44 protein-coding genes, 2 pseudogenes and 1 riboswitch (1 of these 47 running past the window's edge) are annotated in these 57,671 nt (G+C 70.6%); of the genes and pseudogenes, 12 read left to right on the top strand and 34 right to left on the bottom strand.

What is annotated here, in order from left to right; genetic code table 11:
* From ACN6LM_RS00230 to ACN6LM_RS00220, 3 genes are all read right to left on the bottom strand, one after another.
* Positions 1 to 16, bottom strand: the beginning of a protein-coding gene (locus tag ACN6LM_RS00230; RefSeq protein ID WP_445063191.1) for a M23 family metallopeptidase. Its footprint begins 803 nt before the window's first position; the window shows 16 of its 819 coding nt (coding positions 1-16); the start codon lies at positions 14 to 16; the stop codon falls past the left edge of the window.
* A gap of 13 nt (positions 17 to 29) precedes the next feature.
* A riboswitch (cyclic di-AMP (ydaO/yuaA leader) is annotated at positions 30 to 196 on the bottom strand.
* A 228-nt stretch (positions 197 to 424) separates the two neighbouring features.
* On the bottom strand, positions 425 to 1,807 hold the full coding sequence (locus ACN6LM_RS00225) for a M16 family metallopeptidase (RefSeq protein WP_445063358.1): 1,383 nt from the start codon (positions 1,805 to 1,807) through the stop codon (positions 425 to 427).
* Positions 1,808 to 1,833: 26 nt separating this feature from the next.
* Complete coding sequence (locus ACN6LM_RS00220) at positions 1,834 to 3,204, bottom strand: M16 family metallopeptidase (RefSeq protein ID WP_445063190.1); 1,371 nt, start codon at positions 3,202 to 3,204, stop codon at positions 1,834 to 1,836.
* 311 nt (positions 3,205 to 3,515) lie between these two features.
* Between ACN6LM_RS00220 and ACN6LM_RS00215 the strand changes: the two genes are divergently transcribed.
* Complete coding sequence (locus tag ACN6LM_RS00215) at positions 3,516 to 5,966, top strand: DNA gyrase/topoisomerase IV subunit A (protein WP_445063189.1); 2,451 nt, start codon at positions 3,516 to 3,518, stop codon at positions 5,964 to 5,966.
* Positions 5,967 to 5,992: 26 nt separating this feature from the next.
* Here ACN6LM_RS00215 and ACN6LM_RS00210 read toward each other — a convergent pair whose 3' ends face one another.
* Together ACN6LM_RS00210 and ACN6LM_RS00205 are read right to left on the bottom strand one after the other, a co-directional pair.
* Positions 5,993 to 7,093, bottom strand: coding sequence for a CobW family GTP-binding protein (locus ACN6LM_RS00210; protein ID WP_445063188.1), 1,101 nt, complete (start codon positions 7,091 to 7,093; stop codon positions 5,993 to 5,995).
* 19 nt (positions 7,094 to 7,112) lie between these two features.
* Positions 7,113 to 8,273 (bottom strand): citrate synthase/methylcitrate synthase, encoded by a 1,161-nt coding sequence (locus ACN6LM_RS00205; RefSeq protein ID WP_445063187.1) that lies wholly within the window; start codon positions 8,271 to 8,273, stop codon positions 7,113 to 7,115.
* Positions 8,274 to 8,407: 134 nt separating this feature from the next.
* Here ACN6LM_RS00205 and ACN6LM_RS00200 point away from each other — a divergent pair, with 134 nt between their 5' ends.
* Positions 8,408 to 9,670: a citrate/2-methylcitrate synthase gene (locus ACN6LM_RS00200; RefSeq protein ID WP_445063186.1), complete on the top strand. Its 1,263-nt coding sequence runs from the start codon at positions 8,408 to 8,410 to the stop codon at positions 9,668 to 9,670.
* A 40-nt stretch (positions 9,671 to 9,710) separates the two neighbouring features.
* Here the strand turns inward: ACN6LM_RS00200 and ACN6LM_RS00195 are convergent, their stop codons facing one another.
* Positions 9,711 to 10,730, bottom strand: coding sequence for a LacI family DNA-binding transcriptional regulator (locus ACN6LM_RS00195; protein WP_445063185.1), 1,020 nt, complete (start codon positions 10,728 to 10,730; stop codon positions 9,711 to 9,713).
* A gap of 225 nt (positions 10,731 to 10,955) precedes the next feature.
* Here ACN6LM_RS00195 and ACN6LM_RS00190 point away from each other — a divergent pair, with 225 nt between their 5' ends.
* Complete coding sequence (locus ACN6LM_RS00190) at positions 10,956 to 11,450, top strand: hypothetical protein (RefSeq protein ID WP_445063184.1); 495 nt, start codon at positions 10,956 to 10,958, stop codon at positions 11,448 to 11,450.
* A gap of 14 nt (positions 11,451 to 11,464) precedes the next feature.
* Here ACN6LM_RS00190 and ACN6LM_RS00185 read toward each other — a convergent pair whose 3' ends face one another.
* From ACN6LM_RS00185 to ACN6LM_RS00160, 6 genes are all read right to left on the bottom strand, one after another.
* A complete protein-coding gene (locus ACN6LM_RS00185) occupies positions 11,465 to 13,057 on the bottom strand; it encodes a solute symporter family protein (protein WP_445063183.1) in 1,593 nt (530 codons plus the stop codon).
* The gene (locus ACN6LM_RS00180) at positions 13,054 to 13,497 is read right to left on the bottom strand and encodes a DUF485 domain-containing protein (RefSeq protein WP_445063357.1); all 444 of its coding nucleotides are present in this window, start codon (positions 13,495 to 13,497) and stop codon (positions 13,054 to 13,056) included. The genes ACN6LM_RS00185 and ACN6LM_RS00180 overlap by 4 nt, the downstream gene beginning before the upstream one ends.
* Positions 13,498 to 13,628: 131 nt before the next feature.
* Positions 13,629 to 14,306 (bottom strand): response regulator, encoded by a 678-nt coding sequence (locus ACN6LM_RS00175; protein ID WP_445063182.1) that lies wholly within the window; start codon positions 14,304 to 14,306, stop codon positions 13,629 to 13,631.
* The gene (locus ACN6LM_RS00170) at positions 14,303 to 15,466 is read right to left on the bottom strand and encodes a sensor histidine kinase (RefSeq protein WP_445063181.1); all 1,164 of its coding nucleotides are present in this window, start codon (positions 15,464 to 15,466) and stop codon (positions 14,303 to 14,305) included. Before ACN6LM_RS00170 ends, ACN6LM_RS00175 begins: the two co-directional genes overlap by 4 nt.
* Complete coding sequence (locus ACN6LM_RS00165; protein ID WP_445063180.1) at positions 15,463 to 15,981, bottom strand: DUF1453 domain-containing protein; 519 nt, start codon at positions 15,979 to 15,981, stop codon at positions 15,463 to 15,465. The genes ACN6LM_RS00170 and ACN6LM_RS00165 overlap by 4 nt, the downstream gene beginning before the upstream one ends.
* A gap of 170 nt (positions 15,982 to 16,151) precedes the next feature.
* Complete coding sequence (locus ACN6LM_RS00160; RefSeq protein ID WP_445063179.1) at positions 16,152 to 18,272, bottom strand: DNA gyrase/topoisomerase IV subunit B; 2,121 nt, start codon at positions 18,270 to 18,272, stop codon at positions 16,152 to 16,154.
* Positions 18,273 to 18,705: 433 nt separating this feature from the next.
* On the opposite strand from ACN6LM_RS00160, the gene ACN6LM_RS00155 reads away from it, so the two are divergent.
* The gene (locus tag ACN6LM_RS00155; protein WP_018105354.1) at positions 18,706 to 18,936 is read left to right on the top strand and encodes a DUF7455 domain-containing protein; all 231 of its coding nucleotides are present in this window, start codon (positions 18,706 to 18,708) and stop codon (positions 18,934 to 18,936) included.
* A gap of 102 nt (positions 18,937 to 19,038) precedes the next feature.
* Here ACN6LM_RS00155 and ACN6LM_RS00150 read toward each other — a convergent pair whose 3' ends face one another.
* The 6 genes from ACN6LM_RS00150 to ACN6LM_RS00125 form a co-directional block, all read right to left on the bottom strand.
* Entirely contained in the window at positions 19,039 to 19,869 is an 831-nt protein-coding gene (locus ACN6LM_RS00150; RefSeq protein ID WP_445063178.1) for a S1 family peptidase, read from the bottom strand.
* Between the two features lie 161 nt (positions 19,870 to 20,030).
* Entirely contained in the window at positions 20,031 to 21,578 is a 1,548-nt protein-coding gene (locus ACN6LM_RS00145) for an RNA polymerase sigma factor (protein ID WP_445063177.1), read from the bottom strand.
* 320 nt (positions 21,579 to 21,898) lie between these two features.
* Positions 21,899 to 22,765, bottom strand: coding sequence for a FadR/GntR family transcriptional regulator (locus ACN6LM_RS00140; RefSeq protein WP_445063176.1), 867 nt, complete (start codon positions 22,763 to 22,765; stop codon positions 21,899 to 21,901).
* 180 nt (positions 22,766 to 22,945) lie between these two features.
* The gene (locus tag ACN6LM_RS00135) at positions 22,946 to 24,820 is read right to left on the bottom strand and encodes an ABC transporter ATP-binding protein (RefSeq protein WP_445063175.1); all 1,875 of its coding nucleotides are present in this window, start codon (positions 24,818 to 24,820) and stop codon (positions 22,946 to 22,948) included.
* A gap of 145 nt (positions 24,821 to 24,965) precedes the next feature.
* Entirely contained in the window at positions 24,966 to 25,730 is a 765-nt protein-coding gene (locus ACN6LM_RS00130; RefSeq protein ID WP_445063174.1) for an NUDIX hydrolase, read from the bottom strand.
* A 174-nt stretch (positions 25,731 to 25,904) separates the two neighbouring features.
* Positions 25,905 to 27,209, bottom strand: coding sequence for a DUF4192 domain-containing protein (locus ACN6LM_RS00125; protein WP_445063173.1), 1,305 nt, complete (start codon positions 27,207 to 27,209; stop codon positions 25,905 to 25,907).
* Between the two features lie 111 nt (positions 27,210 to 27,320).
* On the opposite strand from ACN6LM_RS00125, the gene ACN6LM_RS00120 reads away from it, so the two are divergent.
* On the top strand, positions 27,321 to 29,492 hold the full coding sequence (locus tag ACN6LM_RS00120) for a RecQ family ATP-dependent DNA helicase (RefSeq protein ID WP_445063172.1): 2,172 nt from the start codon (positions 27,321 to 27,323) through the stop codon (positions 29,490 to 29,492).
* Positions 29,493 to 29,709: 217 nt separating this feature from the next.
* Positions 29,710 to 30,339 (top strand): hypothetical protein, encoded by a 630-nt coding sequence (locus ACN6LM_RS00115; RefSeq protein WP_445063171.1) that lies wholly within the window; start codon positions 29,710 to 29,712, stop codon positions 30,337 to 30,339.
* A gap of 105 nt (positions 30,340 to 30,444) precedes the next feature.
* Here ACN6LM_RS00115 and ACN6LM_RS00110 read toward each other — a convergent pair whose 3' ends face one another.
* The 3 genes and pseudogenes from ACN6LM_RS00110 to ACN6LM_RS00100 all read right to left on the bottom strand — a co-directional run.
* A complete protein-coding gene (locus ACN6LM_RS00110) occupies positions 30,445 to 31,059 on the bottom strand; it encodes a hypothetical protein (protein ID WP_445063170.1) in 615 nt (204 codons plus the stop codon).
* 60 nt (positions 31,060 to 31,119) lie between these two features.
* Positions 31,120 to 31,830 carry a ribonuclease HII gene (locus ACN6LM_RS00105; protein ID WP_445063169.1) on the bottom strand — a complete coding sequence of 237 codons (711 nt, stop codon included), beginning with the start codon at positions 31,828 to 31,830 and terminating at the stop codon, positions 31,120 to 31,122.
* Positions 31,831 to 31,990: 160 nt separating this feature from the next.
* Positions 31,991 to 32,388, bottom strand: a pseudogene (locus ACN6LM_RS00100) (TetR-like C-terminal domain-containing protein); the annotation flags it as partial.
* Here ACN6LM_RS00100 and ACN6LM_RS00095 point away from each other — a divergent pair.
* Positions 32,285 to 32,539, top strand: coding sequence for a hypothetical protein (locus ACN6LM_RS00095; protein WP_445063369.1), 255 nt, complete (start codon positions 32,285 to 32,287; stop codon positions 32,537 to 32,539). The pseudogene ACN6LM_RS00100 and the gene ACN6LM_RS00095 sit on opposite strands and share 104 nt — an antisense overlap.
* A gap of 14 nt (positions 32,540 to 32,553) precedes the next feature.
* Positions 32,554 to 33,034 (top strand): annotated as a pseudogene (locus ACN6LM_RS00090) (MFS transporter); the annotation flags it as partial.
* 124 nt (positions 33,035 to 33,158) lie between these two features.
* On the opposite strand, the gene ACN6LM_RS00085 reads toward ACN6LM_RS00090, so the two are convergent.
* The 4 genes from ACN6LM_RS00085 to ACN6LM_RS00070 all read right to left on the bottom strand — a co-directional run bounded on the left by ACN6LM_RS00085 (position 33,159) and on the right by ACN6LM_RS00070 (position 37,803).
* Positions 33,159 to 34,676 (bottom strand): DUF4153 domain-containing protein, encoded by a 1,518-nt coding sequence (locus ACN6LM_RS00085; RefSeq protein ID WP_445063168.1) that lies wholly within the window; start codon positions 34,674 to 34,676, stop codon positions 33,159 to 33,161.
* An 865-nt stretch (positions 34,677 to 35,541) separates the two neighbouring features.
* Positions 35,542 to 36,438: an ADP-ribosylglycohydrolase family protein gene (locus ACN6LM_RS00080; RefSeq protein WP_445063167.1), complete on the bottom strand. Its 897-nt coding sequence runs from the start codon at positions 36,436 to 36,438 to the stop codon at positions 35,542 to 35,544.
* Positions 36,439 to 36,448: 10 nt separating this feature from the next.
* The gene (locus tag ACN6LM_RS00075; protein ID WP_445063166.1) at positions 36,449 to 37,108 is read right to left on the bottom strand and encodes a histidine phosphatase family protein; all 660 of its coding nucleotides are present in this window, start codon (positions 37,106 to 37,108) and stop codon (positions 36,449 to 36,451) included.
* An 89-nt stretch (positions 37,109 to 37,197) separates the two neighbouring features.
* Entirely contained in the window at positions 37,198 to 37,803 is a 606-nt protein-coding gene (locus ACN6LM_RS00070) for a YdbC family protein (protein WP_445063165.1), read from the bottom strand.
* Positions 37,804 to 37,994: 191 nt separating this feature from the next.
* Between ACN6LM_RS00070 and ACN6LM_RS00065 the strand changes: the two genes are divergently transcribed.
* On the top strand, positions 37,995 to 38,531 hold the full coding sequence (locus ACN6LM_RS00065; protein WP_445063164.1) for a TerD family protein: 537 nt from the start codon (positions 37,995 to 37,997) through the stop codon (positions 38,529 to 38,531).
* 66 nt (positions 38,532 to 38,597) lie between these two features.
* On the opposite strand, the gene ACN6LM_RS00060 is transcribed toward ACN6LM_RS00065, so the two are convergent.
* Both ACN6LM_RS00060 and nrdR read right to left on the bottom strand, forming a co-directional pair.
* Positions 38,598 to 41,501, bottom strand: a complete 2,904-nt coding sequence (locus ACN6LM_RS00060; RefSeq protein ID WP_445063163.1) for a vitamin B12-dependent ribonucleotide reductase — start codon at positions 41,499 to 41,501, stop codon at positions 38,598 to 38,600.
* A 164-nt stretch (positions 41,502 to 41,665) separates the two neighbouring features.
* Positions 41,666 to 42,178, bottom strand: coding sequence for a transcriptional regulator NrdR (nrdR, locus tag ACN6LM_RS00055; RefSeq protein ID WP_328902755.1), 513 nt, complete (start codon positions 42,176 to 42,178; stop codon positions 41,666 to 41,668).
* A 517-nt stretch (positions 42,179 to 42,695) separates the two neighbouring features.
* On the opposite strand from nrdR, the gene lexA reads away from it, so the two are divergent.
* Positions 42,696 to 43,490 (top strand): transcriptional repressor LexA, encoded by a 795-nt coding sequence (gene lexA / locus ACN6LM_RS00050; RefSeq protein ID WP_026171816.1) that lies wholly within the window; start codon positions 42,696 to 42,698, stop codon positions 43,488 to 43,490.
* Positions 43,491 to 43,598: 108 nt separating this feature from the next.
* On the opposite strand, the gene ACN6LM_RS00045 is transcribed toward lexA, so the two are convergent.
* From ACN6LM_RS00045 to ACN6LM_RS00025, 5 genes are all read right to left on the bottom strand, one after another.
* Positions 43,599 to 45,569 (bottom strand): ATP-dependent DNA helicase, encoded by a 1,971-nt coding sequence (locus ACN6LM_RS00045; protein ID WP_445063162.1) that lies wholly within the window; start codon positions 45,567 to 45,569, stop codon positions 43,599 to 43,601.
* Between the two features lie 50 nt (positions 45,570 to 45,619).
* Positions 45,620 to 47,455 carry an IucA/IucC family protein gene (locus ACN6LM_RS00040; RefSeq protein WP_445063161.1) on the bottom strand — a complete coding sequence of 612 codons (1,836 nt, stop codon included), beginning with the start codon at positions 47,453 to 47,455 and terminating at the stop codon, positions 45,620 to 45,622.
* A gap of 60 nt (positions 47,456 to 47,515) precedes the next feature.
* A complete protein-coding gene (locus ACN6LM_RS00035; RefSeq protein ID WP_445063160.1) occupies positions 47,516 to 48,106 on the bottom strand; it encodes a GNAT family N-acetyltransferase in 591 nt (196 codons plus the stop codon).
* A 105-nt stretch (positions 48,107 to 48,211) separates the two neighbouring features.
* The gene (locus ACN6LM_RS00030) at positions 48,212 to 50,143 is read right to left on the bottom strand and encodes an IucA/IucC family protein (RefSeq protein WP_445063159.1); all 1,932 of its coding nucleotides are present in this window, start codon (positions 50,141 to 50,143) and stop codon (positions 48,212 to 48,214) included.
* Positions 50,144 to 50,171: 28 nt separating this feature from the next.
* The gene (locus ACN6LM_RS00025) at positions 50,172 to 51,551 is read right to left on the bottom strand and encodes a diaminobutyrate--2-oxoglutarate transaminase family protein (protein WP_445063158.1); all 1,380 of its coding nucleotides are present in this window, start codon (positions 51,549 to 51,551) and stop codon (positions 50,172 to 50,174) included.
* Positions 51,552 to 51,878: 327 nt separating this feature from the next.
* Between ACN6LM_RS00025 and ACN6LM_RS00020 the strand changes: the two genes are divergently transcribed.
* Positions 51,879 to 53,111 carry a trypsin-like serine peptidase gene (locus ACN6LM_RS00020; protein ID WP_445063157.1) on the top strand — a complete coding sequence of 411 codons (1,233 nt, stop codon included), beginning with the start codon at positions 51,879 to 51,881 and terminating at the stop codon, positions 53,109 to 53,111.
* A 127-nt stretch (positions 53,112 to 53,238) separates the two neighbouring features.
* On the top strand, positions 53,239 to 54,420 hold the full coding sequence (locus ACN6LM_RS00015; protein ID WP_445063156.1) for a trypsin-like serine peptidase: 1,182 nt from the start codon (positions 53,239 to 53,241) through the stop codon (positions 54,418 to 54,420).
* A 79-nt stretch (positions 54,421 to 54,499) separates the two neighbouring features.
* Here ACN6LM_RS00015 and hflX read toward each other — a convergent pair whose 3' ends face one another.
* On the bottom strand, positions 54,500 to 56,020 hold the full coding sequence (hflX, locus tag ACN6LM_RS00010) for a GTPase HflX (protein ID WP_445063155.1): 1,521 nt from the start codon (positions 56,018 to 56,020) through the stop codon (positions 54,500 to 54,502).
* A 142-nt stretch (positions 56,021 to 56,162) separates the two neighbouring features.
* Positions 56,163 to 57,617, bottom strand: a complete 1,455-nt coding sequence (locus tag ACN6LM_RS00005) for a M1 family metallopeptidase (protein WP_445063154.1) — start codon at positions 57,615 to 57,617, stop codon at positions 56,163 to 56,165.
* Positions 57,618 to 57,671: the final 54 nt, after the last annotated feature.

The following is a 57,671-nucleotide window of genomic DNA, read 5'->3' as shown; positions in this document are numbered from 1 at the left end:
CACGGGTGAACGCCATGGGGTGGCTGGTCCTTTCCTTCCTTCTCGCCTACCGGGTTAGCTGACGGGTTCGGAGCAGGAAGGTCTCCTACGGACGCCTCGCCCCTGACGGAGCGCGGGCATCCGATTCACCCCAGGGACTGCGTGGGTCCCCGGCTCCCCAGGCTCGCGCCTGACGGGGACTCGGCGATGGCTGCCCGGTACGTCACGGATGGGCGTACGAGTGGCGGACAGCGGACCCGACGCTAAGCGGACGGACTTCCCACCACCAAACGGACAAGGGGTTTTGTAGCGCATCCCACAGGGCGAGCCGGCCCCGTGGCGAGCGAAGGCGCACAGGGGCCGGAAGGTGCCCGGACGCGCAGAGGGCTCCGGCGCGTCCCCGCGCCGAAGCCCTCCTTCCCCGCCCAGCGGGCTGACCGACAGATCAGCCGGTGACGACCGACACCTCTCCGATGCCGAGCGCCCTGACCGGTTCCTCGATGCGCGAGGCGTCGCCGACCAGAACCGTGACCAGCCGGTCCACCGGGAAGGCGCTGACCACGGCCGCGGTCGCCTCCACCGTGCCGGTCTCGGCGAGACGGGCGTACAGCGTCGCCTGGTAGTCGTCCGGGAGGTGCTGCTCCACCTGGTCGGCGAGGGTGCCCGCGACGGAGGCCGCCGTCTCGAACTTCAGGGGCGCGACGCCCACGAGATTCTGCACGGCCGTCTCGCGCTCGGCGTCCGTCAGCCCCTCGGCGGCCAGCGTCCGCAGCACCTTCCAGAGGTCGTCCAGCGCCGGGCCGGTGGACTCGGTGTCCACGGAACCGCTGATGGCGAGCATCGCGGCGCCCGTCGCCCCCGAGGCGGAGTCGGCTGCGCCGGAGCGGAGCACCTGGGCGAAGGCCCGCACGCCGTAGGTGTACCCCTTCTCCTCGCGCAGCACCCGGTCGAGCCGGGAGGTCAGCGTGCCGCCCAGGCAGTAGGTACCGAGAACCTGGGCGGGCCACACGCTGTCGTGGCGGTCGGCGCCGATGCGCCCGATCAGCAACTGCGTCTGCACCGCGCCGGGACGGTCCACGATGATCACCCGGCCGGTGTCGTCGGCCGTGATCGGCGGGACGGGGCGGGGCTCGGAGGCGTCCCCGGACCAGTCGCCGATGGTCTCGGCGAGCAGCGCGTCCAGGTCGATGCCCGTGAGGTCGCCGACGACCACGGCGGTGGCGGTGGACGGACGGATGTGCGCGTCGTAGAAGGCGCGCACCGCGGCGGCGTCGATCCGCTCGATGGTCTTCTCGGTGCCCAGGCGCGGACGCGACATGCGGGCCGTGGCCGGGAAAAGCTCCTTGGAGAGCTGCTTGGCCGCGCGGCGGGCCGGGTTGGCGTGCTCGTGCGGGATCTCGTCCAGCCGGTTGCGCACCAGGCGCTCGATCTCGCTGTCGGCGAAGGCCGGCGCCCGCAGCGCCTCGGCGACGAGGCCGAGCGCCTTGGCCAGTCGGGAGGCCGGGACCTCCAGGGAGACCCGGACGCCGGGGTGGTCGGCATGGGCGTCGAGGGTGGCGCCGCACCGCTCCAGCTCGGCGGCGAACTCCTCGGCGCTCTGCTTGTCGGTGCCCTCGGACAGGGCGCGCGACATGATCGTGGCCACGCCGTCCAGACCCTCGGGCTCGGCGTCCAGGGGGGCGGCGAGGAAGATTTCCACGGCGACCACCTGCTGGCCGGGGCGGTGGCAGCGCAGGACGGTGAGGCCGTTGGGCAGGGAGCCCCGCTCGGGCGCGGGGAAGGCCCAGGGGCGGGCCACGCCGGGGGCGGGCTGCGGGTGGAACTCCATCGAAACTTCAGTCGCGGCAGCGTCGGTCACTGGTCCGCCCCTTCGTGCGCGTCGGTGTCGGTGGCGGCGTCGGCCTCTTCGGCGGCCTCGGCGGGCTCGACCGGTTCGTAGACCAGGACCGCCCGGTTGTCGGGCCGCAGCTGCGCCTGAGCGGCGGCCTTGACCTCCTCGGCGGTGACATCGAGGACCCGGTTCACGGCGGACAGCGCGAGCTGCGGGTCGCCGAACAGCACGGCGTAGCGGCACAGTTCGTCGGCGCGTCCCGCGACCGTGCCGAGGCGGTCCAGCCACTCGCGCTCCAACTGGGCCTGGGCGCGCTCCATCTCCTCCGCCGTGGGGCCCTCCTCGGCGAACCGGGCCAGCTCCTCGTCGACCGCGGTCTCGATCTCCGCCACCTCGACGCCGCCGGACGTCTTGACGTCCAGCCAGCCCAGGGAGGGCGCGCCGGCGAGCCGGAGCAGCCCGAACCCGGCGGCCACGGCCGTACGGTCGCGCCGGACCAGGCGGTTGTGCAGCCGGGACGACTCGCCGCCGCCGAGCACGGTCAGGGCGAGGTCCGCGGCGTCGCACTCGCGGGTGCCGTCGTGGGGCAGCCGGTACGCGGCCATCAGGGCGCGCGCCGGCACCTCCTCGCGTACCTCCTCGCGCATCTGGGCGCCCATGATCGTGGGCAGCGAGCCGTCGCGCGGCGGCTGCTTGCCGTCGTGGGAGGGGATGGAGCCGAAGTACTTCTCGATCCAGGCGAGGGTCTGCTCGGGGTCGATGTCGCCGACGACCGACAGCACCGCGTTGTTCGGCGCGTAGTACGTACGGAAGAAGGCGCGGGCGTCCTCCAGGGTCGCCGCGTCCAGGTCGGCCATGGAGCCGATCGGGGTGTGGTGGTAGGGGTGACCCTCGGGGTAGGCCAGCGCGGTCAGCCGCTCGAACGCGGTGCCGTACGGGACGTTGTCGTAGCGCTGGCGGCGCTCGTTCTTGACGACGTCGCGCTGGTTCTCCATGGACTCCTCGTCGAGCGCGGCGAGCAGCGAGCCCATCCGGTCGGCCTCGAGCCACAGGGCCAGCTCCAGCTGGTGCGTGGGCATCGTCTCGAAGTAGTTGGTCCGCTCGAAACTGGTCGTGCCGTTGAGCGAGCCGCCGGCGCCCTGCACCAGCTCGAAGTGTCCGTTCCCCTTGACCTGGCCGGAGCCCTGGAACATCAGGTGCTCGAAGAGGTGGGCCAGTCCCGTACGGCCCTTGACCTCGTGGCGGGAGCCGACGTCGTACCAGAGGCACACCGCCGCGACCGGGGTCAGATGGTCCTCGGAGAGCACCACGCGCAGGCCGTTGGCCAGACGGTGCTCGGTCGCTGTCAAGCCGCCGGAGCCGGCCTGGGCTGTGGCCGTGTGACCCATGGGCATGTACGTCCCTTCGATCGCGCTACTGGATGTCCATCGGAAGAAGCCCCTGCGGGAGGCCGCTTCGAAAGGTTGCTTCAAGACACCCGCCACTGTATGCAAGCGAACCGGCACCTGCCGAAGTTCCCGTCCTGCGGAGGTTCACTCGAAATTCGCCGGAAGGGGGTCTTCCACTGCCTCGGGAGGCCCGGTGCGGGGCCTTTGGGACGGGTCGAGGTCGGGGTTGTCAGTGGCGCGGTCCACAATGGAGCGCGTCAGAACCTGAGGGAACCTGAGGTTGCCCGCTCGAAATCCGTGAAGGAGTCGCAGCAGCGATGGCCCGCCGCAGCACGAAGACCCCGCCGCCGGTCGACTTCGAGGAGAAGATCCTCGACATCGACGTCGTCGACGAAATGCAGGGCTCCTTCCTCGAGTACGCGTACTCGGTGATCTACTCACGGGCCCTTCCGGACGCCCGTGACGGCATGAAGCCGGTGCACCGCCGCATCGTGTACCAGATGAACGAGATGGGCCTGCGCCCGGACCGCGGCTTCGTGAAGTGCGCCCGGGTCGTCGGCGAGGTCATGGGCAAGCTGCACCCGCACGGCGACGCGTCGATCTACGACGCGCTGGTGCGCATGGCCCAGCCGTTCTCCATGCGCCTCCCGCTCGTCGACGGTCACGGGAACTTCGGCTCCCTGGGCAACGACGACCCGCCTGCCGCCATGCGGTACACCGAGTGCCGGATGGCCGACGCGACCTCGCTGATGACGGAGTCGATCGACGAGGAGACGGTCGCCTTCCAGTCGAACTACGACGGCCAGGAGCAGGAGCCGGTCGTCCTCCCGGCGGCCTACCCCAACCTGCTGGTCAACGGCACGACCGGGATCGCGGTCGGCATGGCGACCAACATGCCCCCGCACAACCTGGGCGAGGTCATCGCCGCGGCCCGGCACCTGATCAAGCATCCGGGCGCGGACCTGGAGACGCTGATGCGGTTCGTCCCCGGTCCCGACCTGCCGACGGGCGGGCGGATCGTGGGCCTCGGCGGCATCAAGGACGCCTACGCCAACGGCCGCGGTTCGTTCAAGATCCGTGCCACGGTCGCCGTGGAGAACGTCACGCCGCGCCGCAAGGGCCTCGTCGTCACCGAACTGCCCTTCACCGTCGGCCCCGAGAAGGTCATCTCCAAGATCAAGGACCTGGTCTCGGCGAAGAAGCTCCAGGGCATCGCGGACGTCAAGGACCTCACGGACCGCTCGCACGGACTGCGTCTGGTCATCGAGATCAAGAACGGGTTCGTGCCGGAGGCGGTGCTGGAGCAGCTCTACAAGCTGACGCCGATGGAGGAGTCCTTCGGTATCAACAACGTGGCGCTGGTCGACGGCCAGCCGCTCACGCTGGGGCTGAAGGAACTGCTGGAGGTCTACCTCGACCACCGCTTCGACGTGGTGCGCCGGCGCAGTGAGTTCCGCCGGACCAAGCGCCGCAACCGGCTGCATCTGGTCGAGGGTCTGCTCGTCGCGCTGGTCGACATCGACGAGGTCATCCGCCTCATCCGGTCCAGCGACAACTCGGCGCAGGCGAAGGAGCGGCTCATGGAGCGCTTCTCGCTGAGCGAGATCCAGACGCAGTACATCCTGGACACGCCGCTGCGCCGGCTGACCCGGTTCGACCGGATCGAGCTGGAGAGCGAGCGGGACCGGCTGGACGCCGAGATCGCCGAGCTGACGACGATCCTGGAATCGGACGCGGAACTGCGCAAGCTGGTGTCCGCGGAACTGGCCGCGGTCGCGAAGAAGTTCGGCACGGCCCGGCGTACGGTGCTGCTGGAGTCGGCCGGTTCGCAGGTCGCGTCGGTGCCGCTGGAGGTGGCGGACGACCCGTGCCGGGTGCTGCTGTCCTCGACGGGCCTGCTGGCGCGTACGGCCAACGACGAGCCGATCGTCGTCCCGGAGGGCGCCAAGCGGTCCAAGCACGACGTGATCGTCTCGGCGGTGGCGGCGACGGCTCGCGGTGATGTCGGGGTGGTGACGTCCGCCGGGCGGCTGCTGCGTCTCCCGGTGATCGATCTCCCCCAGCTGCCGGACACGCACGCGGCGCCCAATCTGTCGGGCGGAGCGATGGTCGGCGAGTTCCTCACGCTGGGGTCCGACGAGGAGGTCGTCTGCCTCACCACGCTCGACGAGTCGTCACCGGGTCTCGCCATCGGCACGCTGCAGGGCGTGGTCAAACGCGTGGTGCCGGACTACCCGGCCAACAAGGACGAACTGGAGGTCATCGCCCTGAAGGACGGTGACCGGATCGTCGGCGCGATGGAGCTGCGGACGGGGGAGGAGGACCTGGTCTTCATCACGTCGGACGCCCAGCTCCTGCGGTACCCGGCCGCGCAGGTGCGCCCGCAGGGGCGGCCGGCCGGCGGCATGGCGGGCGTCAAGCTGGGAGCCGGGGCGCAGGTGCTCTCGTTCGCGGCGGTGGACCCGGCGGTGGACGCCGCGGTGTTCACGGTCGCCGGTTCGCACGGCACGTTGGACGACTCGGTCCTGACCTGCAAGCTCACCCCGTTCGACCAGTACCCGCGCAAGGGCCGGGCGACCGGTGGGGTGCGCTGCCAGAGGTTCCTGAAGGGCGAGGACGTGCTGGTGTTCGCCTGGACGGGCGCGCTGCCGGCCAGGGCGGCTCAGAAGAACGGTGCCCCGGCCTCGCTGCCCGAGCCCGACCCGCGGCGCGACGGTTCCGGGACTCCGCTGGAGAGCCCGATCGCGGTGATCGCCGGCCCGGCGTAGGCCGTCCGGCCCTGCGGCGGGACGGCCTACACGTCGTCGTCGCCGGGCTGTTGTACGTAACGCAGGACGCCCCACATGGCTCGCTCGTGTGCGGCGTCCTGCCGCGTTTCCCCGGTCGGGTCCTCGGCGACCCCGCAGCTCTCCAGTTCCTCGCGCAGGGCCGGTACGTCGATGCCGGAGCCGATCAGGACGAGCTGGGTCCGCTTCGCTTCGCCGCGCGCCCAGGGCCTGGGGGTGAACCGCAGGAACCTGCCGACGGCGTGCACCCCGTACGCGTTGCCGGGGTCAGCCGCGCCGAAGTCGACGTGCCCCTTGATGCGGTACAGCCCCTCGGGCCGGGAGTCGAGGAATCGCATCAGCCGGCGCGGGTCCATCGGCACGCCGGAGTCGAAGTCGACGCTCTCGTACGCGGTGTGCAGGTGGCCCCCGTGCCCGTCGCCGCCCTCCGCCGCACGCTCCTCCAGGTAGAGGTCCTCGAAAGTGAGCTGCCGGGCCTCCTCCTCGCCCTCGGGCCGCAGCGCCGGGTCGAAGAGCAGTTCGGGGTCGATGCGCCCGTACGTGGCCGGGATGATCGCGGCCGTGCTCCCGGTCTCCGCGACGGTCTTCCGGACGCGGGCGCACTCCTCGTCCCCGGCCCGGTCCGTCTTGTTGAGCACGATGAGATCGGCCACCGCGAGATGGCGGCCGATCTCCGGATGGCGCTCCCGGGTCGCCTCGAACTCGGCGGCGTCGACCACCTCGACCAGTCCCCCGTACACGATGTGCGGGTTGTCGCTGGCGAGGATCATGCGGACGAGTTCCTGCGGCTCGGCGAGGCCGCTCGCCTCGATGACGATGACGTCGAGCCGGGCGGAGGGCCGGGTCAGGGTCTCCAGATAGCTGTCCAGTTCGCTCGCGTCGACCGCGCAGCACAGGCAGCCGCCGCCCAGCGACACGGTGGACCCGACCTGCCCGGAGACCGTCATGGCGTCGATCTCGATGGCCCCGAAGTCGTTGACGATCACGCCGATCCGGTTGCCCGCGCGGTGGAGCAGGAGGTGGTTGAGCAGCGTCGTCTTGCCGGATCCCAGGAATCCCGCGAGGACGACGACCGGGATGCGCGGACGAGGGGGCGACGACGGGCTCAACGGGTGCCTTCCTGCGGGTTCAGACGGACGGGACGGGCTGCGGCGGGGGCGGACCGACATAGCGGGCCGCCGGGCGGATGATCTTGGAGTCCTCCGCCTGTTCCAGGATATTGGCGCTCCACCCCACGACCCGCGCCGTGCAGAAGGTGGGCGTGAACATCTGGCGCGGCAGCCCGCACAGCTCCATGACCACGCCGGCGTAGAACTCCACGTTGGTGTGCAGTTCGCGCCCCGGCTTCAGCTCGGCGAGGATCGCCTCGACCTGGCGCTCCACCTCGACGGCGAACTCCACGAGCGGGCCGCCGAAGCCCTGGGCGATGGACCGCAGCATGCGCGAGCGGGGGTCCTCGGTGCGGTAGACCGGGTGGCCGAAGCCCATGATCCGGTCGCCGGCGAGGACCCGTTCGCGGATCCAGCCGTCGATGCGGTCGGGGGTGCCGATCGCGTCGAGTGTGTCCAGGGCCCGGCTCGGGGCGCCGCCGTGCAAGGGGCCGGACAGCGCTCCGACGGCGGCCACCAGGCAGGCGGCGACGTCCGCTCCGGTCGAGGCGACGACTCGTCCGGTGAACGTCGAGGCGTTGAAGCCGTGGTCCACGGTGGAGATCAGATACTGCTCGACCGCCCGGGCCCGGTCCTCGTCCGGGACGGAACCGGTGAGCATGTACAGGTAGTTGGCCGCGTGCGGCAGGTCGGCGCGTGGCTCGACGGGTTCGAGGCCCTGGCCGAGACGGTGCAGAGCGGTCAGCACGGTGGGGACGGCGGCGCAGACGGCCAGGGCGTCGGCCCGGCGCTGGTCGCCGTCGATGTCGTACACCGGCCGGAACCCGGCCGACGCGCCGAGCAGGGAGAGCGCTGTGCGCAGCCCGGACAGCGGGCCCGAGACCGCACTCGCACGCGCTATGGCGGGCAGCGCTTCGCGTACGGCGTCGGGCAGTACACGCAGGGCGGCCGTGCGGGCGGCGAAATCGGCACGTGCGTCCGGGCCGGGCAGCTCACCCTCGGTCATGAGGTACCAGGCGTCCTCGAAGGTGCGGGTCCCTGCCAGCTCGACCGCCGAGTACTGGCGGTAGTGGTAGAAGCCCTCGCGGCCCCGGACGTCCCCGAGTGCCGTGTCGGTCACGACGACTCCCGCGAGACCTCGGGGGACGTCGAGCGGTGAACCGCCGGTCATGGTCGTCATTGCTTCCTCCGTGGACAGTCGGTGGGATCTTGATATTGATTCGACTGTCCATGCATGACTATATCTCTGTCAATATTGATTGAATCAATGCAACTGCATGGATGCCGAGTACGGCATATGGATACGGTGGCGGCATGACGGAGCGATCAGAGGCGAACGGGCGGCGGCTCACGACGCGGGAGACGGCAGAGCGGCTCGGAGTGAAGCCCGAGACGGTGTACGCGTACGTCAGCCGCGGACAGCTGAGCAGCAGCCGGGTGCCGGGCGGCCGCGGCAGTACGTTCGACGCGGCGGAGGTCGACGCGCTGGCCCGGCGCACGGGACGCAGGGAGGCGGCCTCGGCCCCGGGCGAACCGGCCGTCCGTACCGGCATCACCCTCATCGGCGCCGACCGCTACTACTTCCGCGGCGTGGACGCCACGGAGCTTGCAGCGCGCCATTCGTACGAGGAGGTCGTCGAGTGGCTGTGGACCGGCCGGCTGAGGCCGGGCATCCGCTTCACCGCTCCGGGAGAGGCGGTGACGGCGGCGCGCCGGGCGGTCGGCGCACTGCCGGGGCACTGCGGCTCCACGGACCGGCTCCGGGTGGCCGTGGTGGCCGCCGCTGCCACCGACCCACTGCGCTTCGACCTGTCGCGCGAGACGGTGCTGGGCAGCGCGCGCAGCCTGATTCCGACGCTGGTCGCTGCGTTGCCGACGGTGGGCGGTCACCAGCCCGCCGCAGCGGATCCGGCCGATCCCGCCGGTCTGGCTGCCCGACTGTGGCCGAAACTCACCGCTCGCCTGCCGGACGAGCCGTCACTCGCCGCCCTGGACACTGCGCTCGCGCTGCTGATCGACCACGATCTGGCCGCCTCGACACTGGCGGCCAGGGTCGCCGCATCGGCCCGGGCGCATCCGTACGCGGTGGTTTCGGCGGGGCTCGGCGTACTGGAGGGCCCCCTGCACGGTGCGGCGAGCGGGCTGGCCCACCGCATGCTGGCCGAGGTCCTGGAGCGCGGCGGAGCGGCACCGGTGGTGGCGGACCATCTGCGGGCGGGGCGCCGGGTGCCAGGGCTCGGGCACCGGCTGTACACGGGCGAGGACCCTCGTGCCCGTACGCTGTTCGGCCTGCTCGCATGCATCCCGCAAGCCGGACCGGCCCTGGCCGCCGCCCGCGATGTGGTGGCCACCACCGCACGGGATGTCCCTCTGCATGCCAACGTCGACCTGGCGCTGGCCGTGCTCTCGGTCGCCTCGGGCATGCCCGCGGAGGCGGGAGGGGCCGTGTTCGCGATCTCCCGTACGGCGGGCTGGATCGCGCATGCGCTGGAGGAGTACGGGGAGCGTCCGCTGCGGATGCGCCCCAGCGGGCACTACACCGGCCCCCGGCCGCCCCAGCCCCTGCCGACCCTGTAGCCGCGCAATTGGCCCCTACAGGGGTGAAAAAACCCGACGATCAACGGGAAGTCGCGCGCGGAGGCTGGGCCGTGGAACCCCGGACGACCAGTTCGGGCTCGAAGAGGAGCTCGTCCGACGGCACGGCGCGCCCGCCGATCTGCACGGAGAGCAGTTCCACGGCGGCTCGCCCCATCGCCTCGATCGGCTGGCGGACGGTGGTGAGCGGGGGCTCGGTGCAGTTCATGAAGGCCGAGTCGTCGTATCCCACGACGGACACGTCGTCGGGTACCGACAGGCCCCGCCTCCGCGCCGCGCGAACGGCTCCGAGGGCCAAGGGGTCGCTGGCGCAGATGAACCCGGTGACACCCTCGTCGAGCAGCCGCGCGGCGGCGGCCTGGCCGCCCTCCAGCGAGAACATCGCCCGGGCCACCCACTGGTCCGGGATGGTCGCGCCCGACTCCTCCGCGAGCGCCCGGGCGGCGGCCAGCTTGCGCTGCGACGGCATGTGGTCCGAGGGGCCGAGCACCAGGCCGATGCGCTCATGGCCCAGGGAGACGAGGTGGCGCCACGCCTGCTCGACGGCCACGGAGTCGTCGCAGGAGACGCAGGGGAAGCCGAGGTGCGCGATGGCCGCGTTGATCAGGACGACGGGGATCTTGCGGTCGGCCAGGACCTTGTAGTGGTCGTGCGGGGCGTCGGCCTGCGCGTAGAGCCCCCCGGCGAAGACCACACCCGAGACCTGCTGCTGCAGCAGCAGTTCGACGTAGTCCGCCTCGGAGACACCCCCCTTGGTCTGGGTGCAGAGCACCGGAGTCAGGCCCTGCTGGGCGAGCGCACCACCGACAACCTCGGCGAAGGCGGGGAAGATCGGGTTCTGCAGTTCGGGCAGAACGAGGCCGACCAGCCGGGCCCGTTCACCGCGCAGCTGGGTCGGGCGCTCGTAACCGAGGACGTCCAGCGCGGAGAGGACGGCCTGCCGCGTGGCGTCGGAAACGCCCGGCTTGCCATTGAGCACCCGGCTGACCGTGGCCTCACTGACTCCAACCTTCTGTGCCACTTGAGCAAGTCGTCGCGTCATACACGCAAGATTAGCGCAAGAAACGCAAGTAGATTGCGTGGGGTCGGAATCAGAGACGAATTTCAGCAAGTCCCTGGACGCGGTCTCCCCGGACACTCACCGGAGCTTCTCGTCCGCCCGCTCCCCATCGGCGCCACCGTACCCGCCACCGCCCGATCGAGGCACCCTTTGGGGGCCTGCGCCGGGCTCGGGCCATGGGTCGACTCCGCTCGTACCCTCAACGGCATGAACGAGTTCGAGGGTGGCGACGGTCGGTGGCTGTCCCTGACCAACGGTGGCACGGCGGTGTTCGTGGACGTCCTGACGTTCGCGGTCTCGGAGCTGGCCCGGGAACCCTGGGATTTCCGCTTCGCCGCACTCCTGTCGCTCCAGAACCAGAACATGATGGGCCGTGGCATGGTCGGCTTCGGCTTGGCGGAGCTGTACTGGGGTGACTCGCCGCAGGAGGCCGCAGCGGCCAAGGACTTCCTGCTGCGCGTCCTCGACCTGGCCCTGACCCACCACCGGTGGGAGGAGCTGACGTACGAACCGCCACGGGTGGAAGGCTACTTGCGCGCCTACCGGACGATGGTCGAGGACTTCGACCCCGCCACCGCGATGGCCGGCAAGGACGTCCTGCCCGGACCGCAGGAGGCCGCCAGAGCCTCCTGCGTACGCCACCGTGTCCTGAACGGGCTGCCGTTCTGGGAGGAATGCGTGTTCTGCACGGAGGGAGGCTGACTGCACGTCGGTCCTCAGACGGCCCCGGCCCCGGTCATCGCGCGCACCTCGATCTCCGCGTGCTTGGCCACATCCGGTGGCTCGTCCGCGGTGACGGTCCCGATCCAGCCGGCGAGGAAGCCCAGCGGGATGGAGACCAGGCCAGGGTTCTCCAAAGGAAAGATCTGGAAGTCGACACCAGGGAAGAGCGAGCTGGGACTGCCGGAAACGACCGGGGAAAGCACGACGAGCAGGACGGCGGGGACGAGCCCGCCGTAGACGGACCAGACCGCCCCGCGCGTGGTGAAGTTCCGCCAGAACAGCGAGTAGAGCAGCACGGGGAGATTGGCCGACGCGGCGACGGCGAAGGCGAGCCCCACCAGGAAGGCCACGTTGAGGTCTTGGGCGAGCAGACCCAGTCCGATGGCGACGACCCCGATGCCTGCCGCCGCCACCCGGGCCACGGCCACCTCGCTGCGCGGCTTGGCACCGGACCTCTTGAGCGAGGCGTAGAGGTCGTGCGCGACGGATGCCGACGAGGCGAGGGTGATCCCGGCGACGACGGCCAGAATCGTCGCGAACGCGACGGCGGCCACCACGGCGAACAGGATTGTCCCCCCGGTGGAGCCTTCTCCCCCGCCCAGCGCCATGGCCAGCAACGGCACAGCGGTGTTCCCCGCGGCATTCGATTCCCGTACGTCGGCCGAGCCGACCAGCGCGGCGGCCCCGAACCCCAGCACGATGGTCATCAGATAGAAGCTGCCGATGAGGCCGATGGACCAGACGACGGACCGGCGGGCGGCACGCGCGGTGGGGACGGTGTAGAAGCGGGACAGGATGTGCGGCAGCCCCGCCGTGCCCAGCACCAGGGCGAGACCGAGGCTGATGAAGTCGATGCGCGCCGTCCAGCCCCCGCCGTACCGGAGACCGGGCGAGAGGAAGTCCTTGCCGTACCCGCTCCGGTCGGCGGCGGAGTTCAGCAAGGCGTTGACGTTCCCATGGAAGTGGACCAGCACGAGCACGGTGAGCACCACGGTGCCCGCCATGAGCAGCACGGCCTTGACGATCTGGATCCAGGTGGTGGCACGCATCCCGCCCAGCGATACGTACACGACCATGAGTGCCCCGACGCCGACGACGGTCCAGGAACGGGCGGCTCCACTCGTCCCGCCGAGAAGCAGGGCCACCAGACTGCCCGCACCGACCATCTGTGCCACCAGGTAGAGCACGGACACGGTGACGGAGGAGGTCCCCGCGGCGATGCGGACCGGACGCTCCGCCATCCGGGCCGCAACCACATCGGCCAGGGTGAACCGGCCGCAGTTGCGCACGAGTTCGGCGACGAGCAGCAGAACGACGAGCCAGGCGACCAGGAAGCCCACCGAGTACAGCATGCCGTCGTAGCCGAAGAGGGCGATCAGACCGGAGATGCCCAGGAAGGACGCAGCGGACATGTAGTCGCCCGCGATGGCGAAACCGTTCTCCATGGGCGAGAACAGTCGGCCTCCCGCGTAGAACTCCTCCGCGGAGCCGCGCCTGTTGCGGCTCACCCAGGTGGTGATGCCAAGGGTGACCGCGATGAAGGCGCTGAACAGCAGCAGCGCCAGGGTCTGGTGGTCGCCGCTCAACGCCCGGCCCCCCGTGTCATCTCCTGCGTCTCCCACCGCAGGTCCAGCGCGGCCCGGTCCCTGCGCAGCCGTGCGTGCCGTGCGTACGCCCCGGTGAGCAGGAACGTCGACAGGAACTGGCCGAGCCCCACGACCATCGCCACATTGACCGCCCCGGCCACCGGCCGTGCCATCAGCCCGGGGGCGGTCACCGCCGTGACGACATAGGCGAGGTACCAGACGAAGAAGGCCGTGGTGGCGGGTACGACGAAGCGCCGGTAGCGACGGCGCACCTCCTGGAACGCCTCGCTGCGCTGCACCTCCAGATAGATGTCGGCCGCGCTGTGCCCATCGCGCGGCACGGCCGGCCCGGGCGCCACCGGAGACGTGGAGCCGGCCGCGCTGTCCGGCTCCTCCCACCCGGAGGTCAGCGCGTCGTCCCACGGGTCATCGAGCCGCATCGCTGCGGACTCGCGCCCTGCTTCCTTCTCCACCGAACAACTCCCCTTGTCCACGGACCACTTCGGCCGCATAGCCAAGAATGGGCAGATCGGGAAGATCATGGGCACTTCATTCGCGAGACTTCACCTCTTCAGGTGAAGGTTCTCCCGGGTGGGCGCACCATCCCCCGCATGTACGCATAGCGCACCGCCTGAGCCCGGTCGCGCAGACCCGCCTTGGCGAAGAGGTTGTTGATGTGGCTCTTCACCGTGGCCTGCGAGATGTGGAGGGCACGCGCGATATCCGCGTTGGACATCCCCTCGGCGATCAGGACCAGCACCTCGGCCTCCCGGGGAGTCATCCCGTCCGGCGGTTCCGGCTCACCGCCGCCCCCCATCCCGAGAGGCCCCTCGGTCACCCGTTCCAGGAGCCGGCGCTGCACCGTCGGCGAGAGCCCCGCCTCGCCCGAGAGAACCGCCTGGACCGCCCTCACGATCTCGTCGCCCCCGGCGTCCTTGGTGAGGTACCCCCGCGCTCCGGCCCTGAGCGCGGGAAACAGGGAGTCGTCGTCCGCGAAGGTCGTGAGCACCACGACCTGCGTACCCGGGAACTCCTCACGGATACGCCGGGTCGCCTCCACCCCGTCACAGCGGGGCATCCGCAGATCCATCAGCACCACGTCCGGCGCGTGCTCGGCCACCTGCGCGACCGCTTCCTCCCCGTCCTTCGCCGATCCGACGACCTCGATGCCGGGCAGCAGGCCGAGCAGCATGACGATGCCTTCCCGTACCACCGCCTGGTCGTCGGCCACCACCACCCGCGCCGTCACGCGGGCACCCGCAGACTCACCACGAACCCCTCCTTGCCCGGCCCTGCTTCCAGCGTGCCGCCCAGCAACTCGGCGCGCTCCCGCATCCCGAGCAGACCGTATCCGGAGCCGCTGACAGCCAGGTCCCCTTCCGGACTCCGTCCTCCCGAGTCCTTGACTTCCAGCACGACGAAGTCGGGCCGGTACTCCAGCCGGAGTTGCACCCTGGCTCCGGGCGCGTGCTTGCGCACGTTGGTCACGGCCTCCTGTGCCACGCGCCGGACCGCCTGCGACGCCTGAGCGGTGAGCGGGCGCCGCTCCCCCTCGACCCTGACCTCGGCCGGCTCAGCCGTCACCAGCTGCCTCAGGAATTCCTCCACCGGTGACACCTCTCCCCGTAGCGCCGAGAGCGCCTGGCGGGTCTCGGCCAGGCCCTCGCGGGCCATCGACCGGGCCGCGACCACGCGTTGCAGAACCTGGTCCCGGAACTCCCCGGCAGGCTCTCTCTCGATCAGCAGGCGCGCGGCCTCCAGGTGCACCAGCTGCGCGGAGAGGCTGTGCGCCAGCACGTCGTGGATCTCCCGGGCGATCCGCGAACGTTCGTCCAGCGCGGCCCGCTCCGCCTCCGCGACCCGGGCCGCCCGCTCCTGTGTGAGCAACCGTTGCGCACTGCCACGGGCCTCGGCGTCCAGGCGGAGCACGTATCCGGCAAGGCACAGCCCAGCCGTGGTCGCCGTGGTGGTCAACCAGCCGTCGGTGTCCACCAGCACGTAGGCGCCGAGGGCCACCGCTGTGGCCGGAGCTCCCGCCACGAGGGGCAGCCGTTCCAGGGCGGTCACGGCGCAGGCGCACCAGAGCACCGTCGCGGGCACCGTGGCCCCTGCCTGTCCCGCCCCGAACCCGGCCAGCACGAGCATTCCGAGCAGACCGAGCGACGGCCACAGACGGTTGTCGAGGCTGGTCCGGAAGAAGGCGACGGCAAGCAGTGCGCAGACGAGCACCCCGATCAGCCCGATGACGATCTCCAAGGGCCCGAACAGCCCCCTGGTGAAGGTCCCCCACAGCATCAGACCGAGCAGTCCGACCCGCACGGACCAGGTGATCACGCTCCGCGGGCGGCTGCGGGTGTCCCGGGCGAGTGCCTCCCTCGACGGCCAACTCGTCCAGGCATCGGGTGTCACACGCCTTCCTTCCACTCCTGCCGCACCGCAGCGCCGACGACGGGCGCTCCGTGCGGCCCGGGTATCGACGCGGCCCGGAGCGTCAGAACCGCCTCCCGTATCAGCAGAGTCACCGCGAGAGCCGCCATCAGGGCGGGGCCGCCCTGATGCACGCCCAGCACCGCCGCGACGCCGTACAGGGCCACCCGCAGGGCCACTCCGCCGGCCCAGACCAGAGCTGTGGCCCTGGTCCCCCTGCTCCACAGAGAGCCGTCCGCAGCACGCCAGACGCGAGATGTCCACGCCCATCCCGCACCCGTGACCAGCCCCACCACGAGCTCGGCGCCGAGGACGACCGCCGAGGCTGTCCGATGGTGCGAATCGACGAGTCCAGGTTCCCGCAGAGCCATGACGAGCAGGACGCCGGGCAGAACCCACCAGCGCCGGTCGCCAGGGAACCGTTGCGCCGAGCACTGCCGGACCACGACGAGGGCGATGACCGCGATGATCACCAGGGCGTTGACGAGCCCGGACATGGGCGCCTCCGAGATGCGAGAGATCCTGCATCTCCGAAGCTACGGAAGAGCCCGGCCCGGCAGATCGGCTCCAGGGTGGATCATGGGTGGAGATTGCGTCTCCACCCACGGGTGGAGACGGCATCCGGGCCCGGCCGGCACCGGATGCCGGCCCGGGCCGGAGCCGACGCTCAGACGTCGATGCGTGAGCGGTCCAGCGTCGCCGCCGAACTGGTGATGAACTCCTTGCGCGGCGCCACCTCGTTGCCCATCAGCAGGTCGAAGACCTTCTCGCTGGATTCCAGGTCACCGATGTTGATCCGCCGCAGCGTGCGGTGACGGGGGTCCATCGTCGTCTCGGCCAGCTGGTCGGCGTCCATCTCGCCCAGCCCCTTGTAGCGCTGGATCGAGTCCTTGTAGCGGATGTTCTTGCGCTGGAGCTCCAGCAGCCGCTGGCGCAGCTCGTTGTCCGAATAGGTGTAGATGTACTTGTCCTGGCCCTTCTTGGGCTGGACCAGTTCGATCCGGTGAAGCGGCGGCACGGCGGCGAAGACCCGGCCCGCCTCGACCATCGGCCGCATGTAGCGCTGGAAGAGCGTCAGCAGCAGGATCCGGATGTGGGCGCCGTCGACGTCGGCGTCGACCAGCAGGACGATCTTGCCGTACCGGGCGGCGTCGATGTCGAAGGTGCGCCCGGAGCCGGCTCCTATGACCTGGATGATCGCGCCGCACTCGGCGTTCTTCAGCATGTCGGAAACCGACGCCTTCTGAACGTTGAGGATCTTGCCGCGGATCGGCAGCAGCGCCTGGAATTCGCTGTTGCGGGCGAGCTTCGCCGTGCCGAGCGCGGAGTCACCCTCCACGATGAACAGCTCGCTGCGCTCCACGTCGTCGCGGCGGCAGTCGGCGAGCTTCGCCGGCAGGGAGGACGACTCCAGCGCCGTCTTGCGGCGCTGGGCCTCCTTGTGCTGGCGGGCCGCGATGCGGGTGCGAGCGGCTGCCACCGCCTTGTCGAGAACAGCCCTGGCCTGAGCTTTCGCGTCCCGCTTGGTGGAGGTCAGGAATGCCTTGAGCTCCTTGGCCACGACGTTGGCGACGATCCGGTTGGCCGCCGAGGTGCCGAGTACCTCCTTAGTCTGGCCCTCGAACTGCGGCTCCGCCAGGCGTACGGTCACGACCGCGGTGAGGCCCTCGAGGGCGTCGTCCTTGACGATGTCGTCCTCCGCCACGCGCAGCAGCTTCGCGGAGCGCAGCACCTCGTTGACCGTCTTGGTCACGGAGCGCTCGAACCCCGTCACGTGGGTGCCGCCCTTGGGGGTGGCGATGATGTTGACGAAGGACTTCACGTTGGTCTCGTACCCGGTGCCCCAGCGCAACGCGATGTCCACGCCCAGTTCACGCGTGACCTCGGTGGCCGTCATGTGCCCGCGGTCGTCCAGGACCGGGACGGTCTCCTTGAACGACCCCTGCCCGGTCAGGCGCAGGACGTCGCAGACGGCCTTGTCCTGGGCCAGGTATTCGCAGAACTCGCTGATGCCTCCGTCGAAGCGGAAGGTCTCCTCCGTCTTGCCCGCGCCGTCCAGGCCGCGCTCGTCGCGTACGACGATGGTCAGGCCGGGGACGAGGAAGGCCGTCTGGCGAGCCCGCTGGTGGAGCGTCTCCAGACCGAGTTTGGCCTCCTTGAGGAAGATCTGCCGGTCGGCCCAGTACCGCACTCGGGTGCCGGTGCGCGTCTTCGGGACACGCTTGCCCTTCCGCAGCCCGTTGGCGGGGTCGAACGGGCTGTCCGGACCCTGCTCGGTGAAGATCCCCGGGACGCCCCGTCGGAAGCTGATCGAGTGGGTCGCGCTGTTGCGGTCGACCTCGACGTCGAGCCTGGCGGAGAGGGCGTTGACCACGGAGGCGCCGACGCCGTGCAGCCCGCCGGACGCGGCGTAGGAGCCGCCGCCGAACTTGCCGCCGGCGTGCAGCTTGGTCATGACGACCTCGACGCCGGAAAGCCCCGTCTTGGGCTCTACGTCGATCGGGATGCCCCGGCCGTTGTCCCGGACCTCGACGGAGTTGTCGTCGTGGAGGATGACCTCGATGTGGTCGCAGTAGCCGCCGAGGGCTTCGTCGACGGAGTTGTCGATGATCTCCCAGAGGCAGTGCATCAGACCGCGGCTGTCGGTGGACCCGATGTACATACCCGGGCGCTTGCGAACCGCTTCGAGCCCCTCGAGTACGAGCAGGTGCCGCGCGGTGTAGTTGGAACCGTCTCGGTCTGCTCCGGTCAGCAGCGCAGTGGACGGCACGGACGTATCGGCGGTCACGCGGTTCGCTCCTCGCTGAATTTCATTTGGGGCCCTGTGGGTCACGGGCTCGGCTTCGGTGCCGCTGTGAGGGTACCGATGCCTGGTAGAGCGGGTGAAACGCCACCCTAGAAGAACCTCACTCTAAACCAGAATCGCATGAATGTTCGATCTCCTCGCAGGGGTGACGTGCACATCACGTTCCCTTCCAGGCATGAACCATTTAGGCTCCGGGCACGTCCTCATGAACAACCGGCAAGCCAGCCGGCCCGGACTGACCAAGCCAAGCAACGCGAAACCGTAGCGCCACGCAATACGGCACATTCGCCGCGAACCGGCAACAGACAGCCATCCCGAGAAGAAATTTCGAAGAAAAGCCACGAGCGGGAACGTTTTCGGCCTGGTTGGATGTTGACCCTGGTACGACAGCTCGTCGAGCTAGAGAAGAGGCGACGTGACTACTGTTCTGACCCCCGCGAGCCCGCTGACCGCAGCAGACCGCTGTGACCGTTGCGGCGCCCAGGCCTATCTGCGCGTCGTACTCATCAGTGGCGGTGAACTGCTCTTCTGCGCCCACCACGGTCGCAAGTTCGAGCCGGAACTCAAGAAGATCGCCGCGGAAATACAGGATGAGACGGACCGACTGACGGCCGTGCAGGCCCAAGCCGCCGAAGAGGAACACTGACACCTCTGCATCCACGACGAGCCAGGGGCCGGTCCCGGACCGACCGACGGGCGGCTCCCCGGTGAGGGAGCCGCCCGTTCTCGTACCCGTGTACCGCGCCGGTCAGTCGGCGCTCGTCATCCAGCCGATGGCGGCAGAGATCCGCGTGTAGACGCCGGGACTCCCGGCACGCCCGCAGCCGTTCCCCCACGAGGCCAGCCCCACGAGCCGCCCCTGCGCCACCAGAGGCCCTCCGCTGTCCCCCTGGCAGGCGTCGTACCCGCCCTCGGGTTCGCCCGCGCAGAGCATCGATGAGGCGTCGTACGTACCGGTGCTGCCACCCGGGTACGCCTGTTCGCACGAGCTGTCGGGCAGGACGTCCACCTGCGCAGACCTGAGCGACGACGCGTAGTCGCCGTAGCCGGTGGTATCGCCCCATCCGTAGACGACTGCGGGTGTGCCCGCCCGGTACGCCGGGTCACCGGCCTCGGCCAGGGGGATCGCGTCCCCTTCGGGCAGCGCCTCGGAAAGGGTGAGCACCGCGACGTCCCCACTGTTGGTGGCGGCGTCGAACCCGGGGTTGACCCACGTTTCGCTCACCGGGATCTCCTTGCCGCCCGTGCCGTTCAGCTCGTCCCGGCCCGAGATGATCCGCAGATCGCTCACCTGGTCCACATCGGTGCCCAGCGCCTCCCGGCTCAGGCAGTGGGCGGCGGTGAGCACCTTCTTCGGCTCCACCACGACACCGCCGCAGAACTGACCGGCCCGAGTACCCCCGAACCGGTCACGGCTGGACAGAGCCACCACCCAGGGGCTGTCCGCCACGTGGGCCGGCTGGCCTCCGATGATGATGCTGTCGGCGACCGCCGGAGCGGAAGAAGCGAGCGGTATCACGACCGTGGTGGCGGCAAGGGCGAGCGCCCCGGTCAAGGTGCGGACGACAGTGCGGGACATGCGTACTCCTGACTCTGTGATGGACCATGCCTACCCAGAGTCATTCCAATGACGCCGATGCGCACCTCCGCCCGGCACCCCGCGAAGATCGGGGCGCATCGCGGAGAGGCCCGGATCCTCCATGGGTTCCGGGCCTCTCCGCGTCGTGCTGTCGCTACGACCTAGTCGAGGTAGTCGCGCAGAACCTGCGACCGCGACGGGTGGCGCAGCTTCGACATGGTCTTGGACTCGATCTGACGGATGCGCTCGCGCGTCACGCCGTAGACCTTGCCGATCTCGTCCAGCGTCTTCGGCTGACCGTCAGTGAGGCCGAACCGCATGGAGACCACGCCCGCCTCACGCTCGGACAGCGTGTCCAGCACCGAGTGGAGCTGTTCCTGGAGGAGCGTGAAGCTCACGGCGTCGGCCGGAACGACCGCCTCGGAGTCCTCGATCAGGTCACCGAACTCGCTGTCCCCGTCCTCACCCAGCGGGGTGTGGAGGGAGATCGGCTCGCGGCCGTACTTCTGGACCTCGATGACCTTCTCGGGGGTCATGTCGAGCTCCTTGGCCAGCTCTTCCGGAGTGGGCTCACGGCCCAGGTCCTGGAGCATCTGGCGCTGGACACGCGCGAGCTTGTTGATGACCTCGACCATGTGCACCGGAATACGGATGGTGCGCGCCTGGTCGGCCATGGCGCGAGTGATCGCCTGCCGAATCCACCACGTGGCATACGTGGAGAACTTGTAGCCCTTGGTGTAGTCGAACTTCTCCACCGCGCGGATCAGACCGAGGTTGCCCTCCTGGATCAGGTCCAGGAACAGCATGCCGCGGCCGGTGTAGCGCTTGGCCAGCGAGACCACGAGGCGGAGGTTGGCCTCCAGCAGGTGGTTCTTGGCCCGACGGCCGTCCTCGGCGATGATCTCCAGCTCACGCTTGAGCTTGGGGGCGAGCTTGTCGGAGTTCGCCAGCTTGTCCTCGGCGAACAGGCCCGCCTCGATGCGCTTGGCGAGCTCGACCTCCTGCTCGGCATTGAGGAGCGGGACCTTACCGATCTGCTTGAGGTAGTCCTTGACCGGGTCGGCCGTGGCGCCGGCGACGGCGACCTGCTGCGCGGGTGCGTCGTCCTCGTCGTCGTCGGAGAGGACGAAGCCCTTGTTCTCGCCCTCGCCCTCCTCGTCCTCGCCCTTGCCGGCCTTGACCTCTTCGACGACGTCGTCGCCGTCGAGGATCTCCTCGTCCTGCTTGCCGGCCTTCTTGGAGGCCGTCTTCTTGGCCGCCGTCTTCTTCACGGCGGTCTTCTTGGCAGCCGTCTTCTTGGCTGCGGCCTTCTTCGCGGGCGCGGCCGCGGGAGCCTCCTCGGCCGAAGAGTCCGCGGGCTCGGCGGACGGGGCGGCGGGCGCCGCCACAGTCCGCGTCACCGTCGTCTTGGCCGCGACGGTCTTGGTGGCGGTGCGCTTGGCCGGGCTCTTCGCTGCAACGCTCTTGCGGGCACGCTTCGACGGCTCCGCGGCACTGACCATCAGCGTCACACCCTCTTCCTCGAGGATCTGGTTGAGGCTGCGCAGAACGTTCTTCCACTGGGTTGGCGGAATCTGGTCAGCCTCGAAGGCCCGACGCACGTCATCGCCGGCGATCTGCCCATCAGCCTTTCCCCGCTCAATGAGCGCCATCACAGATTCGGACTCGGCGATCTCCGGCGGGAGCGTACGGGATGTGCTGGCCGACACGAACAACCTCTCGGAACGATGGAAACGGCTTCCGGCCCGGCCCGGAGAGGGCTGGAACCGACGACCGACGGGCGGGGAATGCACCGACGGCGCGGGCTTGGCCTCAGAAGTCCTCAGCGCCCTGAGCGGCTGCTGTATTCCTTCTGCGACGGTCACCTCTTAAGTCATCGCGCTGTTTCAAGGAGTGTTACGGCCGTTCCGCGTGGCCCGAGTCACACCCCATTTGCGATGAACACGACCAAGGCGACATCTCGCCTCCCCGTGCCGCCGGACCGCCGGGCCCGACGACACGGGGCGCGTACACCCTGCCCGCGCCGCAGTCAGTGCTCGCGCGGCGCCGGCACCACGCGTTCCGCCTCGTGGTGCCCGACCAGCAACTGGCGCATGGCCGACTCGGCGCCGGCCGGGTCACCGGACGCGAGGGCGTCCACGATGCGCGCGTGCAGGGCGAGGGACGCCTCACTGGGCCGGTCGCATCCAGTGGCCGGGCCGCCGGACACCTGCAGCGCCGCCGAGACGATCCCGGAAAGATGCTCCAGCATGCGATTGCCCGCGGCCTGGATCAGCAGGGAGTGGAACTCCGCGTCGGCGCGGGCGCACGTGATCATGTCGCCCTGACCGAGCGCGTGCCCCATGATCTCGACCATGTCGACAAGACGCTGCTGAAGATCCTCGCGCCCATGCCCTGCGGCAAGGCGGGCGGCAAGTGGCTCGATCGTCCACCTGAGATCACCCAGCTCGCGACGCTGGTCATCACGCTGCGGGCCGAAGGCGCGCCATTCGATGATGTCGGGGTCGAGCAGATTCCAGTCACTGACCGGCCGCACCCGGGTACCGACGTTGGGGCGGGCGCTGACCAACCCCTTCGCCTCCAGTACGCGCAGCGATTCCCGCACGACGGTCCTGGAAACCTCGAAACGCTGGCCGATCTCCTCGGGCACCAGGGGGCGGTCCGCGCCGAGGTCGCCGGAGACGATCATCTGCCCCAACTGCTGAACTAGTTGGCCATGGAGCCCGCGGCCGCGACTGGCCGACCCCCGCCGGCCCACCCGGCCGAGTTCGGCTTCGGCCCCATCCCAGGAGCGTGCGGCGGCGCGCTCGCCGGCCGGCGACTCCGCGTACGAGTAACGGTCGAGTTCACCCGGGCCGGCGAGGCCGGAATCGGCGGAGCGGGCGGTGGTCATCATGGTGTGCGCAAGGGTACTCACGCATCCTTTGTCGGCGGGCGCCCTCCGCCCCTTGAGGTCTTTGCTGAAAAGCACACGAAAGGGTGATCGGCACCAGCCCCTCAATTGACGCCTTACTGGTATAAACAGGATGTTTCGCCGAACGGGTCACGGAGACGTCGCCCATGTCACGACGCGCGCTCACCACCGAACCCTCCCGCGAAGGCTGGTGAGCAGAAACGCACAGGTCAGAGTCGATAGGGCCAGCACCAGGGCCGCGCCCACGGGATGCGCCACGATCCGCGCGCCGGCCAGCATCCACCGGTCCACCTCCCCCGGCCACTGGAGCCAGGCCAGGTCCCGCAGCCGGCCGGGAAGCCCAGCCATCGAACGCACGGTCGTCGCCTTCGGCATCCGCTCGACAAGCGGCACCATCACCACGGGTACGGCGAGCACAGCGGCGATGCCCGCGGCCGTCACCCGGAAGATGCCGGCGGCCAGCAGCCCGGCCCACGCGCAGCCGACCGTCAGAGCGGACCAGCTCACCGCCAACGACACCACGTTCGAGGGGATGGTGAGCAGGCTCCCGCCGTAGACGACGCGCAAGGTCGCAGCCGAGCCCAGCGCGACGAGCAACGCCAGCAGGAAGGCGACCGCCCCGGACACCGCCAGCTTGGCGAAGAGCAGTCCGAGTCTGCGGGGCACAGTCCCCCGCCCGGCGGCGAGTGCTGGATAGCGGAACTCGTCGCCGAAGGAGAGCGCTCCGAGAAGCCCGGCCCCGAGTGCGGCAGGCGGAAGCGGCAGCAACGAGGGCCACGCCGCGATGATGTGAGCCAGCGGGGTGCGGCCGTCACGGCCCAGCAGTACGGACAGACCTACCGAGGTGGCGAGAACGACGGCCATGATCACGATTGTCGTCCGCACACCGAAGAGGCGGCGCAGTTCGTACCGCACCGGCCGCAACGGCCCCCGGGCCGGACGCCGCCTGATCGGCGGCGGGAGCTCGCCCCGCGCGGTGGACCGCGTGGAGCGGGAGGAGGCACCGGAGTTGTCACCGACGGCTGTCCGCGACGACGCTGTAAGGCCGCCGGCTCCGGCCGGCCGCACCGGGACGCGTTCGTCCTGAGCCGCGCGGACGGCACCGGCGTCGACCTTGTCGGCGGCATGACGGCCGGCCGGATCATCGGTCGCACCTACGGGACGCATGTCCCCCACTTCGTCGGCAAGCTGGTGGACGGGAAGCCCGTGCCGAAACGCGGTGTCGCCCACTTCCGCGCAGCTGCTGCCGTACACGGAGAGCCGGTTGCCGGCTGCCTCGGCGACGACCTCCACATATCGTCGGGCAGCACGCGCTTCCCGGCTGACGATGGCGCCGAGGCGGACGGCCTGCGGGGAGCGGACCGCCACACGAGGCCGCAAGCGGGTGCGGGAGAAGACCGCCCCGTCCTGGTCGGCGACCACGCGCCCACCGTCGAGGGTGACCACATGGCCCGCCGAGCGCGCCGCTTCCTTGGGGTCCCTGGTCGCGAACACCACGGTTCCGCCGCGCTCGGCATGGCAGCGCAGCATCCCGTGCAGCCAGTCGGCCTCTCTCGGCGCCAAGCCTTCCGCCGGATCGTCCAGAAGGAGCGTGTGAGGGTCCCCGAGCAACGCGCAGGCCAGCGCCAGCCGGCGATCCATGCCGAGGGAGAGCGTGGCGATGCGCTGATCCCTCAGCCCGGTCAGGCCCACCGCGTCGAGCAGTTCGTCGGCCCGGGAGACGGGTACACCGGCCGCGGCGCAGAGCATGCGCAGCTGCCCTCGAACGGTGCGGGCAGGGTGCCCCGGCACGTCCCCCAGCACCACCCCCACCTCACTGGCCGGGTTCGGGACGCGGTGCAGCGGCCTGCCTCGGTAGTAGGTGACCCCCCGGCCCGGCTCCAGTTCGAGCATCAACCGCAGGGCCGCGGTCTTTCCGGCACCTGGCGCCCCCAGCAGTGCCGTGACGCACCCCGGCTCCGCATCGAAGGTGAGGTCGTCCACAGCGGGGGCTTGCCCACGGGTAGGGGCGCTGGTGAGTCCGATGGCCTGGAGCATCGCTTCTCTCGCAGGAAATGGGACGGCGAAGGCGGAGCCGCCCGGCGGCGAGTGAGTACCGCAGCACGATAACCCGACATATAGGACTTTCAGTGCAAGCTGGGCTGCGCGGCGGCTCGGGGCTCCTCCCAGGAGGGGCGGGACCTCAGACCTCGGGCCTCAGCATCGGCGGGTTGAGCACAGTCGCCGTGCCCGACCGGAACAGCTGGGCCGGGCGGCCTCCCTGCCGGGTGGTCGTCCCTCCGGTGGGCACCAGGAAACCCGGCGTACCCGTCACCTTGCGATGGAAGTTCCTGGGATCCAGCACCACGCCCCACACCGCCTCGTACACCCGACGCAGCTCGCCGACCGTGAAGGCAGGCGGACAGAAGGCAGTGGCCAGCGAGGAGTACTCGATCTTGGACCGGGCCCGCTCGACCCCGTCGGCGAGGATCCTCGCGTGATCGAAGGCCAACGGCGCCTGGTGCTCGCCGTCCGGGGCGTAGCCGCCCTCGGGTCCGAGCAGGTCCTCGACGGGCGCCCATCGCGCACTGTTCGCGTCGCCGCCCGCCCTGGGGGCGGGCAGGTCGGGAGCAAGCGCCAGATGGGCGACGCTGACAACCCTCATCCTCGGGTCCCGGGCGGGGTCCCCGTACGTGGCGAGCTGTTCCAGGTGGGCGCCGTTACCGACAGCGGGGGCGGACGGATCCTGCGCGCAGAGGCCGGTCTCCTCGACAAGTTCTCGTGCCGCAGCGGCCCCGAGATCCTCGTCGGCCCTGACGAAACCGCCCGGCAGGGCCCACCTGCCCTGGAACGGGGTTTCACCCCGACGTACCACCAGGGCGCAGAGGGCGTGCCGACGCACCGTGAGCACCACCAGGTCGACGGTGACGGCGAACGGCGGAAAGGTCGACGGGTCGTAGGGCGGCATGTCGCGATCATAGTCGTCTTCCTGACGATAAACACTCCCTTCCCCGCGCCTCTTCACCGGCCTTCCGGAGCCCGCTACCGGGCGTCCGGAAGAACGCGGGCCAAGCATCCCTCCGTCGACGCGAGGCGTACGGCCGGTCCGCGTGCGGCGCCGGGGCCCGGCGCCGCACCGGCATCAACGGCCGGTCCTGGTCCCCCGCCGCCCTTGCGCCCCGGGCCGGGCGGGCCGCCGCCTGTCCGCCTTGCCGGGGCCGGGCCGAGCCGAACCGGGACGCGTCCGGGCCCTCCCGGCCGGCCTCACCGGGGCGGGACGGGCCCCCGCGACCCGTTCCGCACGCCGGCCGTGCCGGCCTGCCCGCATGTTGCGCTCGCCGCGCAGGCAGCGCCGCAGCGTCTCCGGGTCGAGCCCCTGATTGCACGCCTCGTGCAGCAGTTGCGCAAAGGTGTAATGCGGATCGAGGCGCAGAGCGAGTCCCAGCGCGACGCGCGCGGCCGGTTCGTCGCCGGTCGACCAGGAGACCCAGCCCGCCAGGGTGAGAGGGGCTGCGGCGTGTTCTTCAAACGGGGCGACGCAGCGGCGGGCCAGAGCCCGCCAGAGCCGCAAGGCGGCAAGCGCCTTCGGGCCTTCCATCCACTCAGCAGCCCTGTCACGGGTCTCCCTGTCCTGGAGACCGAGAATCATCGACGCCGCCTCCTCGTCGCTGATCAGTCGGTCGTCGTTGATGTCTGCGAGGGACGGTGCCGTCGCGGGCGCCTTCCCGAGGCGGTCGATCAGGCGGCCTGCGAGCTTCAGCGTGTCACCCGCGAGCTCCTGGCGGCGTTCCTGGTCGAGCAGCAGGGGCACCATCGCGCTGCCCGCCGCGTCCAGGGCACGCTGCTGGGCATCGTCCGATGTGCGAGTGAGCGGCGTGAGCCTCGCCTCCATCTCGCGCAGCGATCCCCGTACCTGGATGCCGGCATAGGTGGCCGCCGCCGCCATGACCGAGGTGCCGGGCATGGCCAGCAGGTTTCCTTCCGCCGGGCAACAGCGGGCATCGGGACAGACGTAGGACCAGAACCGGTTGCCCGAGATGCACAGCACTTCGAGAACCGGTACGTCCAGCGCTCCGCACGCTGTACGCAACCGCTGGGCGAACGGCCGCAGGCGCTCCATGGTCTGGCTGCCCGTCTCGCCGTCCACCGGGTCCTGGCAGAGGAAGACGACGATGGCGTCGGGCCGGGCGTCACGCCGCTCGCTTCCCTTGATCAGGCATTCGGCGAGCTGCTCGGCAACCGTCGGCCACTCCAGCGGAGACGGGGGAATGCCGAGCCTGAGCCTGGCTCCGAACCGGCCCCGGCCACCGTGCAGGGCGACCATGACCACGCTGTCGCTCGGATGGAAGCCCATGAGATACGGGAGAGCGTCGGCCAGCTCGGCCGGGCCTCGCAGGGTGATCTGCTGTTCCTCGGAGGGACCGATTGATTCGGGGTGCTTGTTCATGGCCAGACCGTCTCGCGGCCGCGCACTTCCCGCTACCCCCTGTGGATAAGTTATCCACAGGGGGTGATCGGCTGTTCGCGGTTGTCGGAACCATCGGGTTGCATGGGAGGCATGACCAACGCAGACCGCACAGAGCTCAGGGCTTCGGCCGATTCCATACTGGCCCGACTCGTCGGAGACGCCTCCGGCACCGCGCGGCTGCGCGAGGACCAGTGGCGGGCCATCGAAGCGCTCGTCGCGGACAAGCGTCGGGCATTGGTCGTCCAGCGCACCGGCTGGGGAAAGTCCGCGGTGTACTTCGTCGCCACCTCTCTTCTGCGTGCTCTCGGCGCCGGGCCGACGGTGATCATCTCCCCGCTGCTGGCGCTGATGCGCAACCAGGTCGCGGCGGCGGCCCGGGCCGGCATAACCGCGCGCACGATCAATTCGTCCAACACGGAGGAGTGGGACACCGTGCAGGCCGAAGTGGCCGCCGGTGAGGTCGACGTCCTGCTGGTCAGCCCCGAGCGTCTCAACAATCCCGACTTCCGCGACCAGGTGCTGCCACAGCTCGCCGCGACCACCGGACTGCTCGTCGTGGACGAGGCGCACTGCATCTCCGACTGGGGCCACGACTTCCGGCCCGACTACCGCCGGTTGCGGACGATGCTCGCGGACCTGCCCGCCGGTGTGCCGGTGCTCGCCACCACCGCCACGGCGAACGCCCGGGTCACCGCTGACGTGGCGGAGCAGTTGGGTACCGGTTCCGGAGCGGACGCACTCGTGCTGAGGGGCTCGCTGGACCGGGAGAGTCTGAGCCTCAGCGTGTTGCGCCTGCCCAACGCGGCCCATCGCCTGGCATGGCTCGGGGACCATCTCAAGGACCTTCCGGGCTCGGGAATCATCTACACGCTGACGGTCGCGGCCGCCGAGGAGGTCACCGCGTATCTCCGCCAGTGCGGGCACACCGTCGCCTCCTACACCGGCCGCACCGAGAACGCGGAACGGCAGCAGGCGGAGGACGATCTACTGGCCAACCGGCTCAAGGCGCTGGTGGCGACCTCCGCGCTCGGTATGGGTTTCGACAAGCCCGACCTCGGCTTCGTCGTACACCTCGGGTCACCGTCCTCCCCCATCGCCTATTACCAGCAGGTGGGCCGCGCCGGGCGCGGTGTCGAGCATGCCGAGGTGCTGCTCCTGCCGGGCACGGAGGACGAAGCGATCTGGCGGTACTTCGCGTCGGTCGGCTTTCCGCCGGAGGAGCAGGTCCGGCGCACGATCGACGCGCTGGGGCAGGCCGGGCGGCCGCTCTCGCTGCCCGCCCTGGAGCCGCTGGTCGATCTGCGGCGCGCTCGGCTGGAAAGCATGCTCAAGGTACTCGACGTCGACGGGGCGGTCAGGCGGGTGAAGGGCGGCTGGACCGCGACGGGAGAACCTTGGATCTACGATGCCGAACGCTACGCGTGGGTGGCCCGTCAACGCGCCGCGGAGCAGCAGGCCATGCGCGACTACGCCACGACGGACGGCTGCCGGATGGAGTTCCTGCGCCGTCAGCTCGACGACGAGGAGGCAACCGCGTGCGGGCGGTGCGACAACTGCGCCGGCGGCCGGTTCGAGGTCGGAGTCTCCGACGCCGCTCTGGACACCGCGAAGGGTGAGCTTCGCAGGGCCGGTGTGGAGGTGGAGCCCCGCAAGATGTGGCCGACCGGGCTCGCGTCGGTGGGTGTCGATCTCAAGGGCAGGATTCCGGCGACGGAGCGCTCCGGCACCGGCCGGGCGCTGGGCAGGCTCACCGACATCGGGTGGGGCAACAGGCTGCGCCCGATACTGGCGACGCAGGCACCCGACGGCCCGGTGCCGGGCGACGTGGCCGATGCCGTGGTCACCGTACTGGCCGACTGGGCCAAAGGCCCCGGAGGCTGGGCGCCTGGGGCCGCCGACGCCGTCTCCCGCCCGGTCGGTGTGGTCACCATCGCTTCGGACCGCAGACCCCAGCTCATCGAATCACTCGGCAGGCACATCGCCGGAGTGGGCCGGATGCCCCTCCTCGGGTGTGTGGGCCTGGCGCCGGACGCCGATGCCGTCCGGATATCGCAGACCAACAGCGCCCAGCGGGTCCGCGCCCTGCACGAGAGGCTGGTCGTCGCGCCCGATCTCGCGGATGCCCTGGCGGCCGTGGACGGCCCCATACTGCTCGTGGACGATCTCTCGGACACCGGCTGGACTCTCGCCGTGGCAGCCCGCCTGCTGCGTCGGGCCGGGGCGGAGGCGGTGTTTCCGCTGGTCCTCGCCGTTCAGGCGTGACGGGAGCGTCGGGCGGGGCCGGACTGGGCAGGGATATCCGTGTCATTCCGGCTGAATACCGTCAGCCTCACCAATTGCTCGTTGCCGCCTGCCGATACGCCAGGAAGAATTGGACTCGCTCCCCGCACGGTCCTTTCGCGGGCCCGAAAGGGCTGTGCTGCGGCGCGCCCTCACCCGACCCTGCCCGCATCGTGGGCGCGTATGCGAAGGGAGGACCGTGACCTTCGGATTCGCTCCGTCCGCAGCCACTTCGATGTCGACAGCCGCCGACTCCGCCAACCGCCTTGCCAGAATGCTCGAACCGGCAGAGTGGGCAGCGGCCGGAATACCCCTGCTGCGCAGCCCACGTGAGGTGGTCAGCGGCCTGCACTCCAGGCACCGGCCGACCCCGGCCACCGCTGTGGTCGCCGTCCTGGACCACGAGGAGCGTCTGACGGCGAGCGCCTCTTTCGCCCGCCGTTCCGTGACAGCCGACGGCTGGGAGTTCCGGAACTCCCTGCTGGCGCATCTGCGCCGCGTCATCCCGCACGATCTGCGCCGCCGTACCCCCGTCCGCACCGCGGTACTGCTCTACTGCCGCGAAGGGGACGAGCGTTGGACGGAGGAGGACGGAGCGTGGATGTGGGGGCTGCGGGACGCCTGCACACTGCATGGACTACGGTGCGGCGCGTACATCACGCTGACCCGGGGCGGCTGGCAGGTGCTGGGCGAGGGGCGCGGCGGTCGCCGTCCGAACTCCATGTCGCACCCTTCGGACCTCGCCGACACCGCCCTGCCCTCCGAACAGGTCCCGTCGCGCACCGGCGGCGGAGCAGCGCAGGCACTGCACCGTTCCGCCGCACGCTGACCGGACACGCTTCGGCGGTCCGGCCGCCCTCGCGGACAGCCGGGCCGCCGAAGCCGCCGGGTCACGCCGCGACGGAACCAGCCGCGGGCCCGCCGGCGACGAAGCTCAGACGCCGGCGCCGAGCGCGGCGTTGACCCGCTGCGGGTCACCGCAGACGATCAGCAGCACACCGGCGGACTCGCGAGCCTTGGCCAGCGCCCGCGCGGCCGCGTCGTCGGCCGGGCCGTTGACCGCGACGACCACTACGGGCCGGGGCTTGATCCGGTCCGCCGTGGCCGCGGCGAAGAAGACGTCGTCGCCCGCTTCGAGCTGGGCCCAGTAGGCGGCCTCACCGAAGGAGAGCTCGTGGGTCGCCCACGGGTGCTGCCCGCCCGTGGTCAGCACCAGGATGTCGCCGGGTGCGCGACCTGAGTCGAGCAGCAGATCCACCGCCTCGTCGGCGGCGTCGAGCGCCCCGTCGGCCGATGCGGGGATGACCTGGAGCTGCGCTGCGGAACGATTCTCCGGCGGCGCCGTCCGGGGCTGACCGGATGTGGGGTGTTGGCGCTGCGCCGGGGGCGCAGGCCGAGGGCCGGGCACCGGGCGACCGGGGCGCGGCGTGGCCGCTGTACGCGGACCGGGTACTGGACGAGGGGTCGACGCGGCGCGGCCGGTGGCCGGGGTGGCGCGGGGACCCTGGGCGCTCTCGTGAATCTGAGGCTCCTCGGGGATGAGAGGCATGGGTGGTTGTCTATCAAACGCCGATACCACGGGCATCGGCGGGTGGGCACATATGCGCGATCAGAAGTCGAAGCCGAGCTGGCCCCCGCTTTCCAGTGCGGCCGCCTCGGCGGAGAAACGGACCTTCTTGAGGTGCTGCCACCGGGGCAGCGCGTCGAGGTAGGACCACGAGAGGCGGTGGTGGGCGGTGGGCCCACGCTCCTCGAGTGCGGCCCTGTGTACGGGCGACGGGTAGCCGGCGTTGGCCTCGAATGCGAAGTCCGCGTACTCCCCGTTCCGCCCGCCGAGTTCGGCCATCAGGGCGTCCCGACGAACCTTCGCGATCACCGATGCCGCAGCCACCGCGACGCAGGACTGGTCCCCCTTGATGACGGTACGGACCCGCCAGGGGCTGCCCAGGTAGTCGTGCTTGCCGTCCAGGATCACCGCGTCGGGACGGACCGGCAGCGCCTCCAGGGCGCGTACGGCCGCGAGCCGGAGCGCGGCGGTCATGCCCAGATCGTCGATCTCCTGGGGGGAGGCGTCACCGATGCCGTACGCGGTGACCCAGCTCTCCAACACCGGCGCGAGTTCCGCACGGCGCTTGGGGCTGATCAGCTTGGAGTCGGTGAGTCCGGCGGGGGGCCTGCGAAGACCGGTGACCGCGGCGCACACCGTGACAGGCCCCGCCCACGCTCCGCGTCCGACTTCGTCGACGCCGGCGACGATCTTGGCACCAGTGGTGGCGCGCAGTGAGCGCTCGACGGTGTGCGTGGGTGGTTCGTACGGCATGGCGTTTGTCAGCGTACGCCGAAGGGGACGGCAGGAACACCCCGGGGCGCCCCTCGCAGGCTCGTCCCTGCGTTCGCGCGCCGGACGGCGCGCGACACACGGCTCCGGGCACGGCCCTCAGCGGGGGCTGGAGCAGAAGAACGGCACGGCGACCTGATCGTTCCTGCATGGCCCCCGGACGGACCTCGCCTCGCTCGACGCCTCGGCTCACCACTTCCTTGATGAGGTCGGTGGAAGGCTGGATCACTCCGTCGAGGATCACCGACTGGAAGCGTTCCGCCGTTTCGGCGTCGCATTCGTGAATGACCGAGCGCAGGGCCGAACCGGAGGTGGACAGCATCGCGTCGCGCATGCCCGGCACAGCTGGTAGAGGCCGTCGCGGACGTTGCCCGAGTCCGGGGCCCGCCCCGGAGCCGGCATCGCGCTGCGCAGCGCCTCGGCCACCAGCTCCTCCTTGGAGGACCAGCGCCCGCAGATCGCCGCCTTTCCCTTCTGGGCTCCGGCGGCCACACCTTCCATCGTCAGGCCGTTCCAGCCCACCGTGCTCAGCGCTTCCAGCGTGGCTTCGGAAAAAGCGCGTTCCGGCACGGATCCCCGGCGGCGCAGGAATACCACCGGCTGTCGAGCGGCGGCGGCCGATCACGAAGTGACCATGCACTTCTCTCCGTCGAACAGCTTCGGTTCGCCTCCGCGAATCTTCTGGTACTGAGGCCGGACAGACGCGGAGGCGCGACTTCGCTCGCGCTGATCACCACGACCCTTCCCGAGGGCCCCGAGCGCAACCGCGCGTTCGGCGTCTTCGCCGCGGGGTCCGCCGGTGGCGGTGTGATCGGACTGCTGGCGGGCGGGATGCTCGCCGAGTGGCTGGACTGGCGCTGGGGCCTCTTCGTCAATGTGCCGATCGGCGTCCTGATCGCGGTCCTGGCTCCCCTGCACATCAGTAGTCCGCACTCGCCTCACCCTCGCGTCGTTCGGAGCGGCGGTGCTGCTGCCGGCTTCCTTCGTGTTCGTCGAGATGAGGGCCAAGGAGCCGATCACACCCCTGCGGGGGTTCGCCGACCGCAACCGTTCGGGAACGTACGTGATCATGCTCAGCCCGGCTGCGGCCATGTTCGGCATGTTCTTCTTCATCGTGCTGTTCGTACAGAACGTTCTGTCCTACAACCCCGTCGAGTCGGGCCTGGCGTTGCTGCCCGTTACCGTCTAGATACCCACGGACGTCGAGCGGAGCGGGGCACCGGCTGCGGGCCGCCCTTCCCTGAGGAACGGCCCGCACGTTCGGCACGGATGAGGTGTCGGACGGCAACTCGGGGGAGCTCACGGGTGGATCAGTACGGGTCGTACGGGTCGTAGACGTCGTCCGTCCCGCCACCTCGCTCGTCGCCGTTGTCGCCCGTGCTCAGTCCCCGGCAGTCGAGTGCGCGGAAGCCGGGGTCCCAGTCGCCGAGGATGTCCCGGGCTCGCGATTCACCCCAACTCGTCGCGTACCAGGGCTCGTCGGAGTCCCGGAGCGCGCGTTGAATGTCCTGCAACGCACAGGACCGCAGGGGCTCGGGCAACGTGTCGAGAGCGGGAACGGCGTCGGCCGACAGACCCTTGAGGTATTCGATGTCGATCGAGTGATCGTTGCGGTATCGCTGGACGTTCTGCTCGGCGATGAGCCCGTCGGGCGAGACGAGACCGAAGACCAGTACGCCGACTGCCGCGCTCGCCGCGACCGCACGCGGCAGCAGGCGAGGGCCGAACACGCCGGCCGCCATGATCAGGACGAGGATGACGCCGAGCCAGAGCTCTACGGCGGCCACGGAGATCCTCAGCCTGGTCAGGCCGTACGCGTCGACGTAGAGGTCCATGCGCCGCAGGGCCGACGCGACCACAACAAGCGTGAGGAAGCACAGGGTGCCGAGCACACAGCGGACGAGGGTGCGGTCGCGGGTGCCGCCGCGCGGGGCCCAGCGAAGGGCGAGCGCGATGACGCCGAGCGTGAGCACGGTGGCCCAGAGCAGTTGCCAGAAACCCTGGCGGGCGTATTCGGAGTAGCTCAGGTCCGTCTCGGCCATCACCTTGTCGTATCCGCCGAGCAGCACCGTGAGCTGGATGGTGAGGAACGCCGCGAAGAGGAGATTCAGCACGATCAGCGGAAGAGCCCATTCCAGCCGCCCGCGCGCCTTGCCCGGCCGTACCGTCAACCCGTCCCAGCGGACCGGGGCGGCGGCGGTGTAGGCGGCGGCGAGGGCGCCCACCAGCCCGAGGAGGCCCAGGAAGATCCGCCAAGGACCATCACTGACCGACACGTCCGGGGTCAGGCTGCCCAGCAGGTCCGCGAACGCGGCGTCGGCACTCGCGAAGAGCGCGCCGAACACGATGAGCAGGACGACGGCCGCGGCCGCGGACCGGAACACGACGCCGAACCGGCCCCGGGACCCGGACATACGCTCGCGCAGACCGCGGGCGCCCCAGCCGAGTGATTCGTATACGGAGGTGAGCACACCGAGGGAACCCAGGAACACGCCGAGCCAGCTCCGGCTGCCGTGAAGCGCCAGCGAGCCGAGCGCCAGGGCGGACACCATCGCGAGGAAGGTGGGCCAACCGGCGTCCCGAAGCGCGGGAACGGCCAGTAGCGCCAGGCCACCGATCCCCCACACGGCGGTCCAGGGACGAAGCGTGCGACCCGCCTCCCTCGCGGAGAGGTAGGCGCCGGCCGAGGCCGGCAGTGCCACGAGGAGCAGGTTCAGACCGATTCCGTCGCCCAGCAGAGCCATGCTGAGCAGGGCCGTCGCAACGGTGGCCCAGAGGGTGCCGGGGTGAACGGGCCCAGGCTTCGCGGCCCGGAGCCGCGTCGTCACCGAGGGGGGTGGCTTGCCCCAGGGGCTCGGTTGTCCCTGGCCGCCGGGGCGCTGCGCAGCGTAGGCAGGAACCTTGGGCGGTTCGGGTGTCGAGGGCGTACCGCCTCCCGCCCCACCTCCGCCCATGGCTCGGGGGGCGGCGGCCGGCGGGGCTATCTGCCCGCCCTGCGCCCCCACGGCCGCAGTTCCGGGCGCGGCCCGCCCAGTGCCCGCCTGCCCAGGCACGTCCTCCTGCGGCGCGGCCCGTCCATGGCCCGCCTGCTCAGGAACGCTCTGCTGCGGCGTGGCCTGCCCGGAGGCGCCCTGGCCAGGGACGCCCTGCTTCGACGCGCCCAGTTCCGGAGCGGATTGCTCCGGTGCGGGCTGCTGGGACGTGACCTGCTCGGGAGTGGCCTGGCCGGGAACCCCCTGCGCCCTCTCGCCCTGACCGGTGTCGGCCTGGTCCGGCGTGGGCCGGGGTGAGGCGGCCTGGTCCGGCGCAGGGTCGGGCCGGGGTGAATCTGGCGGTGTTTCTGACACGGGACCCCTCCCCACCGGGGTCCGCTCACGCGTGCCCTGGGCAGCGCGCGGCCCCCCGGCGTCTCAATCGGTGCGCACCCGTCGTCATGATCACCGAGGGCGGCGTGGCCGAAAGAGTATCCCCGTGTCACAGCCGTCAGCCGTGCGGAAGGATGCTGTGGCAGGACCGTGACAGTCGAAGCAGCGGCCCGGCGACGCGGCCCGGCCGACGCGGTGCGGCGACTCCCCGGACCACCGCGCGGGCTGGGGCCTGTCTGACCATTCCCGTCGTCGCCCGGAGGGCGGCCGGGCGGCGTCAGAGTGCGTGCATGGCGTCACGCGGCAGGCGGGAATGGTCAGACGGGCCCTAGCAGGGCGTCCAGTCCGGAAGGGGCTCCGTGCGGGCCGCCCAGTGCGCCGGCGGGGCGCCCGCGGGGCTTGCCGCGAGCACGCCGCCGACAATGGCGCAGGTCGTGTCCACGTCGCCACCGGCCTGGGCCGTCACCCAGAACGCTTCTTCGAAGTCGCCGAGGCTCCGCGCCGCCGACCACAGGGCGAAGGGGACGGTGTCGTGCGCGCTGGTACGGCGCCCGTTGCCGAGGACCGCCGCGACGGTGCCCGCGTCCCTGTAGTCGAGCATGTCCCGGGCCCGCCGAAGCCCGGCGCCGACGGCGCTGCGCGGGACGAGCGCGACGACACCGTCCAGCAGGTCCTCCGGAGTGGGCGGCCCTGCCGGTGAGGCTACGAGGGCCGCGGCCGCCGCGACGGCCATCGCGCCCACCACGGCCTCGCGGTGCTGGTGCGTGGTGTACGAGGAGATCTCCGCCTGGTGCGTGGCCTGCTCGGGGTCGTCCCCGTACCAGGCACCGAGCGGCGCGATGCGCATCGAGGAACCGTTGCCCCAGGAGCCCTGTCCGTTGAACAGGGAGGAGGCGAGCTCCCGCCAGTCGCCGCCCTCGCGGACCAGGCGCAGCATGCGGTTCACGGCCGGGCCGTAGCCCCGGTCGAAGTCGTGGTGGTGCGCGAAGGACCGGGCCAGGGCGTCCTGCTCGATGCGGCCGTGCTCCCGGAGTACGGCCACGACGGAGCAGGCCATCTCCGTGTCGTCGGTCCACTGCCAGGGCCCGTCCGGCAGGGCCCGGTCCTTCAGGAGCGGATAGTTGGCGGGCACGAAGAACTGGGAGCCCAGGGCGTCTCCCACGGACAGGCCGCGCAGGCTGGCCAGGGCGCGTTCGAGGCGCTGGTCGGAAGCGGATTCGGTCATCGCTTCCACTCTATCCGGAGATGCCGTAGGGCTCAGGAGTACGCCAGCGCTCGAAGGGCCGGTCAAGCGTGTACCGCCCGTCCTTGCCGAGCACGAGCGTCCGGGATTCCCCGTTCCCGGGGTTGGAAAGCGACTCGAATTCGGCTACGGACCAGTGGAACCAGCGCATGCAGAAGAGCCGCATGGTCAGACCGTGGGTGACGAGCAGGACGTTCGGCGGATGGTCGGGGGCCTCGAAGCTGCGGTGCAGGCTCTCCAGGAAGGCGCCGACCCGGTCGTACACGTCCGCCCCGGACTCACCCTGGGCGAAGCGGTAGAAGAAGTGCCCGTAGGCGTCCCGGTAAGCCTTCTGCAGTCTGACGTCGTCGCGGTCCTGCCAGTTCCCCCAGTCCTGCTCGCGCAGCCGGGGCTCCTCACGGACCCGTACCCGCCCGGAGTCCAGGCCGAGCGAGGCGAACGTCTCGTGGGTTCGCCGGTAGGGAGAGACGTACACGCTGACCCGCTCCTCGCCGAAGAGCCCGCGCAACCGCTCCCCCGTCTCGCGGGCCTGGCGCAACCCGGCTGGGGTGAGCCTCAGCGCGTGGTCGGGCTCACGCTCGTACACGGTGTCGTCGGCGTTGCCCTCGGACTCGCCGTGCCGGACAAGAACGATTCGTTGCGGTCGTGCCATACAACGACACTAGTTCGAGTCATCGCCGTCCGAGTACCTGTCCGGAATTCGTCGGTGCATGTCGCCGCCGTACCCGCCGCTCGGGGCCGTCACACCGTCCAGGACGGTTCAAGCTGCACCACGTCGCCGGCGAGCGCCGCCACGTCCTGCTCCGTGCCCGCGCGCTGCGAGAGCCGGTCCACGCTGCCCGGCCGGTATTTGCCGCGTTCCGCGCTGGACTGCCACATGGACAGGACCAGGAACTCGTGCCCGGGCGCCTCGCCGAAGACCCCCCGCAGCATCCCCGGCGATCCCGCCATCGCCGGGTTCCACACCCGCTGCTGCATCAGCGCGAAGTGTTCGACCCGGTCCTCGTGGACGCGGCTGTGGGCCACCCTGAGCACATCCGCGTCCGTGAAGCGCGGTTCAAAACCGGTCTTCACGTCGAAGCGGTACTCGAAGAGCTTGACCTGGAGGTCCTTGTACGTGCCGGACTGCTTCGCGGCCAGGGCGTCGTGGCCACGCGCCATGAAGGAGTCGTAGAAGACGCGGTTCTCCCAGAAGGCGAAGACGTGCGCCACCTCCGGCCGGACGCGGCTCCAGCCGCCGCCCTGCCCTCTGAACCCCGGCTCACCCAGCAGCCCCGCCCACTTCCGCTGCCCCTGTTCGAAACCCCGACGGTCCGACACACTGCAGCGAATCCACTTGACCAGCACGGCGCCATCGTACGGCTGTCGGGCGTGGCGTGGGTCACGCTCCCACGGAGTCCACCGGAACCGGCCGTCTCCCGCCCGATCCTGGCCCGTTTCAGCCGCTCGTCCCCAATCCGGTTGGTTCCGGGGCACGTTGCGGACATGATCGGGGGACGGAACCGGAGCGCCGTCCCCGGGCGCAGGAGGGAAGTCCGATGAGCACTCCCAACAAGGATCTCGAAAAGGTCGAGGTGCGGATCAAGTGGGATCCCAGCGACCGGGGCGAGGCTCCCAACGACCTCGACATCATCGCGGCGACCTACCCGGCGGACGAGCCGTACGGTAGTCCGGCGTACCTCGTCCACTTCGACAGCCGGGCGCCCGACGGCACGATCACGCTCGACCGGGACAGCAGGACGGGCCAGGGCCTCGGCTACGACGAGGTGATGACGCTGGAGCTGGACCGGCTGTCCACCGCCTATGCCCGGGTCGTCGTCGGCGTCGCCATCCAGCAGCGCGACGGCCGGAAGACGTTCGGCGCCATAGAGAACACCCGGGTCCAGGTCCGCGAGGGGTACACGACGCTCGCGGAGGACGACTTCGCCTCCATCGGGGGCGCCACCGCGGCCGTCGTGGCCGAATTCGTACGGGACGAGTCAGGCGGCTGGCACTTCCACGGCACTGTCCGGGGCTTCGACGGCGACCCCGACGAGTTCGCCGCGGCGATGGGCGGCCGCGCGTTCGGCGCATAGGCGCCGTGTACGAGCAGTGCGGGCAGGCCTTCCGGAGAAGACCTGCCCGCACCCGTCGTTCAGCGATCAGCTGCAGCCGCTGGTGGAGCCGCAGCCCTCGCAGATGTAGCAGGAGCCGGCGCGCTGCATCTTCGTACCGCAGGAGAAGCAGAGCGGGGCGTCCGCGCTGATACCGAGCTGCATCTCGACCAGCTCGGCCGAGGTGTGCGCCGTCCTCGGCTCGGCCTTCTCGGTCTCCTGGACCGGGGCGACCGCCTTCAGGGTCTCCGTCCGCACCGGGGCGGTCTGGGCCAGGTTCTCGGCCTCCAGCTGCTCCTCCTCGAACGTCGGCTCGTAGGAGCCGGTGTCGAGGTGGCGCTGGCGCTCCTCGGCGGAGTGGATGCCGAGGGCCGACCGGGTCTCGAAGGGCAGGAAGTCGAGCGCCAGGCGGCGGAAGATGTAGTCGACGATCGACTGCGCCATCCGCACGTCCGGGTCGTCCGTCATGCCGGCCGGCTCGAAGCGCATGTTGGTGAACTTCGAGACGTACGTCTCCAGCGGGACGCCGTACTGCAGGCCCACCGAGACCGCGATGGAGAAGGCGTCCATCATGCCCGCGAGGGTCGAGCCCTGCTTGGACATCTTCAGGAAGACCTCGCCCAGGCCGTCGTCCGGGTAGGAGTTGGCCGTCATGTAGCCCTCGGCGCCGCCCACCGTGAACGAGGTGGTGATGCCGGGCCGGCCCTTGGGCAGACGCTTGCGGACCGGGCGGTACTCGACGACCTTCTCGACCGCGGTGCGGATGGTGTCCTCGGCCTTGGCCGTGACGGCCTCCTTCTCCTTCTCCTTGGTCTTGGCGGAGAGGGGCTGGCCGACCTTGCAGTTGTCGCGGTAGATCGCGAGCGCCTTGACGCCCATCTTCCACGCCTCGAAGTAGACCTCCTCGACGTCCTCGACGGTGGCCGTCTCGGGCAGGTTCACCGTCTTGGAGAGCGCGCCGGAGATCCACGGCTGGATGGCCGCCATCATGCGCACGTGACCCATCGCGGAGATGGACCGCTCGCCCATCGCGCAGTCGAAGACCTCGTAGTGCTCGGTCTTCAGGCCGGGGGCGTCGATCACATTGCCGTGCTCGGCGATGTGGGCGACGATCGCCTCGATCTGCTCCTCCTGGTAGCCCAGGCGGCGCAGGGCCTGCGGGACGGTGCCGTTGACGATCTGCATCGAGCCGCCGCCGACCAGCTTCTTGAACTTGACCAGGGCGAGGTCGGGCTCGAGACCGGTGGTGTCGCAGGACATGGCGAGGCCGATGGTGCCGGTGGGCGCGATGACCGACGCCTGCGCGTTACGGAAACCGTTCTTCGCGCCGAGCCGGATCACGTCCTGCCACGCCTCGGTCGCGGCGGCCCAGATCGGGTTGTCCAGGTCGTCGACGTGCACGGCCACGGCGTTGGCGTCGGCGTGCTGCTTCATGACGCGCTGGTGCGGCTCGGCGTTGCGGGCGTAGCCGTCGTACGGGCCGACCACGGCGGCCAGCTCGGCGGAGCGCTTGTACGAGGTGCCGGTCATCAGCGAGGTGATGGCGCCGGCGAGCGCGCGGCCGCCGTCGCTGTCGTACGCGTGGCCGGTCGCCATCAGCAGGGCGCCGAGGTTGGCGTAGCCGATGCCGAGCTGGCGGAAGGCGCGGGTGTTCTCGCCGATCTTCTCGGTCGGGAAGTCGGCGAAGCAGATGGAGATGTCCATCGCGGTGATGACCAGCTCGACGACCTTGGCGAAGCGCTCGGACTCGAAGGACTGGTTGCCCTTGCCGTCGTCCTTGAGGAACTTCATCAGGTTCAGCGAGGCGAGGTTGCACGAGGTGTTGTCCAGGTGCATGTACTCGCTGCACGGGTTCGAGCCGTTGATCCGGCCGGACTCGGGGCAGGTGTGCCAGTGGTTGATCGTGTCGTCGTACTGGATCCCCGGGTCGGCGCAGGCCCAGGCGGCCTCGGCCATCTTGCGGAAGAGGGACTTCGCCTCGACCTCTTCGATGACGTCGCCGGTCATCCGGGCGCGCAGCCCGAACTTGCCGCCGGACTCGACGGCCTTCATGAACTCGTCGTTCACGCGGACCGAGTTGTTGGCGTTCTGGTACTGGACGGACGTGATGTCGTCGCCGCCCAGGTCCATGTCGAAGCCCGCGTCGCGCAGGGCGCGGATCTTCTCCTCCTCCTTCACCTTCGTCTCGATGAAGTTCTCGATGTCGGGGTGGTCGACGTCGAGAATGACCATCTTGGCCGCACGGCGGGTGGCGCCACCGGACTTGATCGTTCCGGCGGACGCGTCGGCGCCCCGCATGAAGGAGACGGGACCGGAGGCGTTGCCGCCGGAGGAGAGGAGTTCCTTGGAGGAACGGATACGGGAGAGGTTCAGGCCGGCCCCGGAGCCGCCCTTGAAGATCATGCCCTCTTCCTTGTACCAGTCGAGGATCGACTCCATGGAGTCGTCGACGGCCAGGATGAAGCAGGCGGAGACCTGCTGCGGCTGGGGCGTACCGACGTTGAACCACACCGGGGAGTTGAAGCTGAAGATCTGGTGCAGGAGGGCGTACGCCAGCTCGTGCTCGAAGATCTCCGCGTCGGCGGGGGAGGCGAAGTACTGGTAGTCCTCGCCGGCCTTCCGGTACGTCTTGACGATCCGGTCGATCAGCTGCCGCAGACCGGTCTCGCGCTGCGGGGTGCCCACGGCGCCCCGGAAGTACTTGCTGGTGACGATGTTGACCGCGTTCACCGACCAGAAGTCGGGGAACTCGACGCCACGCTGCTCGAAGTTGATCGAGCCGTCGCGCCAGTTGGTCATGACGACGTCACGGCGCTCCCAGGACACCTCGTCGTACGGATGCACGCCGGGGGTGGTGTGAATGCGCTCGATACGCAGGCCCTGCTTGGACGCAGTCGACTTGGTCCCCTTGTTGCGGGAACCCCGTGCCGGGCCGCTCGCCGTCTCTGTCATGCCGCCTCCCATATGTGGGCAAAAACGCCCTGAAGTGCCGAGAACTTCCCCGGGCACAGTGTGTGTCTGATGCTTCGGCCGCCGCATTCGTCATACGTCGCCCGGAGCAAGGTCCTGGTGCCGGTCCGCGCGATCCCCGGATCGACGCGGCCGGCGACCGCCGCTCAGTCGGCGGCGACGGCGGGGGCGGGGACCTCGAGGGTCTCGCCGCTCCCGCATGATTCCGCGCGGGGCCGCCGCTCACGGAGTTCCGTGATGGCGGCCTCGAAGTCTTCGAGGCTGTCGAACGCCCGGTACACGGACGCGAAGCGCAGGTAGGCGACGAGGTCGAGTTCCTGCAGGGGGCCGAGGATGGCCAGGCCCACGTCGTGCGTGGTCAGCTCGGCACTGCCGGTCGCCCGCACCGCCTCCTCGACCCGCTGGCCCAGTTTGGCGAGGGCGTCCTCGGTGACGGGCCGCCCCTGGCACGCCTTGCGCACACCCGAGATGACCTTGGTGCGGCTGAAGGGCTCGGTGACCCCGCTGCGCTTGACCACCATGAGTGAACAGGTCTCCACCGTGGTGAAGCGGCGGGAGCAGTCGGGGCACTGGCGCCGCCGGCGGATCGAGGTCCCGTCGTCGGTGGTGCGACTGTCGACGACCCGGCTGTCGGGGTGCCTGCAGAAGGGGCAGTGCATGGCTCCCAACCCTCCTTCACAGCACGACTGAATAGCCTCTTCGGTCCCGGTCACGGGCCCTCGAAGCGGTCTCAAGCATAGGCGATGACCGCACCCCCGATGGACGGGGTACCACTACATTCGGGGCGGTCGGAACTATCCAACCACTAGATCTGGGGTCCGGCCGCGCATTTGGCCCTAAGCGCGTGTCGCGCCGGAGGGCGTCCGGAAGGCAGCGTAAGGCCGACCAAGAGGGTACGGGAAGCACCCGGACGACGGACGGCCGGGCGGCCACCCCGCGACGGCCCCGCACAGGATGCCGCGCTACGGTCCTGGAGCGGCCTCGACCACCGCCGTGCCCCAGGGCGGCACCACCCGCGACACGCAACCGTCGCGCACCGTAGGCGGCCTCATACACCTGGCAGTGGAGTCCCGACAGTCTTTTATTCGTTTTTCACTCGAACGTGTGTTTGGCGCAACCTTTCGAAAGCTACTACCGTTGTGCAGCCAGGGAGACCATTCGAGAGGGGCCGCCGACGTGACCACCACCGCAGACAGTGCCATCATCACTGCCCAGGACCGCTCCCAGAGCCGACTCGAGCCGGTGCATGCCATGAATGACTCAGTCACGAACACGGAGGGCCCGGAGCCCGGGCGCCCAGCGCGCTCGCTCCCCGGACGACCTCCCGGAATCCGGGCGGACAGCTCGGGGCTCACGGACCGGCAGCGGCGGGTGATCGAGGTCATCCGGGATTCCGTGCAGCGGCGAGGCTATCCGCCGTCGATGCGGGAGATCGGTCAGGCGGTGGGCCTCTCCAGCACCTCCTCCGTCGCCCATCAGCTGATGGCGCTGGAGCGCAAGGGCTTCCTGCGCCGCGACCCCCACCGCCCCCGGGCGTACGAGGTACGCGGCTCCGACCAGCCGAGCACGCAGCCGACGGACACCACGGGCAAGCCCGCCGCCTCGTACGTGCCGCTGGTGGGCCGGATCGCAGCCGGTGGGCCGATCCTCGCCGAGGAGTCCGTCGAGGACGTCTTCCCGCTCCCCCGCCAGCTGGTGGGTGACGGCGAGCTCTTCGTGCTCAAGGTCGTGGGTGACTCGATGATCGAGGCGGCGATCTGTGACGGCGACTGGGTCACCGTGCGCCGCCAGCCCGTCGCGGAGAACGGCGACATCGTGGCCGCCATGCTGGACGGTGAAGCCACGGTGAAGCGCTTCAAGCGCGAGGACGGTCACGTCTGGCTGCTCCCGCACAACGCCGCGTACCAGCCGATCCCCGGCGACGAGGCGACGATCCTCGGCAAGGTCGTCGCGGTGCTGCGCAGGGTCTGAGACCCGCACCTCACGCTCTCTGGGAGAAGGGGCCCCGTTCCGGCTTTCACGCCGGTCTCGGGGCCCCTTCTCGTGTACGTCTTCGCGGCGGTGTACGCCCCCGAGGGACTACCGCCCGTCCGCCTTGGCCGCCGCGTCGATGGCGGCGAGCGAGCGCCGGGCCTGATTGCGGTCGGTGGTGTACCAGAAACCGGGGAGCGAGGCCCGCAGATAGCTGCCGTAGCGTGCGTTGGCCAGGCGCGGGTCGAGCACCGCGACGACGCCCTTGTCCCCCGTGGCCCGCACGAGACGGCCGGCGCCCTGAGCCATCAGCAGCGCGGCATGCGTGGCCGCCACCGCCATGAAGCCGTTGCCCCCGGCCTCCTCGACGGCCTTCTGCCGCGCGCTCATCAGCGGATCGTCGGGGCGGGGGAACGGAATCCGGTCCATGACCACCAGCTGACAGCTGGCTCCCGGCACGTCGACGCCCTGCCACAGCGACAGCGTGCCGAAGAGGCAGGTTTCCGGATCGGCGGCGAAACTCTTGATCAGCTCACCCAGGGTCTCCTCGCCCTGGAGCAGGATCGGCTTGTCCAGCCGGCCGCGCAGCTCCTCGGCCGCCGCCTTGGCCGCCCGCATGGAGGAGAACAGCCCCAGCGTGCGCCCGCCGGCCGCCTCGATGAGCTCGGACAGCTCGTCCAGCATGTCCGTGCGGGAGCCCTCGCGCCCGGGGGTCGCCAGATGACGCGCGACGTACAGGATGCCCTGCTTCGGATAGTCGAACGGCGAGCCGACGTCCAGACCCTTCCACTGCGGGACGTCCTCGCCCGCCGTACCCTCCGGGGCGAGCCCCAGGGATGCGCCCACACCGTTGAAATCGCCGCCCAGCTTGAGCGTGGCCGAGGTGAGCACGACGGACCGCTCGGCGAACAGCTTCTCGCGCAGCAGCCCGGAGACGGAGAGCGGGGCGACGCGCACCGAGGCGCCGAACCGGTCGTGGCGCTCGTACCAGACGACGTCGTACTCGGAGCCCTGCGTGATGCGCTCGGCGACGGCATGGATGGACTCCACCGAGGCCAGCGCCTGCTTGCGGACCGCGTCCTCGTCCTGGACGGACTTGTCCCGCGTGGCGCCGATCGCGGAGATCACCGTGCGCGCCGCGTCCCGCAGGGCCATCAGCGCGTACCCCAGGTCCTCCGGCACCTCCTCCAGGCGGCCGGGCAACGCCAGCTCCATGACCCGCTCGAAGCCCTCGGAGGCGGTCTGCAGCGCGTCGGCCGCCTTCTCGTTGACCAGCTTCGCGGCGCGGCGCACCGCGCGTTCGACCTGGCCGGGGGTCAGCTCGCCGGTGGCCACACCGGTGACCCGGGAGACCAGTTCGTGGGCCTCGTCCACGATCAGCACCTCGTGCTGCGGGAGCACCGGGGCGCCCTCGATGGCGTCGATCGCCAGGAGCGCGTGGTTGGTGACGACCACATCGGCGAGCTTCGCCCGTTCCCTGGCCTGCTCGGCGAAGCACTCCGCCCCGTACGCGCACTTGCTCGCGCCCAGGCACTCCCGCGAGGAGACCGAGATCTGGGCCCAGGCCCGGTCCGAGACGCCGGGGGTGAGGTCGTCCCGGTCGCCCGTCTCCGTCTCGTCGGCCCAGTCGCGCATGCGCAGCAGGTCCTGGCCGAGCTTGCTGGACGGGGCCGCCGCCTCGAACTGGTCGAACAGCCCCTCCTCCTCGTCCTGCGGCACGCCCTCGTGGAGCCGGTGCAGGCAGAGGTAGTTCGACCGGCCCTTGAGCATGGCGAACTGGGGGCGGCGGCGCAGCAGCGGGTGCAGCGCGTCGACCGTACGGGGCAGATCGCGCTCCACGAGCTGGCGCTGGAGAGCCAGCGTCGCCGTGGCCACGACGACGCGCTCGCCGTGTGCCAGGGCCGGCACCAGGTAGCCGAGCGACTTGCCCGTCCCCGTGCCGGCCTGGACGAGCAGGTGGGATTGGTCGTCTACGGCCTCGGCGACGGCGGTGGCCATCGCGGCCTGGCCGGGCCTCTCCGTACCGCCGACGGCGGTCACGGCGGCGTGCAGGAGCTCGGGGAGGGATGGCTTCGTCATAGCCCGGCCAGCCTACGGGGCGCCACTGACATCGACAGGCACTCCCGGCCTCACTCGGAGGGGTGGAGCGGGTTGGCCACGCTGCCGTGGACCGCCGCGTGCGGGCGTACGGGCCGGTCGCGGTAGCCGTCCAGATGCAGCCGGTTCCGGTTCAGGCAGAGGCGGTCGATGCGCGGGGTGAGCATGTCGAACATCTCGAAGCGCTCCTTCAGCTCCGGGAAGCGGGCGTGGTGGCGCAGGATCTCCGCCCGGACGAGTGACCAGAATTCGTCCTCGGGGACGCCGAGCTGTTCCTCGCAGAGCGGGGAGAGAAACCTGAAGACCCCGGTGAAGAGCCCGGAGTGGATGAACTGGGTGAGGAAGGCCGGCTCCTCGGTGAGCAGGACGCGGCGCACGTCCGCCGGCATGGTGTCGTGCTCGGGCAGCGGCTGCGCGCTCACGTTGACGTCGTCCACGAAGTCCTTGATCGCGAGGCGCACGGGCACGTCCTGCTCGTCGAAGACCACGATCGCGTTCTCGCCGTGCGGGGAGAAGACGGTGCCGTAGCGGTAGAGGAAGTGCAGCAGCGGCGGCAGCAGTGCGGCGAAGAGCCGGGTCAGCCAGACGGTGGGCGCCAGTCCGGAGCGGGCGACCAGCTCGGCGGTGAAGGCGCGTCCCTCGGGGTCGGTGTGGAGCAGGGACGCGAGGGTTCGGGCCCGCTCCCCCGGCGCCAGGCGGGGTGGCAGCGGCTCGCGCCAGATCGCCCCGAGGATCTCCTTGAACTGGTACGGCGCCTCGGGGAGGTGGTCGTACAGCGGGTGCTCGACGGTGACCGAGGCGACCTCGCCGAGGAGGATCACGCCGCAGGTGTCGCGCAGGAAAGGGTCGTTGTCGCGCAGTCCCTGGACCCAGCCCGTGACGGCCGGCGCGGCGACGGTGCGCTCGGTGGGCAGTCCGCGCCAGACCAGGGTGTTGAGGATCGACAGCGGCAGCTTGACCGTGTGCCGGTCGGGCCGTGCGAGGTTGGCGAAGGTACGGATGGACTGCTGCGGCAACCGTACGTCCGGGTCGGCGGGCAGCGGCACGATGTCCCCGGCGGCGATGGCCGGTGCGAACAGGGGCACGATCCACTCGTCCCACTGCCAGGGGTGGACCGGCAGGAAGTGGTAGCCGTCCGGGTCCAGGCCGCGTGCGCGCAGGCTGTCGGCGAAGGACGCGCGGACGGCCGCGTCGAGCTCCTGGGTGTAGAGCTGGTCCGGGGTGGACAGGCCGGGCACGCCCCGGTACGCGGCGATGCGGTGGGAGACGGCGAGCCAGGGCAGCCGCACGGGCTCGCGGGCCTCGGGGCTGTAGCGGGCGGCGTCGGTGGCGGAGAAGCCGAGCCGGCCCTTGTTGGCGACGATCCAGGGGTGGCCGGTCTGGTGGCCCTCCAGCTCCGCGTAGCCGAGGCCGGCCAGCTCGGCGGCGGTGAGCGCGGTGTGGTCGAGGCGGGCGTCCGCGGCGAGTGTGGTGGTCAGCTCGCGGAGGAGGTGGCCGAGCGTGGCGCCGTCGAGGCCGAGGAGGCGGCGGGCCCGGGTGACGAAGAGCAGCGGATCGCGGAACGGGACGCTGTCCGCCGCGGGGTCGGGGCCCTCCTCTCCGATCGATCCGGGGTCCACGCGCCAGCTCCCGTACACACCGCGCCGGGCGGTGAAGGAGAGGCTGCCGCCGTCGTCCAGCGGGAGGGTGTACGTGCTGCCGCCGGCGGTTCGCGGAGCCGGCTCGATGACTTCCTCGTAGGCGAATTCACCGAGCATCTTCGCGAGCATCCGGGAGGCGGCCCGGTCCCAGGCCACCCGGTTGAGCTCCGGGGTGTCGAGCAGCGCGGGCGGCTCCGTTGCGTCGTGGTGCGCAGGGTATTTCGGCACGGGGACTCCTCGGGTGGGAACCGATGGGGTTCGAGCGGTGCGGACGGGTCGGGGATGCGTTCATGGCAGGGTGCGGCGGACTCGGTCGCGGACCATCAGCGCGGCCCGCTTCTCCGGGAGTTCGACCTCGGCGGAGAGACGGAAGCCGGCGCTCAGGAACGCGGAGACGGACGGGGCGTTACGGAGGTCGGGCTCGGCCACGACCCGTGTGCAGAGGGGGACGTGGTCGAGCACGAGGCCGGCCACGGCGCGCAGCAGCGTCGTGCCGGTGCCGCGGCCCCGGTGACTGCCCTCACCGATGAGCAGGTGGACGCCCATGTCGTGCGGCCTGGCCGGGTAGTGGCGGGCGAGCGGGTCGAGGTCGGCGCGGTACAGCTCCCAATAACTCATGGGCGTGCCGGACAGCACCCCGATGCACGGGGTGCTGTGGCTGCCGTGGGACAGCTGGGGGGCAAGGTGCCGGGCGGTGACGCTCTCGTCGCCGGCCAGCTCCCAGAAGGCGGCCACGACGGGGTCGTTCATCCAGCGCGTGAGGGTCGGGAGATCGCGTTCCGGGCGGACGGGGACGAGCTGGAATTCCCCGGCCGGTGTGGACACGGGAGCCCAGTCCCCCCGGAGGACGGGGCCGGCGGGCACGTCGGGGGGAGACACGGGTGACGCTCCTTTCTCAGCTCTCAACTCTCAGCTCTCAGCTCTCAGCTCTCGGCGATCGGCTCTCGGCGATCGGCTTTTCGGTCCCGGCTCGTGGCCCGGCTCTCAGCCGTGCAGAGGGTTGGTGATGGTGACGTAGACGGACTGGGTGTCGACGGGCCCGACGAGTTCGTCGAGTCCGTGCAGGCGGGTCAGCATGTTGGCCTTGCAGCGCAGACGCGGTTTTTCGAGCAGGTGGGCGGGGAACGGAGAGCCCAGTTCGCACGCCGATTTCAGGAAGCGCCGGAAGGCGTCGATGAGCATCTGCTCGTCGGCGAGCCGCTGGGACCCGAACGCCCCGATCAGTCCGAATACGTTGTTGATGCCGAGGTAGTAGGCGAAGCGTTCGTCGGTGACGGCGTCGGAGACGAAGGTGTCGCTGACCGATCCGATGCCGGGGAGCCTGTGGTCGAGCGCGGTGCGGTGCGATTCCCGGAAGTAGTAGCCCTGATTGTCACGGTAACGGCCACCGATGGGCCATCCGTCCGGGTCCAGCAGGACGAGGGTGTTCTGCTGGTGGGCTTCGAGCGCCACCCCGGCGTGGGCGTCGAGCCAGAGCACCGGGTGGACGACGCGCTCCAGGTAACGCAGGAACCACTCGGCGGCCACCGCGGTCGTCGTTCGTCCGGTGGCCGCGGCGAGGCGGTGGACCACGTCGGCGAGGCGCGAGTGCAGTCCCGCCCGGCCCGGCCAGGGGCGTGGAGCGGTGAGGCCGGCGATGCACACGGCGTCGTCGTACCGGCTGAAGGGGTTGTGGCGCAGCATGACGTCGAGGCCCTGCACGGGCACGCCGTCCGGGGTGTCGACGGCGAGCCAGGCGGGGTCGCGCACGATGTCGAAGCCGGGGTGCGCCGCGTGCCACTCGCGGGCGAGTCCGGTGCGGAGCAGCCGGTGGACCTCGACGCCCCGGTGGAGCTCCTTGCGGAGGTTCTCCCGGCGGGAGTTGGTGATGCGGACGCCGAGGGAGAGCTTCAGCATCAGGTCGGAGCCCGGCCGGTGCACGGTGCGCACCGAGGAGGTGGGGTACCACGGGGCGCCGTGGGGGCCGAGGTAGTGCAGGAGGCCGGCGTCGAGCAACGCGGCGGCTTCGGGCCTGCTCCGCAGCTCGCGGGCCTGCCAGGGGTGGAGGGGAAGGGGCACGGTGTGTTCGGGGCAGGCGAGGTCCGGGGCGTGCCGGGCGACGAGGTCGGCGGCGGGCACGGGGCGGCCCTGGTCGGTCCACGCGGAGTCGGTGGCCAGCACGGAGCGGTCGGCGGCCACCCAGTGGAGCGGGAAGGAGCCGTACAGCTCGGGTGAGTAGACGCGCGCTTCGGCGTCGGTGAGCCCTTCCCTGCTCTTGGGCGAAGGATGCAGGGGGTGGCCGAGGAGGAGCGACTGTTCCGCGGTGAGGAAGAGGTCCGCCTCCTCGGGGGCGGCGGGACGGCGGCGCCGCTCCTCGATGAACGAGGCGGTACGCCGTACCGAGTCGGCGACCCGGCCGGCCATGTCGGCGCCGTCGTGGTGCCCGGCCTCCCGGCCCAGCAGGGCGGCCACGGTGACCGCGTCGGCGGTGGGTGCGGCGGCGGGTGCCCGTTCCAGGGCGGGCGGTCCGAAGCGGTGCCAGCCGGTGGCGGACCAGTGGCGGACGGGGACGAGCAGGGCGGTGCCGCTCGCGGGGAGCGGGACGCGCAGGGTCGGCCCGGCCGGGCGGGGCAGGTCGTTCTCGCGGACCCAGCAGCGCAGCAGGTTCTCGACGCCGGCCGCGTCGGCGGCGCGGAGCGGATCGGGATGGTCGAGGGGGTCGGCGGCCAGCTCGTCCGGGGCGGCTGCCGTCGGGGCTTCCGGGTGTACGGGGGTCTGCGACGGGGAAGCGGACCGCGACGCGTGCCACAGGTCGTGCGGGGTCTCCTTCTGGCGCGGCACGGTCGTCGCCTCGACGGCGAGCCCGCCGGGGACTTCCGACTCGGGGAGGTGGCTGGGGGGAGGGCCGTCGGCCTCGGGCGCGGGGGTGGGGTTCACGGCGGTCTTCCTGTGCTGGTGTCCGTGGTCAGCGGAGCGATCCGGTCGGCAGGCGGCGGTGCGGTGAGCGCTCCGCCGCTGCCAGGGCGTCGGCGAGGCGGTCGACCACCGCTGTCGCCTGTTCGTCGGTGAGCGTGAGGGGCGGCAGCAGGCGTACGACGGTGGAGTACCGGCCACCGAGTTCGACGATGAGCCCACGGCTCAGGCACTCCTGCTGGACGGCGGCGGCGAGGACCGGGTCCGGCGGCGGTTCGGTGCCGGTGCCCTGCGGTCGCGCTTCGGGGTCCACGATCTCAACGCCGATCATCAGGCCCCTCCCCCGGACGTCGCCGACGCACGGGTGGTCGGCGGCGAGCGACCTGAGGCTCGCCAGCATGCGGCTGCCGAGGACCCCGGCCCGTGCGGCGAGGCCGTTCTCGCGGACGTACGCGAGGGTGGCCGTGCCTGCCGCCATGGCGAGCTGGTTGCCGCGGAAGGTGCCGGCGTGGGCGCCGGGCTGCCAGGTGTCGAGCTCCGAGCGGTAGACGATCACGGCGAGCGGGAGGGAACCGCCGATGGCCTTGGACAGCACCATGACGTCGGGCACGATCCCGCTGTGCTCCACGGCCCAGAAGGCGCCGGTCCGGCCGACGCCGGTCTGGACCTCGTCGGCGATCAGCGGGATGGACCTGGTCTCGGTGACCTCGCGCATCCGGCGCATCCAGCCGTCGGGCGCGGGGTTGACCCCGCCCTCGCCCTGGACCGGTTCGAGGATCATCCCGGCGGGGGCGGGAGTCCCGCTCTTGGGGTCGTCCAGGAGGTTCTCGGTCCAGCGGGCTGCGGTCCGGGCACCGGCCTCGCCGCCGATGCCGAAGGGGCAGCGGTAGTCCTGGGGGAAGGGCAGCCTGGTCACCCGTACGTCCTCGGCGCCGCCGGAAGCCGCGAGGGCGCCCTCCGTCATGCCGTGGTAGGCACCGGTGAAGGCCAGCAGGCCGCTGCGGCCGGTGGCGGCGCGGACCAGCTTGAACGCCGCTTCGACCGCGTCCGTACCGGCCGGGCCGCAGAACTGGACCCGGGCGTTGTCGGCGAACTGCCGCGGCAGGGTGCTGAACAGCTCCGTGACGAACGCGTCCTTGACCGGGGTGGCCAGGTCCAGCACGTGCAGCGGGGCGCCCGAGTCGAGGACCTTCTTGATCGCCTCCAGTACGACCGGGTGGTTGTGGCCGAGGGCCAGCGTCCCCGCCCCGGAGAGGCAGTCGAGATAGCGCCGCCCGTCCGCGCCTTCGATGGTCAGGCCCCGGGCGCGCACCGGCACGATCGGCAGCGATCTGGCATAGGTGCGGGCGGCCGATTCACGCAGTGACTGGCGGCGCAGGATGCCCTCGTGGGCGTCCAGGGGTGGCGCCGGAGCTGGTTCGGTCACGGCCACGGCTCTTGATCCTCCCGCTGTAACAGTTGCGTTGCACGTCAGTACGATTTCGCAAGGACGGCCTGCGAGGGTGAACGCTGTCTCCGTGCCCCCCACGCGTACCAACGACCGAGGGGGCAAAGGATCACGGCTGAATCCGAAGATCCTTGCGGAGTGCAACCCTGCCGCGCACCGCCGACAGCGGCACCGGCATAGTGGGTGCCGCGCCGGGCTCGGGCACGCCACGAAGACCGCGCTGCCTCCTGCCCGTTCGGCGGGCCACGCGGCGCGCCGGACGCAAGTGCAGTACTGAAGCGTTGAGTTACGAAGTCCCAGGGGGATCAGCAGATGCGTCTCGTTCGACCAGGAATCACCGCACGCCGTGGCAGGAGTGCGCGTCGCGCCTCCTCCCCCGTGCTCGCCACCGCCGCGTTCACCGCCGTCCTCGCGCTCACGGCGACCGCCTGCGGGCCGACCGAGGACGACGCGAACTCCGAGCCGAGCAGCAGCAGCACGGCCGGCGCGACGTCGGACCACAAGATCGCCATCCCGGACGATCTGAAGGACCGGCTCAAGGAACACGGGATCGACATAGACAAGTGGAAGAACGGCGACTGGAAGAACTGGGACAAGGACAAATGGCTGCGTGAGGCCAAGGACTACATCAACCCGATCATCGCGGGCCTCTGGGACCCCGACCGCATGCAGGACGCCGACAAGCCGCCGGAGAAGCCGGTCGACAACGACATCTCGGGCGACGAGGGCGTCACGGACCCCACGCCCGCGCCGGTCCGGGCCGTGGGCGTGAAGACGCAGTACCACGACAGCGCGCCGGAGTCGGGCAAGCTGTTCTTCGACGGCCCCGAGGGCTCGATGGTCTGCTCGGCGACCGTGGTGAAGGACCCGGCGCACCCCGGCAAGTCCAACATGGTGTGGACCGCCGGACACTGCGTCCACGCGGGCAAGAAGGGCGGCTGGTACCGCAACATCGCCTTCGTTCCCTCGTACAACAACAGCGGTCTGTCGACGGCCGAGCTGCGGAGCAACCCGCCGAAGGAGAAGGTCGCCCCCTACGGCATCTGGTGGGGCACCTGGGCGCAGACCTCCCAGCAGTGGATCGATCAGGGCGCCTCGGTCGGCGGCCTCGGGGCCCCGTACGACTTCGCCGTGCTGCACGTCACGCCCGAGGAGGGCGCGGGCGGCAAGTCCCTGGAGGAGACGGTCGGTTCAGCCCTGCCGGTCGAGTTCAACGCCCCGGCGGTGCCCAAGATCACGGGCATGACGGCCACCGGCTTCCCGGCCGCGGCACCGTACGACGGCCAGAAGATGTTCCAGTGCAAGGACAAGCCGGGCCGTCTGTCGCTCGCCCAGGACGACCCGACGATGTACCGCATCGGCTGCTCGATGACCGGCGGCTCCTCCGGCGGCGGCTGGGTCGCGACCGGCCAGGACGGCAAGCCCGCGCTGGTCTCGAACACCTCCATCGGCCCGGTGACGGCCGGCTGGCTGGCCGGACCGCGCCTCGGCAAGGAGGCCGAGGGCGTCTACGACTCGGTCAGCGACAAGTACGCGGACAAGTAACAGGCAGGACCGCGCCCGCACCGGCGCGTACGACGGAAGCCCAGGGGCCTCCGGAGCGGCGCAGGCCGCCCCGGAGGCCCCTGGCACGCAGACGGCAAGTGTGCAGATTTCAGGGGGATTCCTTTTCATGCGATCCATACGCCCGCTCCTCGCCGCGACCGGTCTGGCCGCCGCGCTCGCGCTGACGGCCACGGCCTGCGGCCCCACCGAGGACGAGGGCGCCGACAAGCCGGCCGCCTCCGCCACCGCCTCGGCGGCCGGTGGTGCCGAGAAGGGCAGCGGCCTACCCGCCGGGCTGGCCGACGAACTCAAGAAACACGGGATCGACCCGGACAAGTGGCGCAATGGCGAGTGGAAGAACTGGAACAAGGACAAGTGGCTGCGTGAGGCCAAGGACTTCGTCAACCCGGTCATCGAGGGGCTGTGGAAGCCGGACCGGATGAAGTCGGCGAAGGACCCGGCCAAGACCATGTCCGCCGGTGACTTCTCCGGCGACCAGGGCGTCACCGACCCGGAGCCCGAGCCCGTCACCGCCGAGCGCGAGAAGACGCCGTACCACAACTACGCGGCCCCGGTCGGGAAGGTCTTCTTCGACTCCCCCAAGGGCCACATGGTCTGCTCGGGCACGGTCGTCAAGGACCCGAAGCACCCGGGGAAGTCCAACCTGGTGTGGACCGCCGGCCACTGTGTGCACGCCGGATCCGCCGGCGGCTGGTACCGGAACATCGTCTTCGTGCCCGCGTACAACGACCAGGGCAAGAGCCCCGCGGCGCTGGAGAACGCGCAGCCGCAGGAGATCGCCCCGTACGGCGCGTACTGGGCCGACTGGGCCAGCACCTCCGGCGAGTGGATCAAGGACGGCGGGCCCACCGGCGGCGGGGGCGCCCCGTACGACTACGCCGTGCTGCACGTGAAGCCGGAGCACGGTACCAAGTCCCTGGAAGAGACCGTGGGCAACGCCCTTGCGGTGAACTTCGACGCGCCCGAGGTCTCGCGGATCAGCACGATGGGCGCCTGGGGCTACCCCGCCGCCCCGCCGTACGACGGTCTGATCATGCACAAGTGCGTCGACCGCCCCGGCCGGCTCTCGATCAGCCCGGCCACGCCCACGATGTACCGCATCGGCTGCACGATGACCGGCGGTTCCTCCGGCGGCGGTTGGTTCAGCGAAGGCAGTGACGGGAAGCCGGCCCTGGTCTCCAACACGTCGATCGGCCCGGTCACATCGGGCTGGCTGGCCGGACCGCACCTCGGCGAGGGCGCCGAGCAGATCTTCACGATGATGAGCGAGAAGTACGGCGCCCAGTAGCGGCGACGCCCGTACCACGGCCGGAAGGCCCGTCCCTCGCGAGGGACGGGCCTTCCGGTTGTTTCCGGCGCGGTGCGGCTCAGTGCACGGCGGGGATGAACGCGGCGAGCTCCGCGGCCAGCTCCTCGTTGACACGCGCCTTGATCAGCGTGCCCTCCGAGGTGTGCTCCTCGGAGACCACCTCGCCCTCGGCGTGCACCCGGGAGACGAGACCGCCCTGGGTGTACGGCACGAGCGCCTCGATGGCGACCGACGGACGGGGCAGCTCGCTGTCGATCAGCGCGAGCAGCTCGTCGATGCCGGCTCCGGTACGGGCGGAGACCGCGATGGCGTGCTTCTCGTTGCGCAGGAGGCGCTGGAGGACCAGCGGGTCCGCCGCGTCCGCCTTGTTGATCACGACGATCTCGGGCACGTCCGTCGCGCCGACCTCGCGGATCACCTCGCGCACCGCGGCGAGCTGCTCCTCCGGCACCGGGTGCGCGCCGTCCACCACGTGCAGGATGAGATCGGAGTCGCCGACCTCCTCCATGGTGGAGCGGAACGCCTCGACCAGGTGGTGCGGCAGGTGCCGTACGAACCCGACGGTGTCGGCGAGGGTGTAGACCCGGCCGCTCGGCGTCTCGGCCCGGCGCACGGTCGGGTCGAGGGTGGCGAACAGTGCGTTCTCCACCAGCACTCCCGCCCCGGTCAGGCGGTTGAGCAGCGACGACTTGCCGGCGTTGGTGTAGCCGGCGATGGCGACCGAGGGCACCTTGTTGCGCCGGCGTTCCTGGCGCTTGAGGTCGCGGCCGGTCTTCATCTCCGCGATCTCCCGGCGCATCTTCGCCATCTTCTCGCGGATACGGCGCCGGTCGGTCTCGATCTTGGTCTCACCGGGACCACGGGTCGCCATGCCGCCACCGCCGCTGGTACCGCCACCGCCCATCTGACGGGACAGCGACTGGCCCCAGCCGCGCAGCCTGGGCAGCATGTACTGCATCTGCGCCAGGGAGACCTGGGCCTTGCCCTCTCGGGACTTGGCGTGCTGGGCGAAGATGTCGAGGATCAGGGCGGTCCGGTCGACCACCTTGACCTTGACGACGTCCTCGAGGTGGATCAGCTGGCCGGGGGACAGCTCACCGTCGCAGACGACGGTGTCGGCTCCGGTCTCGACGACGAGGTCGCGCAGTTGGAGCGCCTTGCCGGAACCGATGTACGTGGCCGGGTCGGGCTTGTCACGGCGCTGGAAGACGGCGTCGAGCACCTGGGCGCCCGCCGTCTCGGCGAGGGCCGCCAGCTCGGCGAGCGAATTCTCCGCGTCCTGCACGGTGCCCGAGGTCCAGACACCGACGAGCACCACGCGCTCCAGGCGCAGCTGCCGGTACTCGACCTCGGTGACGTCCTCGAGCTCGGTGGAGAGGCCGGCCACGCGCCGCAGCGCGGCACGTTCCGAGCGGTCCAGCTGCTCGCCGTCCCGCTCTCCGTCGATCTCGAAGCTCCAGGCGACGTCCTCTTCCATCAGGGCGTCGGCCCGCAGGCCCTCGGTGAGGCTCTCGGTCGCGTTCTCCGTGGCACTCTGCGCGTTGCGCGCGTCCTGGGGAAGGGAAGAAGAGGAGGTCATTGGATCCTTACGTCGATAGAAGTGGTTGCATCAGTCACAACGCGTGACCTGTGCGGAAGATTCCCGAGGGGGACATCCTCCACTCCGGCCGCCTCGGCGACCCGTCGATAGTGGCACGGCCGGCGCGGGGCGTCACCCGGGTTTACGAGGCGGCCGGCGCCGTGCTCCGCCAGTCCGGGTGCCCCGGCATGGGCGGTGTCTTCGTCCCGTACAGCCAGCCGTCGAAGAAGGCGGACAGATCGCGTCCCGACACCTGCGAGGCGAGCCGGACGAAGTCCTCCGTGGCCGCGTTGGAGTCGCGGTGCTTGCGGACCCAGAGCCGTTCCAGCCGGTCGAAGGCGTCACGGCCGATCTCCTGGCGCAGCGCGTACAGGACGAGGGCGCTGCCGTCGTAGACGACGGGGCGGAACAGGCTGATCTTCTCGCCGGGCTCCGGGGCCGCGGGACGGGCGGGCGGGCCTCCGGCGGCGCGCCAGGTGTCCGAGCGGATGTAGGCGTTACGCATGCGCGCCTCCAGTGGTGCGTCCATGTGGTCCTCGGTGTACCGCGCCTCGTACCAGGTGGCGTGCCCCTCGTTCAGCCACAGGTCGGACCAGGACTGCGGGGAGACGCTGTCGCCGAACCACTGGTGGGCCAGTTCGTGGACCATGACCGACTCGACGTACCACTCGGGGAAGCGCGTGTCGGTGAACAGGCGCTTCTCGAAGAGGGACAGGGTCTGGGTCTCCAGCTCGAATCCGGTCTCGGTGTCGGCGACGAGGATTCCGTAGTTCTCGAAGGGGTAGCGGCCGACCTGCTCCTCCATCCACTCCAGCTGGGCGGGGGTCCTCTTCAGCCAGGGTTCCAGGCGGTCCCGGTCCGCGGTCGGCACGACGTCGCGCACGGGCAGCCCGTTCGGTCCGGTACGCCGCACGACGGTCGAGCCGCCGATGCTGACCTGGGCCAGTTCGGTCGCCATGGGGTGCTCGGTGCGGTAGGTCCAGGTGGTGCTGTCGCCGTTGCGGCTGCGGCCGGTGGGCAGGCCGTTGGCGACGACGGTCAGATCATTCGGCGCGGTGATGCGGAAGGTGAAGTACGCCTTGTCGGCGGGGTGGTCGTTGCTCGGGAAGACCCGGTGCCCGGCGTCCGCCTGGTTGGCCATGGCAAGTCCGTCGGCGGTGCGCACCCAGCCACCGCTGTCCTGTTCGCCGGTGGGGTCGCTGGTGTGACGGACGGTGATGCGCAGGGGCACTCCGGCCGGGATCCGGCCCATCGGCCGTACGACGAGGTCCTCGCCCGCGGTGTCGAAGCCGGCCCGGAGCCCGTTGACGGCGACGGAGCGCACGGTGCCCCGGGTGAAGTCGAGGTTGATGCGGTCCAGTGGCTCGGTCGTCCGTGCGTCGATGGTGGTGACGGCGTCCAGCGGCTTGTCGTTGCGGCCCTGGTAGACAAGGCCGATGTCGTACGCGAGCACGTCGTACCCGGGGTTGCCGAGGTGCGGGAAGAGCGGGTCGCCGATGCCGAGGGGCACCGGGTCGGCGGGCAGGGTGGCGGCGACGAGGGCGGCCGACGCGGCGGCCAGCAGGGCGGCCCGCGAACGGCGGGAGAGGAACGGCATGGACTACGGCTATCAGCGCCGCCCCGCCGGACGGGGGGGGGGGGGGGGGGGGGG

It is taken from the genome of Streptomyces sp. SAS_281, from assembly GCF_052542855.1.
This window is presented reverse-complemented; position numbering and strand designations above follow the sequence as displayed.

Excerpts from the sequence above, each read along its gene's own strand:
- ACN6LM_RS00225 (WP_445063358.1), bottom strand. The coding sequence starts at position 1,807 with ATGGAGTTCCACCCGCAGCCCGCCCCCGGCGTGGCCCGCCCCTGGGCC.
- ACN6LM_RS00220 (WP_445063190.1), bottom strand. The coding sequence starts at position 3,204 with ATGCCCATGGGTCACACGGCCACAGCCCAGGCCGGCTCCGGCGGCTTG.
- ACN6LM_RS00215 (WP_445063189.1), top strand. The coding sequence starts at position 3,516 with ATGGCCCGCCGCAGCACGAAGACCCCGCCGCCGGTCGACTTCGAGGAG.
- ACN6LM_RS00205 (WP_445063187.1), bottom strand. The coding sequence starts at position 8,273 with ATGACGACCATGACCGGCGGTTCACCGCTCGACGTCCCCCGAGGTCTC.
- ACN6LM_RS00200 (WP_445063186.1), top strand. The coding sequence starts at position 8,408 with ATGACGGAGCGATCAGAGGCGAACGGGCGGCGGCTCACGACGCGGGAG.
- ACN6LM_RS00195 (WP_445063185.1), bottom strand. The coding sequence starts at position 10,730 with ATGACGCGACGACTTGCTCAAGTGGCACAGAAGGTTGGAGTCAGTGAG.
- ACN6LM_RS00190 (WP_445063184.1), top strand. The coding sequence starts at position 10,956 with ATGAACGAGTTCGAGGGTGGCGACGGTCGGTGGCTGTCCCTGACCAAC.
- ACN6LM_RS00180 (WP_445063357.1), bottom strand. The coding sequence starts at position 13,497 with ATGCGGCTCGATGACCCGTGGGACGACGCGCTGACCTCCGGGTGGGAG.
- ACN6LM_RS00165 (WP_445063180.1), bottom strand. The coding sequence starts at position 15,981 with ATGTCCGGGCTCGTCAACGCCCTGGTGATCATCGCGGTCATCGCCCTC.
- ACN6LM_RS00150 (WP_445063178.1), bottom strand. The coding sequence starts at position 19,869 with ATGTCCCGCACTGTCGTCCGCACCTTGACCGGGGCGCTCGCCCTTGCC.
- ACN6LM_RS00140 (WP_445063176.1), bottom strand. The coding sequence starts at position 22,765 with ATGATGACCACCGCCCGCTCCGCCGATTCCGGCCTCGCCGGCCCGGGT.
- ACN6LM_RS00135 (WP_445063175.1), bottom strand. The coding sequence starts at position 24,820 with ATGCTCCAGGCCATCGGACTCACCAGCGCCCCTACCCGTGGGCAAGCC.
- ACN6LM_RS00130 (WP_445063174.1), bottom strand. The coding sequence starts at position 25,730 with ATGCCGCCCTACGACCCGTCGACCTTTCCGCCGTTCGCCGTCACCGTC.
- ACN6LM_RS00125 (WP_445063173.1), bottom strand. The coding sequence starts at position 27,209 with ATGAACAAGCACCCCGAATCAATCGGTCCCTCCGAGGAACAGCAGATC.
- ACN6LM_RS00120 (WP_445063172.1), top strand. The coding sequence starts at position 27,321 with ATGACCAACGCAGACCGCACAGAGCTCAGGGCTTCGGCCGATTCCATA.
- ACN6LM_RS00110 (WP_445063170.1), bottom strand. The coding sequence starts at position 31,059 with ATGCCTCTCATCCCCGAGGAGCCTCAGATTCACGAGAGCGCCCAGGGT.
- ACN6LM_RS00105 (WP_445063169.1), bottom strand. The coding sequence starts at position 31,830 with ATGCCGTACGAACCACCCACGCACACCGTCGAGCGCTCACTGCGCGCC.
- ACN6LM_RS00080 (WP_445063167.1), bottom strand. The coding sequence starts at position 36,438 with ATGACCGAATCCGCTTCCGACCAGCGCCTCGAACGCGCCCTGGCCAGC.
- ACN6LM_RS00075 (WP_445063166.1), bottom strand. The coding sequence starts at position 37,108 with ATGGCACGACCGCAACGAATCGTTCTTGTCCGGCACGGCGAGTCCGAG.
- ACN6LM_RS00065 (WP_445063164.1), top strand. The coding sequence starts at position 37,995 with ATGAGCACTCCCAACAAGGATCTCGAAAAGGTCGAGGTGCGGATCAAG.
- ACN6LM_RS00060 (WP_445063163.1), bottom strand. The coding sequence starts at position 41,501 with ATGACAGAGACGGCGAGCGGCCCGGCACGGGGTTCCCGCAACAAGGGG.
- nrdR (WP_328902755.1), bottom strand. The coding sequence starts at position 42,178 with ATGCACTGCCCCTTCTGCAGGCACCCCGACAGCCGGGTCGTCGACAGT.
- ACN6LM_RS00045 (WP_445063162.1), bottom strand. The coding sequence starts at position 45,569 with ATGACGAAGCCATCCCTCCCCGAGCTCCTGCACGCCGCCGTGACCGCC.
- ACN6LM_RS00020 (WP_445063157.1), top strand. The coding sequence starts at position 51,879 with ATGCGTCTCGTTCGACCAGGAATCACCGCACGCCGTGGCAGGAGTGCG.
- ACN6LM_RS00015 (WP_445063156.1), top strand. The coding sequence starts at position 53,239 with ATGCGATCCATACGCCCGCTCCTCGCCGCGACCGGTCTGGCCGCCGCG.
- hflX (WP_445063155.1), bottom strand. The coding sequence starts at position 56,020 with ATGACCTCCTCTTCTTCCCTTCCCCAGGACGCGCGCAACGCGCAGAGT.
- ACN6LM_RS00005 (WP_445063154.1), bottom strand. The coding sequence starts at position 57,617 with ATGCCGTTCCTCTCCCGCCGTTCGCGGGCCGCCCTGCTGGCCGCCGCG.